Genomic DNA, 55,658 nt, shown 5'->3' with positions numbered 1-55,658 from the left:
ATACCAATTACGTTAATTAACTGACCATTCTTACCCACTGCCTAGAGCATAATTGAATCACCCTCAGCGGCTCTCCAATAAACTTGTTCCATGCGATGGAGCATTGCTCAACAATATCGTCGTAGCCACTAAAGCAGCGATTTGCCAACACATGTTGACGAAGCCATTGCCAGACTTGCTCTACTGGATTGAGTTCAGGTGAATATGGGGGAAGTTTGAGAATACTGAGGTTATCAAAATCATCGGCCAAATCTTGTTGATGCCAGCCCGCGCCGTCCATGATGACCAGAGCATGGCGTCCTGATCCCGTTGCGGCCGAAATCAACTTTAAGTGCTCATGCATATAATCGCTGTTGGCAAAGGGGGCGATTATAGCTTGCGTGGCGCCTGTTGCCGGACAGACTGCACCAAATAAATACGCTGATTCAAACTGTTGCTGCTTTACCACTCGTGGCCTAGTCCCTTTCTCAGCCCAAATACGGGTAGTGGTGTTTTGTTGACCAAATCTGGCTTCATCTTGAAACCAAACATCGATGCGATCGAGTGCGACGTGTCCCGGGGTGTTAAGGATCATTGCCATTGGGAAGTTTTTTAAAAGCCTCTTGCACGGCTTCAGATTGTTTCGGGTGACGTGATCTCGTAGTGATCCAGGAAAAGCCTAATTGATGTAGTAAACGGTAGATATTCGTTTGCTTGAAAGTCACGCCAAATTCAGACTGAATAAAGTGGCCGACGTCCTTGGCCATTAATCTGCCGCCTTGCTCAGATAGACTTTTGAGTAGTACGAATTCTTTCAGGGTTGCTAGCTGAAGAGAGGACAATTTAGCGGGACGTCCCGGATTTGGTTTGTCATCCAGGCCGGATAGTCCCAAGGAGAGATAAGTGGCGACCCACTTATTCACACTGGTTCTGCTGACCTTCAACATACTGGCGATAGAGGTACGGGAATGACCTTCGATAAAGTGAAGCAGGGCGAGATAGCGAATGCGTTTACGTGCGCTTTTCTCGGATTTTGCTAATGAAGCGATGTCGGGATGACTCATGATCTGGCAGCTGAAAAAGTGTTGGCTAATTAGATCACATAATTAAAGAGATTGGTATAACCCAGGAAAACGCCGCCGATGTGTTCGTCCATTACCGCGCCATTCAAGGCAGCGGCCGTCGCACCCTGAAAGAGGGTGAGAAGGTCAGCTTCAGCGTGACTGAAGGCCAAAAGGGGCTGCAGGCGGAAAACGTAGTGCGGTTAAAATAGTTGACGGATAAAGTAGAGGGACGGCAGATGCCGTCCCTCTTGTTATGCCATAGCGCCATCAAGGTGCGAGACGATTAATCTCCCATCCACCATCTGTGCGGCTGTAGAGGAATCTGTCATGCAGCCTGTGCTCACCGCCCTGCCAGAATTCCACACTGGAAGGCACTATGCGGTAACCGCCCCAAAACTTGGGCAAGGGGACTTCGCCCTTGGCAAACTTGGCCTTCATCTCGGCAAACTTGCTCTCGAGTGCCTGACGAGCGCTAAGCTTGCTCGACTGTTTCGAGACCCAGGCCGCTATCTGGCTATCTTTCGGACGGCTGACAAAGTACTTGAATACCTCTGTAGCAGACAGGGCTTCGGCGACACCTGTCACGGCGACCTGGCGCTCCAGCGGATGCCAGGGAAACAGTAAACTAACCTTGGCGTTGACGGCAATCTGCTGCGCCTTACGGCTTTCCAGATTGGTAAAGAATACAAAACCCTGCTGATCAAAACGCTTCAGCAAGACTATCCGCTGAAACGGTTGGCCGGTTTCGTCCACTGTGGCCACCACCATGGCGGTAGGATCCGTCAAAGGTGCATCCTTGGCTTGCGCCATCCAGCGCTCAAACTGCGCCATGGGCTCGGTGGCCAGATCGGCGCGCCTGAGGCCGCCCTGGGTGTATTCGCGGCGAATATCACTCAAATCTGTCATTGTCTATCCTTGTCCCTGAGCCGGGCGCAGTGCCCCAGCGAAAGCGAACCCCCAGCCTAGCTAGGGGGGCTCTATACAAGAAGAAAAGCCAACGACAAGCGTTGGCTTAACGTAAAGCGGCTTACTTGACTTTGCCCTGACACAAAGCCCAGACATGCAGCATTTCCAGGCCCAGCGTCGCGCCCGCCAGCGCAGTAATGTCGGCGCTATCGTAAGCAGGTGCCACTTCAACCACATCCATACCCACTATGTTGAGGCCCTTGAGACCACGGATAATCTTCAGCGCCTTATCACTGGTGAGACCGCCGCATACCGGAGTACCGGTTCCCGGCGCGAAGGCAGGATCCAGGCAATCGATATCAAAAGTCACATACAAAGGCATATCGCCAACCCGCGCCTTGATCTGCGCCACGATTTCATCGGCGGTCATATCATTGGCCATGGCGGCGTCAATCACCTGAAAACCGTGGCCCTCTTTGGTGTATTCGGTGCGGATCCCCACCTGCACAGAATGGGCCGGATCGATCAAGCCTTCGTTGGGGGCATGATAGAACATGGTGCCATGGTCAAACTTGCTGCCTTCACTGTAGGTATCGGTGTGAGCATCGAAGTGCAGCAGCGCCATCTTGCCAAACTGTTTGTGATGCGCGCGCAGCAGCGGCAGGGTCACAAAGTGATCGCCGCCAAAGCTCAGCAGTGTCTTGCCGGAGGCCAGAACTTTGCTGGCAAAGTTTTCGGTGCGCTCGGTAAAATCGGCGGCATCACCACAATTGAACACCAGATCGCCGGCGTCCACTATCTTGATATATTCGCTGAGGCTGAAATCCCAAGGCCAACGCTTCTCTTCCCAGGCCAGATTGGTCGAGGCATTGCGGATAGCTCCAGGCCCCATTCGGCCACCGCTGCGACCGGTAACGGCCATATCGAAAGGCAAACCTATTACCACCACATCCGCATCGCTTTCTAGCGGTTTGAAATCCAGTGGCTGACGCAAATAACCAAACGCATTTGAATAAAGCGAGTAATCAGGTTTATCTGCTAAAGTGGTCATAAATACTCCAAAACTTGGCTAATGCCGATATTTACATGGACTCAGGGATCAGCACTTCGTGGCACATCTGCTGATAGTGACTGAAGCCAACATTATAACCCTGCTCCAGGGACAAAGAGCAACTTCCCAGACATAAATGTTCAGGGTAACCACGGGTGTCCAACTGGGCGTTGAAGCCGATGACATCCCAGCTGCCGGGATTGAGAATGGCCAGCAAACGGGCGAAGATATCTATCGGTTGTGCGGCGAGATCCAGATTGGTCTCGAAGCTGACATAAGAGCTGCTTTCCTGCGGTGTAATATGAATAGTCATATACTCTTTGCCGCGAATGCCGTTGATGGAATAACCAAAGGGCTCAAACAGGAAGTCATCAAACTGGAATCCGGGCAGCATCTCTTCCAGTGCCAGCAATTGGCGAACCCCGGCGCAGCTTTGGTTATCGGAGCGCAGATAGTCGGCCGCTTCACCGCGAATGTGATACATCAAAAGCTCACTGGTGGCATCACCGCTCTCGGCGCTGAAGGCCTTGTCACTGCAAAACAGGTAATGGTGATGGGAATCCAGATGACCGATACGGTACGCCACGCCGGACAGTTTCTCTCTCAGTGCCTGCAAGTCCTGCTCAAAAGAGCTGGCCTGCAGGTGCGACAGATATTCGTTTTTGCGCTGAAAAGTCGCAAAGGCTATCGCCTCTTCGCCGAGGGAGTCGATAAAATGCAGGGTCGAGCGCGCCAGTGTGGTGGTACCACAGGTCAACATTAAAAACCTGTCGTCCCAAACAAACAGACTCGACTCGCTGAGCAGATAGGCATCGCAATAATCATTGCTGACGGAAGAGAGGATTTCTGCATTGGCCTTGGCCACCATCTCTTCCCAGAAGGGCTTTCCCAGTGAGCGCAGCGAAGGCGTAGCCGGCGTCACTATCACTTCAATTTTTTTTTCTGAACCTTCAAAAAACATCTTTTATCTCTACTTGTTGCAGGCCCCGAAGGGCCTGCTGAATGCACCGACCTTATGAAAAATCTTCCAGATAGGTATAACCCTTAAGACCCAATTGCAGCTCTTCAAGGATCGAGGTGCGTTCGTCTTCGGCAATATGCTGATTCACCAGCTCTTCATAGGTGCGCATAAAGGATACGGCATCCAGGTTCACATAGCGCAGCACATCGGCCACAGTGTCACCGGACAGCACAGACTCTATGTTGGCCAGGCCGCTTTCATCGAGACGCACCACAGCCGAGTTGGTATCACCGAACAGGTTGTGCATGTCACCGAGGATCTCCTGATAAGCCCCCACCAGGAAGAAACCGATAAGATACGGGCTCTCGGCACTCCAGGCAGGAACCGGCAGTGTGGTTTCAATCCCCTGCCCGTCCACATACTGATCCACCATGCCGTCCGAGTCACAGGTGATATCCAGCATCACGGCGCGGCGCTCTGGCGCGGTATCCAGCCCGGTCAGCGGCAACACAGGGAACACCTGATCTATACCCCAGGCATCCGGCAGCGATTGGAACAGCGAGAAGTTAACGAAGAACTTGTCGGCCAGCTTCTCATTGAGTTCATCAATGATGGGCCTGTGATAACGGTTCTTGTTGTTCATCAAGCCCTGCAGCTCGTGACAGACACGCAGGTTGGTCTGCTCCGCCCAGGCGCGCTCTTCCAGGCTAAGTTGCCCAAGAGCAAACAGAGCGTGAGCTTCGGCCAGATCCGATTGGGTATCGTGGAAAATCTCAATCAGGGCACGGGAATCGGCGCGGCCGCGGATATCGCTCCAGGACTGCCACATGTTGTGCAGCAGCTGTGGGGCATCCTCTGCCGGTGGCTGGATATTCTCAGGGGAATAGGCCTCGGTACCAATAACATCCGTGATAAGTACGGCGTGGTGCGCCGTCAGGAAGCGGCCGGACTCAGAGATAATCCTAGGCACCGGCTGCTCGTACTCGGCGCAGACATCACTCAGAGCGCTGACGATATTGTTGGCGTATTCGCTCAGGCCATAGTTCATTGAGTTGTTGCTTTGGCTGCGGGTACCGTCATAGTCCACCGCCAGGCCGCCGCCCACGTCGAAACAGTTGACCTTGGCCCCCAGTTTTCTCAGCTCGCAGTAGAAGCGCGCCGCTTCACCCACACCGTGGCGAATATCGCGGATATTGGCGATTTGCGAACCCAGGTGGAAGTGCAGCAACTGCAGCGAATCCAGCATATCGGCACTCTTGAGCTCGTTGACCACCCGCAGCACCTGCGCAGCAGACAGACCAAACTTGGACTTTTCACCGCCACTGGCCTGCCATTTGCCCTTGCCCTGGAACGCCAGGCGTGCGCGCAGACCCAGACGCGGAGTAACCCCCAGCTCGCGGGATTCCTGCAGTACCATCTTAAGCTCGGACATCTTCTCCAGCACTATATAGACCTTGTGGCCCAGCTTTTCGCCTATCAGTGCCAGGCGGATATATTCTTTATCCTTGTAGCCGTTACAGACTATGACTGAGCTGGCCTTTTGTGCCATCGCCAGTACCGCCATCAGCTCAGGCTTACTGCCGGCTTCAAGCCCTAGTTGCGGGGCTTCTTTGCTGACCTGGCTGGCGAGGATTTCCTCAACCACTGTCTGCTGCTGGTTCACCTTGATGGGATAAACCAGCAGATAGTCCTCGCTGTACTCATACTTTTGAATCGCCTGATTAAAGGCCTGGCACAGGCTATCGACCCTGTGGTGCAAAATCTGCGGGAAACGGACCAGCACAGGCAGGTTAACACCGGCCTTCACCATGTCTTTGGCCAGTTCGTTCAGGCCGATTTTGCTGTCCGGATTCAAAGGATCCGGTGACACTGTCACCTCACCCTGATCGCTTATTCCGTAAAATCCCTGGCTCCAGTATGCGACGTTGTAGCCGACGCGGGCATCGTCAATAGACCAATCACTCATGTTCGTTAGCCTGTTATCAAAAAATGGGTTATGCGGTAACCGTCATCGCTGACGCGACCGCCTGTTCGACAAACGCCGGCAGCGCAAAGCTTGCCTGATGGATAGCCGGCGTGTAATAACGGGTGGTAATACCGGCCCGCTCAAAACGCTCTTCGAGAGTCGCCAGGCTATGCTGACGCGCCTCAAGATCATCGGTTGCCCAGGCAAAGGCCATGCTGCCACCCACATAGGTAGGCACGGCCGCCATATAGAACCGACACTCTTTCACATAAGAGCTCATGCGTCTGACGGTATTTTGCACTTCATCCAGCTGCATAAAAGGCACGCCGTTCTGAGCGACAAAAATCCCATTTTCATTGAGACAACGCTTACAGCCCTCGTAAAAGTCGGAACTGAACAGCACTTCTCCCGGACCAAGGGGATCTGTGCAGTCAGAGATAATCACATCAAATTTTTGCCGTGATTGCCTAACATAATCCATCCCGTCGCTGATCACCAAGTTGACTCTGGGGTCATCATAGGCACCTTGGGAATGGTTTGGAAAATAGCTTTTACACATTTCCACCACGGCGGCATCAATCTCCACCATGGTAATGGATTCAATCTGTTTATGTTTGACCACTTCCCGCAGCATGCCACCGTCACCGCCGCCTATAATAAGCACCCGCTTGACGTCGCCGTGGGCCAGAATAGGCACATGGGTCAACATTTCGTGATAGACAAACTCATCTTTCTCAGTGGTCTGGATGGCACCATTGAGCGCCATGACCCGTCCCATAGCGGCATTTTCAAAAATGCTCAGGTGCCACTGTTCGGTCTTTTGCTCGAACAGCACCTTTTCCACCTCAAAATACTGCCCATATGCCGGATGCAGTGTCTCGTAGTAAATATTCTTGGCTTGCATTTAACCTAAAACTCTTGGTGTTGAATGTAAGGGTGGACAAATAACCCGTCCTCGGCGATTCAAAAATGAATGCCGAGTGAATGTATCGTCGTAGATGGACGACGGGCTCAGTTGGGACTATTGGCCTGTTCGCGGCCGGAATTGATGCGGATTAACGTGAGATGTTTCAAGCCGGTATTGTCATAGCTGACAATGGTTGAAAACCTGTGTTGTGGCACTTGGCGAACCAGTGCGGCAAATGAATGGCTGTGCATTAGCTAAAACCCTCTTAACCCCGTGTAAATGGTGCTTTGTTCATTTACACGGTTAATGACTCGTGAACCATAATAACCCTGTTACTCACGTTTGCCTGTCAGGACTGAATGTACCTTCAAAACGGCGCAATTAAACCTTGCTGTGCCCCATAATGCAAGCACGAATCACAGTTTATCCAAGGCCTTGAAATATAAACTACAGTTGCGATGTTCACCCATGCCATTTAAGCGAGCTTTTTTCGATTTATATCAATAAATTGAGCTTTGAAAGCTGATTTTATCTGTTCAAGATTTTTTAAATACACAGGCTCCCTATTTTGATGCCCAGATACCGCTTTGGGTACCTAGTTTGCTTCAATGCCGCCCCCTTGGGGAATTTGAGGGTGAAAACTCACCCTCAAACAAAGGTTTGTTATCTTGAAACCTGGCGATTCAAGCAAAAATCGCAGCAGCTAAATAGAAGCTGGACAAAGTACCACGACGCAGGAGGTGCAGTAGACGCCGAGTGTCAGGCTGTAAAACAGCGCCCGAAAGCGTTTGGGCTTATATTTATCCGCCCACCAGGCGATGATAAACAACAGCGCGAGATACAAGAGTGCCAGCAGGCTGACGGACCAGATAGAGAACATAGGCAAAGGTTTTTATTTTCAGCTTAACCAGTTCTGCTGCAAAAAGCAGCGCTAACTTTAGTCTTATTTAAACTTAGGGAAGTCTGACTTCGACAGGCCCCGGCATGCCTTCAGTCAGATGCCTTGAACGCCAATTGCTGTGCAAGCCACGCCCTACAAAAGAGAAGGCCACGAGGACTTATTCGTACCTTCCCTAAAAAAAGGCACGGGCATAGGTGGGCGCAATCCGTTATAATCCGCCGCAGCTGAAACAAAGTTAATCAGGTTCAAAAACAGATGGCAGAAATAGGTCAAAGTTGCACCCTGGAAGTGGTCAAACAGGTTGATTTCGGGGTTTACCTCAACGCTCATGAGTTGGGACAGGTGTTATTACCCAATAAAGTGGTGCCCAAGGGTTGTCAGGTTGGCGACAAGTTGGAGGTGTTCCTCTATCTGGACTCCAACGACATGCCTATCGCAACCACTAAAAAGCCCCTGGCTCAGGTGGGTGAGTTTGCTTATCTCAAGGTGGTTTCCATTGGCCGGGTCGGTGCCTTCCTCGATTGGGGACTGGAAAAAGATCTGCTGCTGCCCTTCGGTGAGCAGCACAAGCAGGCAGAAGAAGGCCGCAGTTACCTGGTCTATGTTCACCGTAACCGCGCCGACGAACGGATTGTCGCTTCGTCCAAAATCGATAAGTTTGTCGATAAGAGCCCGGCTTGGTACAAGAATGGTCAACAGGTTGACCTTATCATTGCAGGTACCACAGATCTCGGCTACAAGGCGATAGTCAACAACAAGCATTGGGGCGTCATCTATCAAAATGAAGTGTTCCGTAAGCTGAAGTTTGGCCAAAAGCTCAAGGGTTATATCAAGCAGGTGCGTCACGACAACAAACTGGATCTGACCCTGCAAAAGGCTGACCGTCAGGAGTTGGATCAGCAATCACAGCGGATCATGAAGAAGCTGGCCCAGGCCGGCGGTTTCCTGCCCTACAGCGACAAGACCTCGCCCGAGGTGATCTACGCCGAACTTGGCATGAGCAAGAAGGCCTTCAAGAAAGCCATCGGCGGCCTGTTCAAAGCCGGAAAACTGCGCATCGAAGATGACGGTATCCACGCCAGTAATTGAACAAAGAACTGACAAAGCACTGGCAAAGAATTGAGCAAAAATAACGCGCCTGCCCTATTCAGGAAAGGCGCAGCCGAGGAAAACCGCGACATCTGCTCAAGGCTCTGATATAACTCAAAAACACTGAGTAAAATGTCGGTCAGTTGGCCGACATCTGCCTTGAATGGAACTGTCAATTATGTTGCAACTCAATGCCATCGAAGCCTGAGTGATTGGCTGCCTGCTGGAAAAAGAAGTCACTACTCCGGATCTTTATCCCTTGTCTCTCAACTCACTGACCCAAGCCTGCAATCAAAAGACCAGCCGCGATCCCGTGATGGAACTGAACGAATCTGAAGTGCAGCAAGCCTTGGACAGCCTGAGTAAAAAACGTCTGCTGAGTGAGCAATCCGGCTTTGGCAGCCGGGTCATTAAATACCGCCACAGATTCTGTAACACAGAATTTGGCGAGCTGCAGTTTTCCCCCGCAGAGCTGGCGATAGTGTGTTTGTTGCTGCTGCGCGGCGCCCAAACCGCTGGTGAACTCAGAAGCCGGGCTCAGCGGTTGTTTGAATTTGACGGCCTGCCACAAGTGGAGCAAACCCTGCTAGCGTTGAAAGACAAAGGCTTTATCCGCCAACTGGCCAGGGAGCCGGGCAAACGTGAGATACGCTTTGCCGAGAACTTCACCGAGCATGATGGTGTATCTGAAAGTTCCGGCGGCGCAGATACCTCTCAGATTGCCAATCAAGCTGCAGCTCACCGTGAAGGTGAACGCGAAAGAAAGTGCGAAAGTGAGCCAGAAACGGCGAGCCAAAGCCGGATAGCCTTGCTTGAGCTAGAGCTGACGACAATCAAGCAAGAGCTGGCTTTACTAAAACAGGAATTGGCCGAGCTTAAGGCGCAACTGGCATAATTGACCGTAAAAACGACAGCTACGGCTTGAAATAGCGGCCAGGCGTTGGTCTGCCTGGCCTCATGGTGTTAGGCTGGCGTCTTATCGGCAACCCAGTGCTTGCACCTGTCGCTGCAAGGACTCCATATTTGGAGCAAAACAAGGAACCACATGACAACTGCAACTCACAGCACTCATCCCGGAGGGCTGAAAAACGCCCTGCAACTCGCGGGATTTGAACTCTATAAACTGATTTTCCACCGCCGTGGCACCCTGGCGATGATAGCTTTCGCCCTGGTGTGGCTGCTGATCCTCGCCTATCCGGTCCGAGGTGCCGCCAGCTTTCTGTTGAACCCGGACTTCAAGCATTTTGTTACCGGAGCCTTCGGTGAAGGCACTCTGGATCAACTATTTGCCTGGCCGGTTGCCGAGCAAGCCGTCTATTGGGTCATCAGTCTCTACCTGTTCCCCATGTTCAGCATTCTTATCTGCGGCGATCAGTTCGCCTCGGACAAAAACCGCGGCACACTGCGCTTCCTCAGCCTGCGTTCGGGCCGCGATGCCCTCTTCTTCGGCCGCTTCCTCGGCATGATGTTGATCCAATTGCTGTTGGTTGCCATCACAGTCATAGCAACCGTATTTTTGGCCATGAGCCGGGATATGGCATTGGTGCTACCCGCGCTGACTTCCGGCTTGATGATGACACTCAATCTGGTATTGATCCTGCTGCCCTACACCGCCCTGATGGCGCTGTTCTCACTCTGGGCCAGCTCGGCCAGATTAGCCAGTGTTTTTGCGGTGCTTTTCTTTGCCGCCATGATGATAGTAATGGCGGTTATCAATGCTCAGCTGCCCATGCTCTCTTTCATCGGTTATCTGGTGCCCGGAGCACAGATAGATGCCATGCTCAATGCCCAGCCGCTAACGGCACTGTCAAGTGCTTGGTTGCCACTGCTGCAAACCATTGGGTTATTGGCAATAGGCCGCACCATGATGCAGCGAGGTGATCTATGAGTCTGATTAACTGTAACGGCCTGAGCAAACTCTACAGCAGCAAGCGGGCATTGGATAGCGTCGACTTGCAACTGGAGCCCGGTAGTCCCATCGCCCTGGTCGGCCCAAACGGTGCCGGCAAGACCACATTGATGAGCCTGCTGCTGGGTTATATACGTCCAAGTAGTGGTGAAATCACTGTGATGGGACAGCGCCCGGGCAGCACCGGACTTTTAGGACAGATCTCGGCCCTGCCCCAGGACGCCGCCCTGGATCCCGGCTTCAGCCTGCTGACTCAATTCAGCCTGTTTGCCCGCATGCAGGGTATGGGCGCTGAAGCTGCCAAAGCTGAATCCATGCGGGTGCTGGCGCTGGTAGGCCTTGAGGACGTCGCCAATCAAAAACCCAACTCTCTGAGTCATGGTATGGGGAAACGCGCCGCGATAGCTCAGGCGCTGATAGGCAACCCCAAGCTGGTGCTGCTGGATGAACCCACGGCCGGACTGGATCCCGCCAACGCCCGCAAAATTCGCGAGTTGGTAGAATCCTTGAGCGCAGACACTACCTTTATTATCAGCTCCCACAATCTGGATGAACTGGAAAAGCTCTGTGACAGAGTGCTGTATCTGGACAAAGGTAAACTGAGCCAGTCGGTCACCATGCAGCAGAGCAGCGCCGAAGCCTATCTGACGCTGCAGATGCAACACTGTGATCAGGAAAAACTGCTGGAGGCACTCTACGCCCTTGAAGGTGTTTACGAGGTCTCGGCCAAGGGCAAACAAAACTACCTTATCCGTTACCAACCGGAAAAGGACACCTTGGATATCGAACTGCTGCAGCTACTCAAGCAGAATGGCTGGCAATATCGCAGCCTGATGCGAGGCCGCACACTGGAAGATACCCTGTTCGACGGCGCAGCCTGACGCCTTTGAACTTAGAAGCTCTCTTTGATAAACAACAACCCAGCATAGGCTGGGTTGTTGTTTTAGGGGTATCCAAAAGCAGCCTCTAAGACACAGATTTACTGGTAGTTCCCCACATCTGCCACCGCATTTTCGAACTTCTGCAGAAACACCTCTCAGGGAAGGGAGCAACAGTCTGCCAAGGCTATTGGCGTCACTATGACTATCAGAAGTTCATCGTCAAAGTCGAGAGTGAGAAATTGATTGCGACATCACCCCCAGAGCTTATCGTCCGCTTGGATCTTGTACAGGCTCTCGGCTCTGGAGACCAGCAACTGGGCAAACTTGGCCTGGGTTGGGTCTTTGGTGGCACCGGATTGCACTAAGTTCTCGGCCTTGAGCTGCCAGGTCAGCGAAAAGTGACGCAAGGCTTCACGGGCAGTGGCTGCTACGCTGACATCAACATAGTCGGAAGGCAAGTCACCGGACATCACCCAATAGGTCTTGTGGCTGGGCTGTTTGGATTCGATTTTCCACATGGCTACATAAGGCGCCAGATAACGGCTTTCTGCCGGTACCACTTTGCTGGGGATCACCCCTTTCTCTGCAAGAAATTTATTGGCTTTCTGGAACTGTTCACGCACCCAAGCCTGGCGCAAGGCTTCCTGCTGTTCGGCGTTAGGCGGTGTACTTGTCTGTTCAGTCATAAACTTTCCTTTCTTCTTGTTTGTTTTTATTGTGCTTTTATATTCTGTATCTGTTCAACTAAGCCTCTGGCCAGCTTTTTCAGTACCACTCCATAATGAGACGACTATGGGTGGCTGACTTCAGCTTCCAACCAGCTTTACGTTAACGTAAGGTGGAAAGCAAAATTGCCAGATAGATCACAAATATTCTGCTCATCAGCTTTGTTGAGAGTATCGCTAAATGCTATGGTTCTGCAATAAATATAACAAGCGGTCGGCGGCCGCTAAGCGCCGCCCCAATAAGCACAGCGGAGAACAGACGTGGCTGTATTTAATCATGTATCATTCGACGAACATGAACAGGTAGTATTCTGTCATGACAAGGAAAGTGGCCTGCGTGCCATCATCGCCATCCACAACACCAACCTGGGTCCAGCCGTAGGCGGTTGCCGTATGTGGAACTACCAATCAGATGATGAAGCCCTCACTGACGTGTTGCGCCTCTCCCGCGGTATGACTTACAAGAACGCGCTGGCCGGTCTGGCCATGGGTGGCGGTAAGTCAGTTATCATAGCCGATCCCAAGACAGAGAATCGTGAACAACTGTTCCGCGCCTTTGGCCGTTTTGTTCACAGCCTGGGCGGCCGCTACTACTCGGCCGAAGATGTGGGTACCACCCCTGCCGATATCATGATTGCCCATGATGAAACCCCTTATGTGCTTGGTCTGGAAGGAATGAGCGGCGATCCCTCTCCTTTTACCGCCATGGGAACTTACCTGGGTATCAAGGCTGCCGTTAAACACAAGCTGGACAAAGATAGCCTCAAGGGCCTCAAGATAGCCGTTCAGGGCGTAGGCCATGTGGGCTATTATCTGTGCAAGCATCTGCATGAAGAAGGCGCAGAGCTGTTTGTAACCGATATCCATCAAGCATCACTGGACAAGGTCGCCACCGACTTTGGCGCCGTGGTGGTTGCCCCTCAGGACATCTATGCTCTGGACGTCGATGTCTATGCCCCTTGCGCCCTGGGTGCCACACTTAACGACACCACACTGCCACAGCTGAAAGCCGGCATAGTCGCAGGCTGCGCCAACAACCAGTTGGCCGAGCCCCGCCACGGTGAGCAGCTTAAGCAGATGGGCATCCTCTATGCCCCAGACTATGTGATCAACGCCGGTGGCATCATCAACGTGTCTTTCGAAAAAGACTATGATGCTGCCAAGTCTAGCGCCAAGGTAGAAGAGATCTACAACACCCTGTTGACCATCTTCAAGCAGGCCGATGAGCAGAACCGTACCACGGCCGAAGTAGCCGATGAGATGGCCCGCGCCATCATCAATGGTACTCAAGCTTAAGCTCGCTCATATTCCATAAAGGGGCCTTCGGGCCCTTTTTTATTACTGAAAAAATTTTCCCCTTGTCGGCAAAGAGATAGGCGCCGGAAACAGAAAATTCATTTTCCCGGACTGGCAAGCGTCATCTGCCTCTGCTTGACTTAACATTCGTCATCTCGAATGTCAGGGAGTCAGTGATGCTCAGATTCGGCTATGAAGTGGAACAGCAAAAGGTGGAACTACAGGCCAGTAACTGGAATGGATTTGAGCGTTTGTTTGTCGACGGTAAAATGGTATCCAGCAAATTCAACCTGGGGCTACATAGCGAACACAGCTTTGAGTTACGTAATGGCGCACGTTGCCGGATGCAACTTCTGGTAGACCCCACCACAGAGCTGACTATCTGTCGCATCTACAAGTGTAACCGCCTGCTGGCGAGCCTCAAACAGGGGAAGCAACAGCCAAACAACTCACATATGCAACACTGGTTGCTACTGGGAGGATTGGTGTGCGTACTATTGGTCTATCTTTGATTCAGTGATCGCGCATTCAACCATAAGGTTAACGCTTGTCGGTATGATTTATCTTGTTGAGCAGCATAAGCAACTGCGCTCTTTCCGGCTCATCCAAGGCCGCCATAAACTTCTCGTTGACCCGCTCGGCCTCGCGAATTAAGTCCTGCTCCATCGCCTTGGCCTGATCGGTCAGGAAAATTTGAAACGCACGCCGGTTGTCTTCTTCCTGGTGGCGATAAATTAAGCCTTGTACCTGCAGTTGATCCAGCAAGCGTGTCATGGTGTAGTTGGCCACATCACAGCGACGTGACAACTCGGTTTGGCTGATCCCTTCCTCTTGCCAGAGCGCAAACAAAACAGGCCAGAGTTTAATATCCAGCTGATAACGCTTCAGGCGGCTATCCAGTTCATGTTGCAGTTCCACGTTCAAATGGGATACCAGATAACCGAGACTCTCTTTGCGGTTCAAGCAACACCTCCTGTACTTCAGGGCTTGTCTGTTCGCTATCGGCAGGGGCAAGCGCTTTATGCAACAAAATCGCTTATTCTATTTCATTGGCGCCGGGCCATGCCGCTGCCGAGTTTAACTATACCACTGCGCAAAATGATTGACCTACACAGGGAGCATGAAAAACGGCATATGACCTCTCAAGCGGAACAAAACCGCATTGACTTGCCCAAATATACGGCTTTATGACTCCCCTATGGGTACACGATTACCAGCCGACAATCCGCTTTAAACTTGAGTGGCTAACCCGATTCTGAGTCTATCAAACTTCTATACCAATGGTATTAATACTACCACCTGCTGAATATTTCACTAACACAAGAAAGGAGAATAATGGGGCATTTACAGTCAGGCTACTGTAAATAAAGGTTTTATATCTGCCTGAATGGCAAAGCGATTCCGTTGACTTTTAACTCAGTAAATAGGTTTCGGCAAAGCGATAGAAACAGGCACGCCCAAGCCTGGCCTTGAGACCACGAGGCAAGCTTACCAATAGCCCGGATTCGGCGCACTCAAAGGCATTGAGCCCCAGCACCTCGAACTCATTACCCTGGGAGCAAACCAGGGCAAAACGGCTGCTCTCGGCCTCGATATCCAGCTGCTTGTAATCAACTATGATGAGCGGTGTGTCGGCCACCGCTACCCTCAAACGCTCTGCCGGGGTGAGCAACAGATGTTCACCCTCGATGCAGTGCAAAATACTGCTGAAGAGCCTGGCAAACTTGGCCGGCAGCGGTGAGTTGAGATAATACCAATCGCCTTTAACATCTATCTCAAACAGGGCTTGCTGTTGACATAAGTCAGGCCTTGCCCCCAGCCCTTTCAGGGCCTCACTCACCTTGTCTGCCGACTGTTTCATCCTGGCTTCCTATTTTGGGTTCCCTATTCATGGGCTCCACACTTTTGGAGCCCTATTCTTGGCGCTCTCAGGCTTACGCCTGAGTCAGTTCCAGCAAGGCTTCGATGGGGTGCTTGGGCCTGAAGCCGCCAAAGCGTTTGACCTGGCTGCGACAGGAATAACCGGACACCAGTATCTGCTCCTTTGGCAACGACTTTATCGCCTCGTCCCAGGACATCTCATACAAAGCCTTGGAACGTGGCAGGTTTTCCAACTCATGGCCATAGGTGCCGGCCATGCCGCAACAACCCAGATTCACGGTTCCCAACTTGGCACCAAAACGGGCAAAGATGGTTTGCCATTCTTTGGCAGTGCCGGGACGGGCACTGGATTCGGTGCAGTGGCTGAACCAGGTGAACTCTCGCCCGCTTGCAGGCAGTTGCGGTAACTGTTCGAGCATGGCACTTAGCCACTCACTGGCCAGCTGGACATTGAACTGGCCGCGCTTGGCGCCGAGCGCTTCACGGTATTCGTCGCGATAAACCAACACTAGCGCCGGATCTACCCCCACCATGGGCATGCCAAGGGCATGCACCTGATTGAGAAAATCGGCGGCGGTCTGTGCCGTCTTGGCAAACTGCTCCAGAAATCCTTTGATATGAGCCGGTTTACCGTTGGGCTTGAACGGCAGCAATACCGGCTTGAGCCCAAGCGCTTCAATCAGGCGAATAAAGCGATAAACCAGTTCAGCATCGTAAAAGCTGTTGAAAGGGTCCTGCACCACCAACACATAATTTTGTCGCTCAGCGGCGGGGATAGCACTCAAGGCGTTGAGATCATAACCGCGGCTGGGGTGAGCATCGAGGCGCTGTTTCAGCGTAGGTACAGACAGCGCAGGCGCATCCACATACCCCAGAGCCTTTTTAATCACCCACTTGGATAGAGGATTCTGCGCCGCAAAGTTACTCAGCCGGGGCGCCTTGGCCATCAGCTGCACCGAATCCTCGACACCGGCCACCAGGTAATCCTTGGCGGGACGCTGATAACGGCGGTAATAGATACTGAAAAACTGTGCCCGGAACTTGGGGACATCCACCTTCACCGGACACTGGCCGGAGCACGCCTTACAGGCGAGACAGCCCTTGAGCGACTCCATCACCTCGTGGGAGTAGTCGTATTCTTTCTTGGCATTGAGGCTGTTTTGCAGTCGCTGCAACAGGCCCATGGGTTTGGACTTGGCGAGCTCATTGACATCAACGCCTTCGGATTCCAGCAGTCGCAGCCACTCGCGCATTAACCCGGCGCGGCCCTTGGGCGAATGGATCCTGTCTCCTGTCACCTTGAACGAGGGGCACATAGGCGAAAAGCGGCTGTAGTTAAAACACAGGCCGTTACCGTTACAGTTCATCACATCCGGGAAGGCATCGCGAACACTGACCGGTATTTGCCTGTCGAAACTGCCGCGCTTGGTACTGTCGACATTGTAGATAAGCTGTTGGCCTTTGGGCGCCACCAGCTTACCCGGGTTGAGTTTATTCTGGGGGTCGAACAGCGTCTTAACTTCTTCAAGCTCACTCCAAAGCTGCTCGCCAAATACCTGGGGGCCATACTCACCACGCACCCCCTTACCGTGCTCGCCCCACATCAGGCCGCCGTATTTCTGCGTCAGTGCCGCCACTTGATCCGAAACGGTACGCAGCAAGGCTTCATCCTTGGGATCGCACATATCCAGCGCCGGACGCACATGCAGCACCCCGGCATCCACATGGCCGAACATGCCGTATTGCAGTTGATGGCTATCCAACAGCGCACGAAACTCCATGATATAGTCGGCGAGCTTTTCCGGTGGTACGGCGGTATCTTCGGCGAAGGCTATAGGTTTGCGGCGACCTTTGGTGGCCCCGAGCAGCCCCACCGCCTTCTTGCGCATGGCATAAATCTTATTGATGGAACCGGCATCCCGGGTGAGCTGATACCCAAGCACCCCTTTCTCACCGGCGGCAATCTGTGCATCCAGCGCCGCGGCCAGACGCTCTGCCCGCTCATCGACCTGGGCTTGTTCTCCGGCAAACTCCACCATGTTAAGACCATCGATTATTTTGCCGGGCACTTCCTGGATAAGCTCGGATACCGAGTGCCAGATAATGTCTTCCCGCGCCAGATTCAGCACCTTGGAATCGACGGTTTCCACCACAGTGGCATTGGCGAGCACCAAGTCGGGCGCATGGCGCAGCGCAGATTCAAAAGAGTCATACTTGATGTTGACCATAAGGCGGCTGGCCGGCAAAGGGGTGATATCCAGTTTGGCCTCAGTCACCACCGCCAGCGTTCCCTCTGAGCCTGTGAGGATCCGCGACAGATTAAATTCGCTCAGCTGTTGATCCCAGACGTTTTTCAGATCGTAACCGGTCAAAAAACGGTTCAGTTTGGGAAAGCGCTGTTCAATCAGCTCTCGCTGCTCACGGCAGCGACGGGCCACCTCAGTAATCAACTTGTTGCCGAGCGGGTTGTCAGTCACCTTCTCACCCGATTCCAATGCCTCGCGACTCACCGGAGCCGTGTGCAGCACACTGCCATCCACCAACACACTGGTAAGCTCCAGCACATGATCCGAGGTTTTGCCATACACCAGCGAGCCGGCGCCGGAGGCATCGGTATTAATCATGCCGCCCAGGGTGGCTCGGTTGGAGGTGGAAAGATCCGGACTGAAGAAAAAGCCGTGCGGCCGCAACGCATCATTGAGCGCATCCTTGACCACACCGGCCTCGACTCTAACCCAGCCTTCCTCTGGATTAACTTCCAACACCCGGTTCATATGGCGCGAGAGATCCAGCACTATCCCATGAGTCAGCGCCTGACCATTGGTTCCGGTACCGCCGCCGCGGGCACTGAAGACCACCTTGGCAAAAGCTGCCTCACTGGCGAGCTGCAACGCCATGGCAATATCGGCACTGTCTCTGGGGTAGAGCACCGCCTGTGGCAGAAACTGATAGACAGAGTTATCCGTCGCTTGTGCCAAGCGGGCACTGTAACGCCTGTCGATATCGCCGCGAAAACCTCGCTGCTCCAGCGCATCCAGATATTCCAGATACAGGGGTTCCAGAGTTTGTTGGTGTGATAGTAAGGGTAACATCTTATGCTCGAATAAATTTTTTGTTATCGGGCCATTATAAACAAAAAAAAGCCGCTAAAAAGCGGCTTCCTTCATAAGAACTGTTTCTGACTTAGCCGTGGGCTTCAGCCAGGTACAGCCAGGTGTCAATCACTGTGTCTGGGTTCAGAGACACAGTGTCTATGCCCTGCTCCACCAACCAGGCGGCAAAGTCAGCATGATCCGAAGGACCCTGACCACAGATACCCACATAGGCACCCTTGGCCTTGGCAGACTTGATAGCCATCGCCAGCAGCGCCTTAACGGCTTCGTTACGCTCATCGAACAGGTGACTGATGATGCCGGAGTCGCGGTCCAGGCCCAGAGTCAGCTGAGTCAGGTCGTTGGAGCCGATGGAGAAACCATCGAACATCTCCAGGAACTGATCCGCCAGCAGGGCGTTGGATGGCAGTTCGCACATCATGATGACGCGCAGACCATCTTTACCACGCTCCAGACCTTGCTCTTTCAGTAGTTCGATAACCTGACGGCCTTCTTCCAGAGTACGAACGAACGGGATCATGATCTCAACGTTCTTCAGCCCCATGTCGTTACGAACCCGCTTGATGGCTTCACACTCGAGGGCAAAACAATCGCGGAACGACTCGGAGATGTAGCGGCTGGCGCCTCGGAAGCCCAGCATTGGGTTCTCTTCCTCTGGCTCGTACTTGTCACCGCCGATCAGGTTGGCGTATTCGTTTGACTTGAAGTCAGACATACGCACGATAGCCTTCTTGGGGTGGAATGCTGCAGCGATAGAAGAGATACCTTCCACCAGACGGGCAACATAATATTCAACCGGAGATTCATAACCGGCGATCATCTCAGTGATCTCGGCTTTCAGCTCGTCGGTTTGCTGATCGAATTCCAGCAGAGCCTTGGGGTGAATGCCTATCATGCGGTTGATGATGAACTCGAGACGAGCCAGACCCACACCTTCATTAGGCAGACGGGCAAAGTCGAAGGCGCGGTCAGGGTTACCCACGTTCATCATTATCTTCATCGGCAGATCAGGCATGGAATCAACGCGGCTGGAAATCACATCAAACTCCAGCTTGCCTTGATAGATATAACCTGTATCACCTTCGGCGCAGGATACTGTTACTTCCTGACCGTTTTCAATTTTGTCGGTCACGTCGCCACAACCCACTACCGCAGGCACGCCCAGTTCACGGGCAATAATGGCAGCATGACAGGTACGGCCACCACGGTTGGTGACAATGGCGCTCGCGCGCTTCATGATAGGTTCCCAATCCGGGTCAGTCATATCGGTAACCAGTACATCGCCTGGCTGGATCTTGTCCATTTCGTCGATAGATTTGAGCACCTTGGCAACACCTGAGCCCACCTTGTGACCAATAGCACGACCTTCACAGATCACTTCGCCGCGGCTCTTGAGGTGATAACGCTCAATCAGTTGCACATCTTCACGGGAACGCACGGTTTCGGGGCGAGCCTGAACTATGTAGAGACGACCGTCGTTACCGTCTTTGGCCCATTCGATATCCATCGGACGGCCATAATGCTTTTCAATGATCATCGCCTGCTTGGCCAGTTCCATCACTTCTTCATCATTGATGGAGAAAGTCATGCGCTGTTCTTTGGCGACATCTTCAATTTTCACCTGCTTGCCGTGAGATGCATCATCTGAGTACACCATCTGGATCAGCTTGCTGCCGATATTACGACGAACAACAGCCTTGTGACCGGCAGTCAGGGTTGGCTTGTGTACATAGAACTCGTCCGGGTTAACCGCACCTTGCACTACCATTTCGCCCAAACCGAAGGAAGAAGTGATAAATACCACGTCCTTGTTGCCGGACTCGGTATCCATGGTAAACATCACACCGGAAGCCGCTTTATCGGAACGTACCATGCGCTGAACACCGGCAGACAGTGCCACACCGCGATGGTCGTAACCCTGATGCACACGATAGGAGATAGCGCGATCGTTGAACAGAGAGGCAAACACATGCTTGATGGCAACCAATACAGCTTCAAAGCCCTTCACGTTGAGGAAGGTTTCTTGCTGACCGGCAAATGAAGCGTCGGGCATATCTTCTGCGGTGGCAGAGGAACGCACGGCGAATGAAGCGTCTTGGGTTTCAGAGGCTAATTTTTCGTAAGCTTCTCGAATCGCTTGTTCGAGTTCTGGCTGAAATGGGGTTTCAATAACCCACTGTCTGATCTGTGCACCAACTTTAGCCAGTGCGTTGACATCATCTACATCCAATGTGTCAAGAATGTCATATATCTTCTGGTTTACTCCACTTTGCTCAAGAAACTCATTGAACGCGTGGGATGTGGTCGCAAAGCCGCCAGGTACTTGAACACCGGCATTGGCCAGATTACTGATCATTTCACCAAGGGAAGCGTTTTTACCGCCGACCTTGTTGACGTCACCCATGCCTAATTCCTGATACCAGAGTACGTATTGCTGCACAGTTCTATCTCCGCAAGTTTATTTCAGTGGCCCCTTCACACGAGGGCAGCGGCATTTTACACTCCGAGGCAACAAGCGTAAATCTATAATTTTATTTGTAATTTTATTACTACATGAGGTCGGCATGGCACGTAAAGTATTCTACATTTCTGATGGAACAGCAATCACGGCCGAAGTGTTTGGTCACGCAGTGCTTTCTCAATTTCCATTGGAATTTGATTCACTTACCATTCCATTTGTGGAAAATACCGTTAAAGCAGAAGCCGTTAAAAAACAGATTAATGATAGTTTTATTACAACAGGGGAACGGCCTCTGGTGTTTCATTCCATCGTCAAACCGGAAATTCGCGACATCATTTATTCCAGTGAGGGCCTGGACTACGACTTTCTCAACACTTTCGTCGCCCCCTTGGAGCAACAATTAGGGGTCACTGCCAGCCCTTCACTGCATCGCACCCATGGAATGGCCAAAGCGGGTTATGATGCCCGTATCGACGCCATCAACTTTGCCATGGATAACGACGATGGCCAGACCATGAAGCATATGGACAAGGCCGACATTATCCTGCTGGGAGTTTCCCGCTGCGGCAAGACGCCATCCAGCCTCTATCTGTCGATGCAGTTCGGCATCAAGGCCGCCAACTACCCCTTTATTCAAGACGACATGGACAACCTCAAGCTGCCGGAGGTATTGAAACGCAATAAATCCAAACTGTTTGGCCTGACTATTGAACCCGTACGCCTGCATGAGATACGTCAGAGCCGGATGGAAAATAGCCGCTATTCCTCTTTGCGCCAGTGCCGCCTCGAAGTGAAAGAGGTGGAGATGATGTTCAAGAAAGAACGCATCCCTTATATAGACACCACCAACCAATCGGTCGAGGAAATCGCCACCAAAATCCTCGATGCCACCGGCCTTGAGCGCCATATGTTCTAAAAAACGCCCTAGCAGCCGACAAATGCTACTCGAGTTGAAACTGAGTTACATATTGGCATTTTCTAGCTAACTACTTGTTACCACAGTGCGAACTCTGAATGATTCAAGTGGGTCTTGACACTTTTTCAAGGCCCACTTGGGCAATTATCGGACAATTGCCACTTTGCAGCTCGGCTCGATTGGTTATAATCCGACACAAGATAAGCGCAAAGCGCTCAAGAAATTTCCCTCGGTATCATGAATGACCATTAAAACAGACGAATTACGCACCTCTCTCTTATGTAAAGTGATCTCACCTGCCCAACTCGCATCTGAGTATCCATTGACTCAGGAAGCCGCAGACTACCTGGTTGAACAACGCCGCGAAGTCGAAGCCATTATTCAGGGTGACGATCCGCGTTTGTTGGTCATCATAGGCCCCTGCTCCATCCATGACACTGAAGCAGCACTTGAGTATGCCGGCCGTCTGGCCAAGCTGCACCATGAACTCAAAGACGATCTGTGCATTCTGATGCGGGTCTATTTTGAAAAACCACGCACCATAGTCGGCTGGAAAGGCCTGATTTCCGATCCTGACTTGGACGGCAGCTTCAGCCCCAATAAAGGTCTACGCCTGGCCCGTAAGTTGCTGCAGCAGATCACCGAACTGAAACTGCCTATCGCCACCGAATTTTTGGATATGGTGAACGGCCAGTATATTGCCGATCTCATCACCTGGGGCGCCATCGGAGCCCGCACCACAGAAAGCCAAATTCACCGTGAAATGGCCTCGGCGCTCTCCTGCCCTGTAGGCTTCAAGAATGGTACCGACGGCAACATCAATATTGCCGTCGATGCAGTGCGCGCCGCCAGAGAACCGCATATCTTCTACTCTCCGGACAAGGACGGCTCACTGGCGGTCTATCGCACCCATGGTAATCCCTATGGGCATATCATTCTGCGCGGCGGTAAAACCCCCAACTACAGCGAGCAAGATGTAGCCAAAGCCAGAGAGCAGATGGATTCGGTTGGGATCCATTCCGGCATAGTGGTCGACTTCAGCCATGGCAATAGCCAGAAGCAGCACAAGAAGCAGTTGGAAGTCGCCGAAGATATCATGGCACAGCTGCGCAGTGGCTCTACTGCTATTGCCGGTATTATGGCCGAGAGCTTTATTGTCGAAGGCAATCAGAAAGTTATTGCAGGTGAGCCCCTCACTTACGGCAAGAGCATCACGGATGCCTGTCTCCATTGGGAAGACTCGGAAAAACTGCTCAGAGATCTGGCCGCTGCCGCCAAGGAAAGACGTCGCCTGCTGGGCAAGTAAGCCCCCCAGATACAGGCCACTGAAATGGAATCGCCCCGCCATCTCCACGCTGGAGATGCCGGGGCTTTTTCATGCCCGGATACTTTCGAACATCCAATATTTTTCATGCAGGGCTTTCTGGCCCAGGCTGTCAATCCGCCTTTGGTCGAACTATAATACCGCCCCTGATTTTCCAGCATAACCAGAGGTTGCCGTATGCCAGAAACGACACAGAGCCAATATGAAGTGGCCGTAGCACGCCGAATTGAACAAGCCGAGGCTCGGGTGATCAAGGCGGTTTTCCCGTCCATTACCAATCATCACAACACACTGTTTGGCGGTGAAGCCCTCGCCTGGATGGATGAAACCGCTTTTATTGCCGCCACCCGCTTTTGTCGCAAGACACTGGTCACCGTCAGCTCTGACAGAATCGATTTCAAAAAGCCTATCCCCGCCGGCAGCTTGGCAGAATTGATCGCCCGAGTGATCCATGTGGGCAACACCTCGATGAAAGTCGAAGTGAACATTTTTGTAGAAGATATGTATCAGGATAAGCGCGAGCACGCTATCCGCGGCGTCTTTACCTTCGTAGCAGTCGATGATGACAGAAAGCCGACCCAGATCTGGAGTGATGATCTAGCCAACTAGCCCCTGTTCGCTTATTTCGCACAATCCGAGCCTGTTTCTGGCTAAAGGCTATGTAAGTTTTATCCGGCAATCCTGTTTGCCGCTGAAAAGGCTTTTATTGACTGTCGTTCTCGACTAAAGTCTAAAAGCGACAGTAACAAAAAGTCACTTAAAGCCTGATAAAGCAATAGGATTATTTGTCACTTTTCTGTTACATTGACCCTTCTTCAGCGTGCAGAGCCATAACCATAACAAGCCATGAAGCCAGAAAACTTAAATATTATCATCGCCGATGATCACCCATTATTTCGCAATGCCCTGCGCCAAGCGCTTAACAGCGGTTTCTCCAATACCCGCTGGTTTGAGGCCGACAGTGCCGATGGGCTGCAAAAACTGCTTGAGCAAACTCATCAGGACTATGATCTGGTGCTGCTGGATCTGCAAATGCCGGGCTCCCATGGCTACTCCACTCTTATCCATCTGCGCGCCCACTTCCCCGAACTGCCGGTGATAGTGATTTCAGCCCATGAAGATGCCGCCACCATCAGCCGTGCCCTGCACTACGGCGGCGCCGGCTTTATTCCCAAGTCAGCTTCGATGGAAACCTTTATCGACGCGATAACCGCAGTAATGTTCGGCGATATCTGGCTGCCTAAAGGCATAGAGTTGATTGAAATCAATGATGAAGAAGATACCGACAAGGTGGCCGGCAAGCTCTCTGAGCTGACGCCGCAGCAATACAAGGTGTTACAGATGTTTGCCGAAGGCCTGCTCAACAAGCAGATAGCCTACGACCTGGGCGTATCCGAGGCGACCATCAAGGCCCACGCCACCGCTATCTTCCGTAAGTTGGGGGTTCGCAACCGCACCCAGGCCGTGATAGCGCTGCAGCAACTGGGAATGGAAAAGGTCGAGATCAACTGATCTCAGCTTCCCTAAGGTTTCTCAATCCTCCTTGGCGGCACATTTGCCAAGATAGATGATTTCCGGCGCGCTCGGGCACAACACCTCGACACACTCATCGCCGGTACAAATCAGGTGTGACCAACCGTCACTGTGACCATGGAAGAAACTGATTGGGCTTTCACGCGACCAGGCGTGATCTTTAATCAGGCGGCTGTTGCAACCCTGTTCGTCCCCAAGCTCGCTCAGCGCCTGCCAAAGCTCCAGCAATCCATGTTCATCCAACATACGAAACGCACTGACCGAGCGGTAATGCAGCCGATAGCGCCCTTCACTCGGTAAATGAAACAATTCCAGACTGAGATCCACCCCTGGATGGGGTTTATTCTTAATTTGATAGCGTTTGCCACTGGGAAGCTGCAACAAGAAATCACCGCCCCAGAAGAGCCCGGTAATATAGAGATCCCCCTGCTCGAAGGGTGTCTGCCATCTGCCTATTTTCATGCTCCCTCCCGTTAATCCCTGCGCTCGTTAATTCCCCTCAGATAAAAGTGGGGTAAACAAGAAAGTACTCAACAAGCGGATACCGGGCAATGGCCGCTATAACGCATAAAAACGCCGCCGGGGCAAACCCTAGGCGGCGCTGCATTTAAGTGACTGAGCGTTTTAGAGGCTCAGCGTTTACAAGCCCAGATGGCTGGCATGAAACTTAAGCTGCTCGTCGATAAATGAGGCGATAAAATAGTAGCTGTGATCATAGCCGGGGTGGCTGTGAAAACTCAGCGCAATTCCAGCATCAGTGGCGGCGGCCCGCAAGGCCTGTGGCAGTAACTGCTCGGCCAGGAACAGATCACTCTCGCCCTGATCAACCCGCATCGGTAGCCCTTTGGCACCACTTTTTATCAGCTCTACCGTGTCATAGGCCTTCCAAGCCTCCCTGTCGCTGCCAAGATAGGCTGCAAACGCCTTCTGGCCCCAAGGGCACTGGCTAGGATGACTGATGGGGGCAAAGGCACTGGCGCTGAGATAACGGCCCGGATTTTTAAGGGCTATCATCAGCGCGCCGTGGCCGCCCATTGAGTGGCCGGCAATGGCGCGCTTATCCGATACCGGAAAGTGCTGTTCTATCAATGCCGGCAACTCATCTACCACATAGTCATACATACGATAGTGGCTGCTCCAGGGAGCCTGGGTAGCATTGACATAAAAACCGGCCCCCAACCCCAGATCGTAGGCGGCATCATCGGCATCGGCCACACCTTCTCCGCGCGGGCTGGTATCCGGGCAAACAATGGCCAGCCCCAGCTGAGACGCGAGGCGCTGGGCCCCGGCCTTTTGCATAAAGTTCTCATCCGTACAGGTCAACCCGGAGAGCCAATACAGCACAGGTACCTTTTGGCTATTGGCCTGCTCCGGCAGATAGATGGCGAAACGCATCTCGCAGTTCAGACTGCTGGAGTAATGACGATACTGCTTGTGCCAGCCTCCAAACGACCTGTTGTTACTGATATTTTCCATCAGAAGGTCCTCAGAAGTGGATCACGCTGCGAATGCTCTTGCCTTCATGCATCAGCTCGAAGGCTTCATTGATATCTTCAAGCCCCATGGTGTGGGTGATAAAGTCATCCAGCTTGAATTTACCGGCCAGATAATCTTCCACTATGCCAGGCAACTGTGAGCGTCCTTTGACACCACCGAAAGCCGAACCTTTCCACACCCGGCCAGTCACCAACTGGAAGGGTCTGGTAGAGATCTCCTGCCCGGCACCGGCAACCCCAATGATCACTGACTCTCCCCAGCCCTTGTGGCAACACTCGAGCGCCGAACGCATCACATCCACATTGCCGATACACTCGAACGAGTAATCGACGCCGCCGTCGGTCAAATCCACAATCACCTGCTGAATAGGTTTGTCATAGTCTTTGGGGTTGATGCACTCGGTCGCCCCCAGCTTCTTCGCCAGTTCAAACTTGGACTCATTGACATCTATGCCTATGATGCGACCGGCCTTGGCCATCACCGCGCCAATCACCGCCGACAACCCTATGCCGCCGAGCCCGAAGATGGCCACGGTGGCGCCCTCTTCCACCTTGGCGGTGTTCATTACAGCGCCCATGCCGGTAGTAACACCGCAGCCCAGAAGACAGATCTCTTCCAGCGGTGCCGATTTGTTAACCTTGGCCAGGGAGATCTCAGGCAATACCGTATATTCAGAGAAAGTCGAGCAGCCCATGTAGTGGAAAATCGGCTTGCCGTCTTTGAAGAAACGGGTGGTACCATCCGGCATCAGGCCCTTGCCCTGAGTCTCGCGGATCTTCTGACACAGGTTGGTCTTGCCGGAGCGGCAGAACTTACACTCACCGCATTCAGGCGTGTAAAGAGGAATAACATGATCGCCCACCGCCACACTGGTGACGCCTTCGCCGACCATCTCCACTATGCCGCCGCCCTCATGGCCGAGAATGGCCGGAAACACACCTTCTGGGTCGTCGCCGCTCAAAGTAAAGGCATCGGTATGACACACACCGCTGGCAACAATGCGCACCAATACCTCACCGGCCTTGGGCAACATCACATCCACCTCTTCCATCTTCAACGGTTCACCGGCGGCCCAGGCTACGGCGGCGCGGGACTTGATAAATTTGTCTGTCATTGTCGCTTCCTTCTGTTGTGATTGATTCGGTATCGAACCTCTTGGCTCATAAACCGGATGCCAACATTGTATTTATTCCCAAATAAAAGATAATCAGCCAAATATACAAATCACTTTTACTGAGAAGTAATAATGAACCACTGGGAAGGGATCAGCGAATTTATCGCCGTGGCCGAGAGCCAGAGCTTTACCCGCGCCGCCGAGCGGCTCAACTTGTCTGTGGCGCAGATAAGCCGCCAAATCGCCGCGCTGGAGAAACGCCTGGCGAGCAAACTCTTCTATCGCACTACCCGCAAGGTGTCGCTCAGTGAAGAGGGTCAGCTTTATTATCGCCACTGCCGCTTGCTGCAAGATGGTATAGAAGAAGCCGAACGCGCCCTTGGCAGTTTGAAACAAACCCCGCAGGGCTTGCTGCGGGTGACGGCGCCTGTCACTTACGGCGAGCAGTTTATTCTGCCGCTGCTGAATGACTTTCTCTGCCTGCACCCCAAGCTGGATCTGCAACTGGATCTCAACAACAAGACACTGGATCTGATTGATGGCGGTTATGATTTGGCGATTCGACTGGGTAAGCTGGCGGATTCCAGCTTGATGGCGCGGCGTCTTGGCAGTCGCCGCAATTATGTCTGTGCCAGCCCGGAGTATCTAGCCAACCACGGCGTGCCCCACACTCTGGGCGAGCTGCACCGGCATCAATGTTTGCTGGGTAACCACCCTTACTGGCGTTTTATCGAGCAGGGTCAGGAACGTCAATGGCGTTTGAGTGGCCGCTTGGTGTGTAATTCTGGCCCAGGGCTATTGGATGCTGCTCGCAAAGGGCTCGGGCTGGTGCAACTGCCCGATTATTATGTCGGCGAGGATCTCGCCAGCGGCGCCCTGGTATCAGTGCTTGAGGCTTACCAGGCGGCGCCGGAGGGGATTTGGGCCTTATACCCACAGAACCGCCATCTGTCGCCCAAGGTCAGCCTGCTCTTGGACTTTCTGCAGCAGGCGCTGCCGGAGGCGCCGGATCTGGCCGACTCTTGAGTGGATGCCCAGTCTTGAATGGAGCGTTAAGTCTTGAATGGATGACAGGTCTTGAGCTGCAGCCAAATCTTAAATCGGAAATAAATTCTGTATCGGCTCTGAATCTTGCATAGCCGCGAAACTTGCGAGCCACTATGTTTTCGAATCGCTGAACTTTCGAATCGCTGAACTTTCAAGTTTCCAGGCTTTTGATTCTCTGAGCGAACTATGGCTTGGCCGGCTTAGCCCTGACGCGTCTTAGCGCGCTGCCAGTGCAGCAGATATTTATCCAGCTCATTAGCAAAGGCCTGTCTATCTGCCTGGCTCAACTTGGGACTGCCGCCGGTATCTATACCGCTGGCACGCAGGGTATCGAGAAAATCCCGCATATTGAGGCGGGCACGCACATTGTCTCGATTCAGCAGCTCACCACGGCTATTGAGCGCCTTGGCGCCCTTGTCTATCACTTCGGCCGCCAGCGGAATATCATTACTAATCACCAAATCACCGGCGTGACACAGGCGCACGATTTCGTTATCGGCCACATCAAATCCCTTGGGCACCTGTAAGGTTTTGACACTGGCTGCGCCTGTGATCCTGAGCGCCTGATTGGCGACAAAAGTGATATTGATGCCGGTACGCGCTGCCGCCCGCACCAACATCTCGCGGACCACAACCGGGCAGGCATCGGCATCAACCCAGATTTGCGCCGGACAAGAGGCCTGATAAGGATTATTCTGCTGCACTGACACTCCTTCTATGACAGCAAGGCATTTCATCAAGACAGACCCCCATATTGATATCTGACTTAGCCTTGCACCGAAATTAGGTGGGTCATTTTATACTATTCCGGCTAAAAGTTTGATCTTTCAAGAACGCGAGTGAAAGCGATATATGTAAGATGAATTGCGTTAACGTGAGACTCATTCACAAGTAACCCCCATTCCCGCCCGCACTGTAAATTCAATTGCGAACCATTTTTATTTGCAATTAAAATATAGCCTCATTCTGGAGGCAAAATAATATGGAAACGTCCCCGCTGTTGTTGCGCTGTAACCAACTGCTTTGGTGTGAGGGATTGGTCTTGCTGGCAATCATGCTGGTATTGGCCAGTTTTGGGCTGGATGCCCGGCTGTTGATCCTGCTGTTGGCACCAGCCTTGGTGCTGTCTTTAGCCTTGGGATACCAACCCGGCAAGAAGACACTCAGCCTGGTGTTCGCCTGCTGGATCCCTGTCTGGTGCCTCATTTAACCCCTGATTTTTATAGGAGAATGTTATGCCCAAATCCACGGCTCGGATGAGCCTTGTTGCCGCTGCTGTCTGCAGTCAATTGCTGCTGATGGGAGCAGCCTTGGCCGAAGAAGCCCAGATGGAGCGTATGGTAGTCAGTGCCAACCGTACCCCGACCCAGATAAGTGAGCTCTCCGGCACAGTTTGGTTAATCGATGAAAACAGCATCCGTGAGCAGATAAACAGCGGCAAAGGCGTGAAAGAGATGCTGGCCGCCCTGGTTCCCTCCATGGACGTATCCAGCCAGGGCCGGACCAACTTTGGTCAGAACATGCGCGGCCGTGCCATGGTGGTGCTGATAGACGGCGTATCCATGAACACCTCCAGGGGGATCAGCCGCCAGCTGGACAGCATAGATCCCTTTAACATCGCCCGCATTGAAGTCTTGGCCGGCGCCTCGGCCCTCTATGGCGGCGGTGCTTTGGGCGGCGCTATCAATATAGTGACCAAAAAAGCCGCCGACAGCCTGGATACCTTTGAAGCCGAGGCAGGTTTCAAATCGGGTTTTAACGGCAGTGATGACTTGGATTACCGCACTGCCTTTGCCGTGGCCGGTGGCAGCGATACCCTCAAGGGACGTTTCAGTGCCGCCTGGCAGGAAAATGGCCAGTGGTTCGACGGCAGCGGCGATCAGGTGATGCCGGATATCACCCAAACCGGCATGCAGTACACCCAAGGTTATGATCTGATGGCCAACCTGGATTGGAGCCTGCCAAACAATGCCACCCTCAGTGCCCTGGTGCAGTTTTACAACAATGAGTCCGATGGCGACCACGGCCTCTATATGGGGGAAAACTTCAGCGGCGTCACCTCAGATGCTTCCCTGCTCGAAAGCCGCAAGGGGTTGAATGCTGATCGCAGCCCCAAAACCGATCGAACCTTACTGAACCTCAACTATACCCAGGCTGACTTTCTCGGCCAAACCTTGTACCTGCAAGGCTTTTACCGCAAGGAAGATCTCGACTTTCACCCCTTCCCTTACGTCAGTGAAACCCTCGGGGTTTACAACTTCTCGGCCTCGTCACAAAACACCGGCATTTATGGCCTGAAAGCCGTGTTGAAATCCAGGCCCAGCGACAGCCTCAAACTCACCTGGGGCATCGACTGGGACAAGGAGAGCTTCGACTCGGATCAGATGAGTTTTGATCTCGACGCCGCCAACCAGAGTGGCGGTTTGACCATGAAGGAACTATTCACCACAGGCCGATATGTCGACTTCAGTGTCGAGTCCATCGCAGCCTTCCTGCAGGGCAGCTGGGATATCAACGACTATCTGGTGCTCAACGCAGGTTATCGTTATCAGCAGATGGACAACAGCGTCGATGACTTTATCGGCTATAACCAACAGGTGGCGATTGCCCAGGGTAAAGCGCCGGGCGCCGATGCTATCAAAGGCGGCAGCACAGACTACCATGTCGGCCTGGTTAACCTGGGCTTGGTGGCTAAACTGAGCCGGGATCAGCAACTGTGGCTCGCCTACTCGCAAGGCTTTGAGCTGCCGGATCTGTCCAAATACTATGGTCGCGGCAGCTATCAGGCCGATGCCGATGGTTATCTGCACTTGACCAACAGCATCAATATCAATGATTCCCGCCTCGATGGCATCAAGACAGACTCCTTTGAGCTGGGCTGGCGCTATCTGGCCGACCATTGGCAGGCCCAGGCCAGTCTGTATTACGCCATTTCGGATAAGGTGATTGAGGTCAATCGCAGCGATCTGACCATAGAAGTCAAGGACAAGGATAAACGCACCTATGGCCTGGAAGCCCAGCTGAACTTCGATATCAGCAGCGCCTGGCAGGTGGGCAGCAACCTGCATCTGGTTCGCAGTGAAATCAAAAATGGCGCCGACTGGATTGATGAGACAGTCACCTATGCTTCACCTTCCAAGGCCACGGCCTTTATCGCCTGGCGCGGTGACAGCCAACAGTTAAGATTGCAGGCCGAGCACAGCTTCAGCGCCGACTCTGACTATCGCTTCAACGCAAATGATGGCCAGAGAAGTGAGTTAGACAGCTATACCACTTTGGATCTGCTCGGCTCCATCGAACTGGCGGTCGGCACCCTGAGCTATGGCATCGAAAACCTGCTGGACAAGGACTACAGCACCCTTTGGGGCCAGCGAGCCGCTTACTTCTACAGCCCGACTTACGGCCCGGAGAAGATGTTTGACTATCACGGCCGTGGCCGCACTTTTGCCATCAATTACCACCTGAGCTGGTAAATAGCCTCAAAAAGCGTCGCCCCTGCGGCGCTTTTTCTCTTTTGCGCTTGTCAGCTCATCTCGGATCCCTTAGTTTGTGGCGGCCATTTTATTTACAGGGAAGTGTCATGCTACTTTTAATCGCGGCGATTATGATTGTCCTGCTGCGCCGTCTGCTCAAGGCCGATGAGCCCTTTCAGGGCTATGAATGGCTCGCGATTGCCACCTTGGCTATTTATCTGCTCTGTTACTTCTACCTGCCGCCATTTGCACCGGCAAGCAACCAGAGAATGGGGTTACTGTACGAGATGATCCCAAGCTTCAGCCTGGGCGCCATCCTCTTTCCCGAACTGGGTTCACGCTACCCGGAAAAAGTGGTTTGTGTTTTGGGCGGTCTTGGACTGCTGACCTGTGCTGTAATACTGGCAATATTCAAACTGAGCGTTTGGTAGGCCGGCCCTGGGATTAAACCGGAACCTCTGGTTTAATGGCTGAGGAAGCTAACAGCGACGGCTGAGAACATATGCAGCCCTCGCTCACCTTGGCCAAAATGAAACCGGCTCTCTTCGCAACCGACCATCTGAGAACTTCAATTAACTCATCACCGAAAGCCTCATAGGCTTTTTGCATCTCATGATAAGTCGCCACCGCTTCACTAAAATCCTGCTTACGCTCTATCTCATTGGCGTAAATGACTTACCGGGGCGGAAAGATAAATACCCTGGGGTGATAAACAAGCTCACGGCAATGACTCAGCAAACTCTCGAAAATAGTTTATTGCTCAAGCAGACTATAGTCGTAGGAATCCAGCATACTGGGGTCAAAAAAGATAATGCCAATATATCAAGAACTATTAGATGCCGCGTCATTTATAAGGGGTAGTCTTGGCTTTACGCCTGGTTTTGATAGTCGGTTTCCATACGGCGAACAAAATCTTCCATCTCTTGCCCCGGGGTGATAGGAAAACGCTGCGGCAGCTGTGACAGATTAACAATACGGTCCACCCGAAAGGAGCGAAAATCTTCTCTCAGTTCGCACCAGGCCAGCAAAGTCCAGGTGCCGCGCCAAAAGTAGATCGCCAGCGGCCTTATCTTGCGCTGACTGGCACTGCCTTTGACATCCTGATAGCCGAGCAGCACAAAATGGCGAAGCCTGGCGGCAATACGTAACGGATCCAGGTAGACAAAATCTTGTTGATCAAGGTAGAAATCCGGTGAAAACATCAAACTCTGCAATGCACGTAAACGCTCCGGCACCACGGCTTCTACCTTGATAAGCGCCTGTTTGGCTGCCTTGCCAAGTTCATTACCGCCCCAGGTCTGCACCATACGGATCCCCAGTTGGATCGCTTCCAGTTCAGCCTCGTTGAACATCAAGGGTGGTACACTCACCTCCTGACGCAGCAGATAGCCCAGTCCCGCCTCCCCTTCGATGGGGATCCCGCTGAGACAGAGATCCTGAATATCCCGATAGATGGTTCTGACCGACACTTCCAAGCGCTCGGCCAATACCGCCGCCGTGGTCAAACGGCGATGGCGCAGTATCTGCACTATCTGAAACAAACGGTCAGCGCGGCGCATGACTTATACCATTCCTTAAAAATGTTCGATTTGCCACCGAAGAGCGAATTGAAAAACCGCGCATCCGGCGCAGGCCTATGTCGCTGTAGCCAGACAAAACTTCCATTGCCCTATTTGCTTCTACCTCTTTTCATCCTCGCAGAATAAGTAAACTTCGATGCAAAATGGGCTGACGCCATACAAGACCGACAAAACATCGGTCTCGATAAAGATAACTGCGCTGAGCTTACAGCTGCATGGCCCACAAGCCAAGTCGGTTGCCTTCGGAATCGGCTATTTGAGCACAATAACCACATTCACCTTCCTTGATAGCCATAGGCGGCAACAGGATCTGCACCCCTTGTGCTTCCAACTGACCTATAGTAGTACTCAGCCTGTCGCCCAGGTTGAGATAAACCACTGAGGCCGTCAATGAAGGTGCCATTTTTGGGTGTTTGATCAAACCTAAACAAGCGCTATCACTACTGGTACGGCTGACACTGACATACTCGCAATCAGGCATAGGATCTTCTCTGCAGTACAGTCCCAAAACCTCTTGATAAAAATGCTTGGCGCGGGCCATATCAGCAACCGGGATCTCACTCCAGACCAAAGGGGTTTCTGTTGACATTTTATCTTCTCCATCTTAATTCAATTATCACGGGAGGCTCATCCTCCAGTGCCTTACACACTTGGCTATCAGTGCGACAGCAAGTATGCACCTGTGCTACTGACAACCTGTTGTCAGTAGTTGATGTGAAGATACGAATAAACTTTATGTGGCTATCGACTGAGGTTGTCTTCCCCCAAATATGTCGTTTGTCAGTGCGATCATCATATTTCTGAGCTTAAGTCATACTTTGATTACTGATGAAGTTATCTCTCTGATACGAATTAAATACTGAACCAGAGTCAAATTACACATAAAAAAATCCGATGACTATAAGTCATCGGATTTTTTAGTGCTTTTCGAAATCATTTGCCATGACTTGGCTACTTCAAGTGCTGCGTCTGCTCATGGAGAAACTTGTACTAAATAGCGCTTCAGCCGCCACAACTTTGCAAGACTGCTGGGTTTGTTACCAAAATACTGGCACCATCTTTACCGGCAGAAGAAGCAAAAATAGAGACCTGAGACTGCATTTCCGCTGTCGCCTGGGCTGCCATGCCATCGGTCACGCCCGGAACTTCAGATGGGTCGATGAGCGAGCTGTGATGCCCCTTGGCAAAGCGCACGGCGCCACCACCTGCACTGGTCTGATCGACGCAGTTAAGCCCCAGAGTCGCAATCAAAGGCTCAGTGCCGGACAGCGGGAAGCCCGCGACAGTACCGGGCAGAACCTGATCGCCCTTGTTACCAGCACCATCACCGACGATTTCCACCAGATGAACCGGCAACCCAGTGGCCTTGAGCATGGCAGTCTGGTTGATAGGATCGGCCGACTCTATCCCGGTTTGCACCGCAAAGGCGAAGGTAGGGATAAATTCGGCGTATACCTCCTGAACCAGAGCTTCATATTCGGCCGAGCCCGGCTGATATCCTTGTTTATTGGCCGCATTCACCAAGGCCTTGAAGGTATCGGAAGCCGTCACATTGGCAAACAACAAAGGTGCAAAGGTGGCAGAACCGGCGAAAGAACCCGCCAAGCCGCCGCTCGGCGCCACCAAAGAGGCCCCCTTGATGCCATAGTAGTTGGGCAACGCTGTGCCGGATGCAGGGTCTTTCAAACCTGTGCTGGCATAGGTCGCGAAGTTAGTGCCGACAATGGCGCCAAGGCTGAGCCCCTGAGCGGTTATCTGGCTATTGTCAAACACCTGAGGCGCGCCCATTTCGGCCAATTGCGCCGACATCCCTGTTATCGCGGCTCTAAGCGCCAGATGATCCATGGTCGCCTGACGGAAGTTATCCCGTACCGACAACGTGCTTTCTATATTGACAAATACCAGCGGATTGCCGTTTTGGAAGGCATCCGGCTTACCGATAACATTGCCATAGGCAGCACCTGAGGCCGACACTTCATAGATGCCGTCACCATTGGCATCGAATGAACGGGCACCGTGCAGCGGCATATCTATGGCCAGCGTAGCTACACCGGCAGCGGCATAACTACCGGCATAGGCCAGCGACATCTCTTTGCCGCCACCAAGACCATGCAGCGCTATTGAGGTAGGCCAGCCACTGGTTGGTGGCGTGAAAGGCAAGCCCTGGCTGGCATAAAATGCCGCAAGCTTAGTGGCGTTGGGCATGGAGATCAGCACAGGCACAGTTTCGTAGTTGCGAATAGCCGGAATAGGATTAAAACGGGTCAGGTGCTTAGTCTTATCGACTGCACTGTCATCATCCAGTTTCCACGCTTTGCCGGCCAACAAGGAAGGGTTGGCCAGTGCAGCGGCGGGATCTATATTGTAAGCCATCGCCTGGGCGGCAAAGTTCTCCTGGCTCAGAGTACCGGCCTGCAACGCCAGCAACACAGATACCGGGCTGTCGCCCTGGGCTTGCCAGTAACCGTTAATGCCGTCACAGCTTGCCGATGAACAAGTGCCGTAAACCGGCACTTCAATGGCCGCTGTGTAGACATCGGCCAAATCCGCCAATACATAGGCTATGCCGTCAGCAGGGGTGAGCCCAGCTGCCATCGCCACTGTATAGCCGGCTGGAGTCGGAGTTTGCAGCCACTTGGGCGCATAGGGTGAACCGGGTTGCAGCATCAGCAGCTTGGTGGTTTCATAAACATCGGCCACCGACTGGGTGGTAAACAGGCCTGAATAGGTAATGCTTTCCTTGTCGACGCCATGAGCCGCCGCCATGCCCTTCTCATAACTGTTTACCAGAGTTTGCAGCATCAATTGATCGGCAGTTTCCAGCGGCGCTGTGTCGATATCCAGTTTCAACAGGCCATAGGTGTAGGAAGGCGCTATCGGGCGCGCGGCCGAATCCATAATGAGTTTAGTGGTGGCGTAGATATAAGACTGAGCTGGCTTAAGTGGCTTCAGTGGCACAATAACTATCTTGTTGCCGGATGCTTGAGTGATGAAGTCTTCCCCCCAAACCAGCTCTTCACCCACTTCACAGGCAGAAACCGAAGGCTTGGCCTGGCACTCGGCTTTGGAAGAAAGCGGGCCGCCGCTGACGGCTTCAAACATTCTCACCGCTCCTGGCTGGGCCACGGAAGATGCCAGCAGGCTCAGGGTATTGCCGCTGTTATCTTTGGAAGGTTCAATATCTATGGTTATCGGTTGCGTGGTTGACCAGCCATCCAGCGCGCCCAGCGCCAGCTGCGGATTGGTATAGTCACCGGAGGCTTCTCCGGGAATATTCAAGGTACCGTCTGTGGTGCCGTTGAGCAGTAGGTCGTTTGGCAAGGGAACTTCAGCTTTGGCAGGATCAAACACCAAATGGGACTCAGGGATGAGCGGCTCCGTCTTATCCTTAAGTTCGTTATAGCTGTCTTCACCACATGCTGTCAGTCCAAGTGCAGATGTGATTGCAACACCCAAAATGAGTCTTTTCATCTTTTTTCCCCAAATCTTGTTGTAATAATTTTGTTTTCCCCAAGAAATTGGTCACAATACCCCAGACACTGTGACCAGAGGAGCTGAAATCTGTACTCAGCTCGTCTCAAGTTAACGTAAAAATATTGAGTTAGCTACATTTTTGTCACAGTTGGCCGCAACGAAAAGTAACTATGAACAGTCATTTGTTTTAAACAGATGTATACCGCTGTAGTGAGTCGAGTATTGGCGGGCTTTAGCGCGAAGAGGAAATAACTCCCCATGTTGGAATATCAAGCAGCAAAAGATCTTCTCAAGGGCAAAACGATTCTGGTAACCGGCGCAGGCGACGGTATCGGTAAAACCGCAGCCAAAACCTATGCCGCCCATGGCGCCACAGTGATCCTGCTGGGCAAGACGGTCAAGAAGCTGGAAGCCGTTTACGATGAAATTGAAGCCGCCGGTGGCCCGACTCCAGCGATTGTGCCTCTGGATCTCAAGGGCGCCAGCGAACAAAACTACCGCGACATGGCCGAAACCATAGAGCAGCAATTCGGCAAGCTCGATGGCCTGCTGCATAATGCCAGCCTGTTAGGCGCTTTGGGGCCGTTTGAACATATCGATATTCAGTCACTGGAAGATCTGCTCAAGGTCAATGTGGTGGCCGAAGTGATGATGACCAAGGCACTGTTGCCAGTGATGCGCAAGGCCGAGCACGCCTCAATTATTTTTACCTCCAGCAGTGTTGGCCGTAAGGGCCGCGCTTACTGGGGCCCATATGCCTTCTCCAAGTTTGCTACCGAAGGCATGATGCAGGTGCTGGCTCATGAATGTGAAGGCACCCAGGTGCGCGCCAACAGTATCAATCCGGGAGCAACCCGCACCGGCATGCGCGCCAAGGCTTATCCGGCAGAGAACCCTCTGGATCTCAAGACGCCAGAGCAGATAATGCCCGTTTATCTATATCTGATGGGCGACGACAGCCTGCAGGAAAACGGTCAGGCCTTTAACGCCCAGTAACATTTTCTTCCAGAATAAACGCAGCCTAATGGGCTGCGTTTTGCTATTCATACGCCATTCATACACGTTTAGAAAAGAAATAAGGAGGCAATCCATGAGTCAAGAATACCCTATAGGCACTCCAGGTATTCCCTGGGGAGAGGCCGAAAAATCCGCCTGGCGCGCCACCCAAAACATAAAACGCAGCTACCGTGAACAGGTGCTCGACAAGATCTATGCCCTCAAGACAGCTTTTGAATGCCGCCGGTACGGCGCCTTAAGTTATGACCCGGAACGTTATCCCCTGCTCGCCCTGCAGAGTAAATCGCCACAGGCAGATAAGCCCTGGGTATTGGTCACAGGCGGGATCCACGGTTATGAAACCAGTGGCGTTCAAGGTGCGCTGCAGTTTCTTGAGCAGGAAGCCGAACGTTATCAAGCGGATTTCAACCTCATGGTCGTTCCCTGTGTCAGCCCTTGGGGATACGAAGTCATCAACCGTTGGAATCCTTTGGCTATCGATCCCAACCGTTCCTTCTTTGAACCCAGCCCGGCAGAAGAGTCTGCCGCATTGATGGCTCTGGTTGCTAGCCACGGCGCCCCTTTCCTGGCTCATATCGATCTGCATGAAACCACAGATACGGATGAAACCGAGTTTCGCCCGGCGCTGGCGGCCCGCGATGGCAAAATCATAGCTCCCGGTGAGATCCCGGACGGTTTTTATGTGGTAGATGATGAAGCCATGCCGCAACCTGAATTCCAACGAGCCATTATCGAAGCGGTCGCCAAAGTGACCCATATCGCTCCGGCCGACAAAGACGGCAATATCATCGGCTCTCCTGTGGTCGACCACGGCGTTATCCGTTATCCGCTCAAGCAGCTTGGTCTATGTGCCTCGGTTACCAATGCCCCATACACCTGCACCACAGAAGTCTACCCGGACAGCCCGCAGGCAAGCGATGAACAGTGCAATGCCGCCCAGGTAGCCGCGGTTTGTGGCGCGCTGGATTTTCTAAAACGAATTCAAGGTTAGGGTTTTCGGCTCCGGTCCGCTCTTGCAGGAATGAAGTGACTCTCGCCCAAGAGTAAACCTGAAACAGCGTTGCATCTGATATTCAGCCTGTCAGGTAAAATAACCCGTCAGATAGAATAACTATGACCCGGCATTTGCCGGGTCATCTGTTTCAACCGTCTATCAAACCCTCATTGAAGATAAAAGTAACCACAGGAGAGTTCTGTTTATTAACAATCTTTTATTGACTGATAATAGTTTTCATTTAAAATCACTTTCAGTTCCAGGTATCGACTTTGCTTTTTTACTCTGACTTTTCAGGCCGTCATTGAATGCTGCGATTAACCAGGTCGGCATATGACAGCGCTTTTCTGTTTTAGCAGACGATACCGATTAGATGTGGAGTGGTTTATGCCCAAGATAAGCAAGCATATTTCCAAGATATGCCATAAGCAGGCCAAGAAGGCGTTGAAAAAGACGCAACCCGCACTCGGCAAGTCCAGCCGCAAACGCCTTGGCAAAAACTTGGTTAGCGCATTAGAGCAGCAACTGCCCACTGAACTCTCCCGGCAAAAGAAGCTCAAAAAACCGCAAAAGAAACTGCTCAAGGCAGAGCTGCAAAACCGAGCCGGCACCTGGATTGCCGCCAATCAAGCTTCTGTCGAACTCGGACAACTTCACAGCCTAAAGCCCCAGACCGGCAGCATGAGCTTTGCGCTGCGCCCCTTTAAGAAATCCCCCTGCGGCGGCTGCCCGGCACTCAAGGGCAAACTGTGCCGCTGCGCCCTTAAGTATCAACAGCGGCTACAGCAGGCAGGTTAACCCTTCCGCAGGACTAGATAATTGCCCGACATTACTGTCAGTCGTCGCTGATCAGATCGTCAAAACGTTTGTAGCCATGCAAGGAATCAAAGTCTTTCTCCTCCTTGGCTGCCTCACTCAGTGAGGCACTGAAACCCACAGCCAATTCCAGATCGGAAATAGCCTGCTCTTCCGAGCCCATGCGGGTAAAGGCACAGGCTCGCTGATAAAGCGCATTGGCGTTCTTGGGATCCACTTCCAACACCCGGTTACAGATGCTCATCGCCCAGTGATACTCGCCCATTTCCATGGCGGCATCGGCCTTGTAGGTTAAGGCCTCGAGATCGCCCGGACGTATTTTGAGAATATCGTTGTAGATCTCGATTCGCTGCTCCGGCGTCTGCGAATGTTGAGCACGGATCCATAGGTTGTGTATCTCGTTGATCCGCTCAATTTCCTTGTTGTTTTCAGTAATGATCCGGCTCTTGCGTTTCAGCTCACGCTCCATCTCCTGAAACTTTTTCTCGTATTGGGCGGCAATCGCCTCCAGTTTCTCGTTGGCCATTTCTTGAGTCTTGTCGCGAATATCCTTAAGTGACTGCCAACCTACCAGAGCGATCAGTGACACCGCAGCAGCGATAAGATAGAAGAAGTAGGTCACAGTCACATTGGCATAGTTCATCGACTTGTCGGCAACCGCCAGCTCCCGGTCGGTAATATCGACAGTGACCCGTTTTTCCAGCGACTGCATGTCTTGCCGTATCGACTTGAGCTCATCGAGCACATAGCGCTCCATCAAGGGCTTATCGTAAATACTCTGCTCCGAATAAGGTTTTGGGGGCTCTTCGGCCGCCGTAACCGGCAACGCCAGGCTCATTAACACTAATACCAGTGCATGCCATAACTTCATTTTTCCTCCTGTTGCACTCAGGTTCTCTCCACACCCTAACAAATGGGCCTGGATGGGTAAAATTGGCTTATAAAAAAGCCAGCGCCGTTAAGCGCTGGCTACAGCAAAACCAATAAGCGGATTTAACCGAGATCCATCATCATCTTGCGGGTACTGACCAATTGGCTGAACTCACGCATCTGCTCTTTGGAGAGTTGGCTGGCCATGGGGATATCCGCCTTCATGGCATTCACCGGCCGCCCATTGACATGAAACTCATAATGCAGATGCGGTCCGGTCGAACGCCCGGTATTACCGGAAAGCGCAATAACCTGGCCACGACTGACTCTCTGGCCCTTGTGCACCAAAGGTTTGGACAGATGCAGATATCGGGTACGGTATTTGTTGCCGTGCTCTATCACTATATATTTCCCGGCGTATCTGTGATTGGTCACCAGAGTCACCACACCGTCGCCCGGTGCCACGACCTTGGTGCCTATCGGTACGGCAAAGTCGGTGCCGTTATGGGGAGAAACCCGTCCTGTAACCGGGTGACGACGATTGGGATTGAATGATGAGCTGATCCTATAGCGCTTCTCCAGCGGGATCCGCTGGAAGGCCCGAGCCAGGCTACGTCCTTTCTCATCATAGAAGTTACCATCTGTACTCTGAAATGCAGTGATTTCATTGCGGCCGTTTTGAATGCGTAATCCCAGCACCTGGCTGACACCGGTCGACTCTCCTTCTATGTACTGATCATTCATCAGCACAGAAAAGTGGTCGCCGGCACGCAGATCCCGGGCAAAATTAAGCTTTTCCTTCAGCAGGCTCTCAATTTTTTGAATTTCGGCGGCGCTCAGGCCGACCCGCTGCGCCGAGCGATAGAAAGACCCCTGGATTTCACCGCTGACAATCCGGTTTTGCCAGACGCCTTCGATGTTGATCTCTTCAACCCCATAACCACCATCGTCGAAACGTTTGAACAGCACCTGATGTGCGGCGTTGAAGTAGAGTTCAAGCTGGGTCAGGTTGCCCTGCTCATCGATCCAAAAGCGGATCCTGTTACCCGGTTGCAGGGTATCGAGCGCCAGAATATCCAAATCGGCTTCCAGCACCTTGTACATGGTCTGCTGGCCGACACCTGCCTTTTGGAACAATACGCTGAGGGTGTCACCACTTTGGATCACACGTTCAAAGTCCGGGCCGACCAATTCAACAACCGAAGGCTCAGTGCCGACTTGAGGCAGCAGAGCTTCAATATCCAGATGCAAGGGAATACGTTGTGGCGTGACTTCGTGAGTCCCGGGCCAAAGCAACGCCGCGCCCACCAATAACCCAGAGCTGAGCAGCAGCTTCTTGTGTAAAGTGGGCAAGGCCTGCAAACGCATAGGGATCATACTCAACCAGGATATTCTATCTGTCTGCAACTGTTGCCTCACCGAGTTCAAACTGAAAAAACCAATAGCTGGAACCCCTGTTTTCAAGAGGCCAGCTGCAAACTTATATCAAAAAAAGTCCCTGAGACAAGTATTATTCACCAAAACCCCATGATTACTGGGTGGATTTAAGATTTGACCGACAAATTTGCCCCGTTTGCATCAAGCTGTAACCAGACGAATACTGCTGCCCAGTGCATGCTTGCTGATATCAATGCGGCAGCTTATCTGCTCTTTCATCTCGGAAACATGGGAAATAACCCCTATCATGCGGCCACTGGATTGCAGGTCCATCAGGGTGCGGACGGCCAGTTCCAGAGAGTCCTGATCCAAACTGCCAAAACCTTCATCGATAAACAGGGTATCGAGCTTGATACCACCGGCATAAGCCTGCACCACATCAGAGAGCCCCAGCGCCAGCGACAAGGCCGCCATAAAGCTCTCACCACCGCTGAGTGTGGCCACCGGACGCACCTTGGAGCTGTATGCATCTTCCACCTCAAGCTCCAGACCAGAGGCCTTATTGCCCTTAGCCCTGTCCTCTTTGCGCAGCAAGCGGTAGCGGCCTTTGCTCATCAGCGCCAAACGGCGACTGGCTTCGAGCAGCACATCATCGAGCAAGACACTGAGCACAAAGCGCTGCAGACTCACCTTGCTATGGCTGTTGCCATTGGCCACATCACTCAGAGTGCCGATAAGGGCGTATTCCTGCTCCAGCGCCTGAGCGGCTAGCGCTTCTTTATTAAGCTGGGCTTCTGTGCCTTTAAGGCTCTGCATTCGGTTGTTGAGCGTCTGCCAGGCAGACTCCGCCTCGGCGAGTTGCTGCTGCTGTTGCTGCCAGAGGTTTTCAAGCTGCCCAAGCTCAGGCAGGCTTTGTCCGGCGAGCCGCTCATCCATGGCTTTGAGCAGCGCCTGCTGCTCAAAGCGCTGCGTGCGCCAAACTTCTATCTTCTCAGCCAATGCCTGCATCTGCGCTTCATCCAGCTGCGCCTGTTCCAAGGTTTGGCGATCAGTAAATCCAGATTGCTTCAGGGCATCATCAAGCGTTTGCTGCGCTTTGATGGCAAACTGCTCGGCCCGGGCGCTGTCTTCACGGCCCGATGTCAAGGCCTGTATCAGCGCCTTATGCTGGCTGACGGCCTCGGTATACTGTTGATTGATATCTTGCTGTCGCTGTTTTAGCTGTTGCCACTCACTCTGCTTTTGCTCAAGTTGCCGCGCCATCAGTTCAAGCGCCGCCTCGGCTGCCAGAGCATGATATTCATTGGGCAGAGCAGCAAGCGCTGCGTCTTTACGGGCTCCCGTAAGACCCAACTGCTCTCTTAGCTGCTGCAACTGTTGTAATTGAGTCTCTCTGTGCTTGAGTCGCTGCTCCACTTGCTGCTCGGCCTGCTGCAATTGTTGCCTGCAATCATTGAGGCGGGTTTGAGCCGCTTCGGCCTGTTGCAATTCATTGAGCAGCTGCCTGCGACGGGACACAAGCCTGTCTATTTCGCTAGCGAGATCGGCTTTGGCATAGGAGTCGCCATCCATAGCGGCGTCAACCTTAGCCTCTGTCGTAGCCTCTGTCTTAACATCTGTCGTAAAATCCGCGGCGATAAAGGCCTGTAACTCAGCACTCAAGCGCTGCAGCTCGAGCTGTAACTCCTCGGTTTGCCGCTTGATATGACGATAATCGCTGCGGGCCGCCTCATGCCTTGCCGTGGCTTGCTGCTCGGCGTCTCTCGCTCGGTTGAGCTCGGTTTCACCCGGAATATCCTGCGCCATCTCGGCCGGTGCCGGATGTTCCAAGCCGCCGCATACGGGACAAGGCTGCCCAGGCTGCAACTTAGCCGCCAGAATAGCCGCCTGGCCTGTATGCCAGGCCAGTTGCAACCTTTGATGTTCCGTTTCGGCGCTCTGTCTTTCGGCCTTGCATTGATGACCATGGGCCTCGGCCTGCTGCAGACTGACTTGGGCTTGCTGCCATTTTTGCTTAATGTGCCCGAGCTGCTCCGTCTTCTCCAGGCGAGTGTTCAACGCCGCCAGTGCCTGATGCAACGGCCCTTGGCGCTCGGCGCTTGAGAACAGTTCGTTCGCCTCTGATTTAAGCTTTTGTTGTTGCTGCTGCCATTGTTCCAGCTCAGTGCGACTCTGCTGCTCTGCCCGCTCAAGACGCCCAAACTCCACTAGGCCAAGCTCATGCTCCTCGGTCAGTTGCTTGAGCTCGTTAATAGCCGGCTGCAGCTTGTCGAGTTGTTCAAGCTCCCGTCGCAGCTTATTAGCGTGCTCATCCAACTCGGCGAGTGTAGCCTTATCATCTGTAGCCTGTTTCAGACGCTGCTCAGCGCTCTGCAACTGCTTGGCATAGTCAGCTTCCTTGGCTTTAGCCTGCTGCCACTCCTGCTGGCGAAACTGCAACTCTTTGAGGCTTGGCAGCAACTTTTCAGCCTTGCGGGCTTTCTCCAATGTCTGCTGGTGCAGCTCGATTTCAGTGCGCCGCTGCTCAAGCGCATCAAGCTGGGTTTGCAGCAGCTTGCGGCGCTCAAACTCGGCGGTTAACGCCTTGGCGTTATCGAGCGTCTTGACACTCTGGGCCAAGGCTTCGCTGGCCTTTTGTTTGTTACCTGTCGCTTCGGTCAAAGAGGGGGTTAAAGCAGCAATTTCTGCGGTCAACTGCTCGAGACTCTCGACACCGGCAGTTTCCAAAATCCCGGCGCGGCGTGATTGCAAATCTCTGGCCTTTGCCTTGATTTCCAGCGCCTGTTGTTTGAGGCGCTCTTCAATGCGGCGGTAGATATGGGTTTGAAACAGCTGGCTGAAGATCTTTTCCCGCTCTTTGGAGTCGGCCAGCAAAAGCTCGCGGAACTTGCCCTGAGGCAGCACCATCACCTGGCGAAACTGATCCACATCCAGGCCAGTCAACTCTTCGATGCAGGCGTTGGCATCCGTGACCTTACTGGCCACCAGCAACTCTTCGGTGCCATCGGGCAACAGCCGCTTGAGTTCCGCCTCGCTCTTTTGCAGGGTAAAACCCTCGCCGCGGCTTTTAGCTCTTTGCTGCTCGGGGCAGCGGCGAATGCTGTAGCGTTTTTGCCCCAATTCAAAACTGAAATACACTTCGGTGAGCAGACCGTCATCGGCATTATCACAGCGCATCTGGCTGCCTTCACGCTCGTTACCTGTGGTCTTGCCGTACAGGGCAAAACAGATGGCATCCAGAATCGTGGTCTTGCCTGCCCCAGTGGGGCCATTGATCAGAAACAGCGGCTTGTCGCCCAGCTCGGTAAAGTCGATGTGCTGACAATCGGCGAAGGGGCCGAAGGCGCGCATTTCCAAAATCAGTGGCCTCATTGTTCCTGCTCCCTGTGCAACTCTTCAATCAAACGGCTCATGGTCTGCTGCTGCGCCTCTGTCATGGCCTCACCCTGTACCTGACTGAAAAAATCGCTGAACATGTCGAGCTCGCCTTTTTTGATTCTGTCGCGGCCAATCTCCTGCCCCTGCTGCCGGGACATCAGGCCCGTGCGTTCCAGATGCAGCACATTGGGATAGACGCCGCGCAGCTTGCCCATGGGATCCAGCAGCGCCTGGGTATCGAGCAGACGCACCATCAGGTAGTCCTCTCGCCCCGGATCTTTTTCGCCCTGTTGCAGCAGCTCATCGAGCAGGCCTTCAATCACCCTCACATCCCGCCTGGGTTTTAGCGCTAGCAGGGTGATTTTTGGGGTATGTCCTGCGCTCAGCTCCACCAGGGTCACGGATTTTTTCTGTTTGTGTTCACTGAAAGAGTATTTCAGCGGCGAGCCCGAGTAGCGCACGTGCTCGGCGCCCTTATATTGCGGGCCATGCAGATGCCCGAGCGCCGCGTAGTCAAAGCCGCGAAAGAGTGCAGGGTCGATTTTATCGGCGCCGCCGATACTCAAGGGCCGCTCGGATTCAGACTCACTGCCGCCATCGAGGAAGCAGTGGGCCACCACGACCTTGGGCAAGCCTTGGCTATCGTGCGCCTGAACCTGCTCCAGCAAGCAGGCCATCGCCTGCTGGTGACTGCTGGCATCCACCTCCAGCACATGCCGTACCTGCGCCGGCTCGGCATAGGGAATGGGATAGAAACAGGCATCGCCGTCACAGCCTTTGAGGATAAGCGGATTAACTTGCGCTTGCAGCGGGCCGCTAATATAAAGGCCACTGGCGGCCATTTGCCGCGCCGCAAACCCCAGCCGCTCCTGACCGTCGTGATTGCCGGCTATCATGAGCACAGGAATTTGATGCTCATTGAGCAGGGTATTGAGGAACTTATCCAGCAGGGCAACCGCACTGGCGGGCGGGATCGAGCGGTCATATATGTCACCGGCGACCACCAGGGCATCGACCTGATGCTCAGCGGCAAGCGCCACTATTTGCTCAAGCATATGAGCTTGCTCATCCAGCAACGACTCGTTGTGCAGTTGCCGACCGATATGCCAGTCCGAGGTATGGATAAATTTCATTGGGCGCTAAGATTGCAGACGGATACGTGAGCCTTATGGTATGCAAAATCAATGCAATAGTATATGCGCCTGCCAAGGTTCTGCGGCTGAGTGCTTAGCACTCAGCCGTCTGTCTTATTTGGGTTTAAAAACTCCACTGATATTGATCGGCCAGCAGCTTGAGGCTCATGACCAGCGACATGACCACCACCAGCGGCTTGATGATCTTGCTGCCCTTGGTGATAACCAGACGTGAACCCAGAGTCGCCCCGGCGGCCTGCCCTGCCAGCATCACCAATCCCAGCAGCCACACCACCTTGCCGCCAAGGGCAAAAAAGATGAGCGAGGCAATATTGGTGGAAAAATTCAGTACCTTGGCATGAGCCGTCGCCTTGGCCAGGCCGAAACCTGCCAAGGACACAAACGCCAGGGCAAAAAAGCTGCCGGTGCCGGGGCCGAAAAAGCCGTCATACAGGCCTACCCCGAGTGCGGCGGTAAAGGCAAATACCCCAGGGGTCAGAACCCTGGCGCGGTCATCTTCAGTAATTTTCTTGGAAAACAGGAAGTAACAACCAATAGCCAAAATAAGAAACGGCAGCATCAACTCCAGCACGCTGGCATCTATCAACTGAACCAGAATCGTACCGACTGAGGCGCCGACAAAGGCACAACCAATTGCCAGTTTCATCTCACCCAAATTCACCATTCCCTTACGCACAAAGTAGAGGCTGGCGAAGAAACTGCCGCCACAGGCCTGTAGCTTGTTGGTGCCGAGCGCCGCCGCCGGAGGCAGTCCGGCCCACATAAGCGCCGGAATAGTCAACAGGCCACCGCCACCGGCGATAGAGTCAATAAAGCCCGCCACCAAGGCGACCAAAAACAGAACCGTAGCCAATTGCAGAGTGAGTTCAAATGCCATTTTTATGTTGTCGAATACAGAGTTGAAGGATTGCTATTAGACGCAGTTTGCCCGCAAAAGGCAAAGGAGTTATTCTCGCTTTCACGTGAGATTTTCTCACACTAAACAGCGGAGAAAATATGTTTCAGGAATTACCGCCTCTCAATGCCCTGCGTTCATTCGAGGCAGCGGCAAGGCTACAAAGCATCACCCTGGCGGCGCAGGAGTTGTATGTGACCCACGGTGCCATCAGCAAACAGGTGCGCCTACTCGAGAACTTCCTGGGATTCAGCCTGTTTGTGCGCCAACACAGGCAACTGGCGCTCACAGATGAGGGGCGACAATACCTGCCGCAGGTGCAGGCGGCACTGCAGACCCTGGCCAATGCCACCGCCGAGTTGAAACGTCAAAGTCTCAAGGCGCAGACCCTGGCCATCAATGTATTACCCAGCCTGACCATCAACTGGTTGATCCCGAGAATGGAGGAATTTAAGTCACGTTTCCCACAATTGTATGTGGATCTCACCATAGGCGACTTCGCCGTCGACTTTGCCAGCGGCCGCTACGACATCGCCATTCGCTCCGCCACCAGTGAACCTCAGGGAGTGAATGTGATCAAACTGATGAATGAAGAGCTGTGCCTGGTGTGCTCACCGCTACTGGCTCCCAAGCTAAAGCAACTGGAAGATATCAACCAGGTGACGCTGCTGAAGCACACCACCCGCCCTGAGCTTTGGCCTTACTGGGCCAGGCAACTGGGAATTACACTGACCACAGAGCAGAAATTTGGCGTCGAGCATTTCTATATGCTGAGTCAGGCCGCCGCCAGCGGCATGGGAGCGGCGCTGATCCCGCGTTTCTTTATCGAAGATCAACTCAAGGCCGGCACTCTGGTGATCCCCTTTGAAGCGCCCTTTGTCAGCCCCTACAGTTATTATCTATTGACCCCCAAGTCCAGCAGCCTGCCACGTAAATCGGCGCTGTTTATCGATTGGCTGCTGTCTGAGTTTGCGCCTTATCGCGAGCATTGTTAGTACAAAACAGAAAATCGTGCTGAGTAATAAAGCCTGACACCCAATCACAGCTCAAATATATTATCAAAGAGTAAAATGAAGATTCCTGTTGGGTAACACCATCCAGTACAGGCACGCAATCGCCTCCTAAAGCGCCAATAGCATTTGCCCTGTCCCGAGCGACGCTATTAGAATGAACTCATTTGCTTATTCCTTGAGCAATGTGGCAGGAAGGAGCAGCCAAAATTTCGGACGGGGCGAGAAAGACAATAACTTATCAACACCCAGGAGGGAGCATGAAGCAGTATCGAGGCAGTTGCCTTTGCGGCAAGGTTCGTTTTGAAATCAGCGCTGAGCTGCAGCAATTCTTTTTGTGTCACTGCAGTCGTTGCCGCAAGGATTCAGGTTCGGCCCACAGTGCCAATCTGTTTTCAGACAGCGCCGAGTTAACCTGGCTCAGTGGCCAGGACGCCATTACTGCGTTTACCCTGCCCGGTACCCGCCACAGCCGCCACTTTTGCGCCATTTGCGGCTCTGCGCTGCCCAAAGCGGTCAAAGGTGGCAAGCTGCTGCAAATACCCGCAGGCAGCCTGGACGATGAGCCGGGGCTGACTCCCCAGGCGCACATTTTTTGTCAGACGCGCGCCGCTTGGGATCAGGCTTTGGAACAAGTGCCCTGCTTGGAGCTGGGCCCGGTTTAAGAATATAAGGCACCGCCCTGTGATGATGGCGCCACTCCCAGTCCGCATGGCTGTACCTTACTCGAAAGCAATTATCTCGGCAGCGATTACCTGGGCAGCTTAGCTCCCGGGTTTACCGCCAACTCCACCATGGCGGCAGTGTACATCTTAAGGTTCAGCTGCAACTGCTCGCGGGTGATGAACTCATGTTCACTGTGGCCTGTATACTCGACACCCGGCATGGCCGGACCAAAACTGAGGGCATTGGGGAACAGTTTACTGTTGGTGGAGCCGCCAATAGCAACAGGTTTAGGGTCGGTAATACCGGTAAACTCGGCAAACACATTGAGCAGGGTTTGCAGATGCGGCGCCTTATCCATCACTTTGGGCTCGCCCCAATAGCTGCTGACATCGACCAGAGTCACGCCTTGGGATTGCTGCCAACCGACCAGCGCCGCGGACAGCTGTTTATCCAAGGTTTCCGGGCTCTTGCCTATGGGGCGCCTTAGGTTAAGCGTAATGCTGGTCCCCCCCTGCCCCCACTCCACCACAGTCGGCGCCAGCGACATAGGTCCCATAAAATCATCGCTATAGCCCAGCTCGCCAAAGCGCTCGGCATAGAGGTCCAAGCCTATCATTTCATTGATAAATGCCAGGGTTAATGCCGACTGGCTCGGTGCGAATGTCTCAGACTCCAACAGCGCAGCCAGATGAGTCACGGCATTGACACCATCTTCAGGGGTTGAGGAATGGGCCGATTTACCGTTGGCGGCGATCTCCAGGCTGTCGAAATCCAGGGTAAAATCATAGCGCATCCCCTGCTGGGACTCTGCGGCGCGTTGCAAACGGCTGACCATGGCGCTGTCGGCTCCGCGGATCAGGGCCAAGGCCTGCTGGGGGATCTGACTGGCAAAGGAGCCACCGCTGAAATGCTGCAGCTGCGGTTTATCGAAATTAGGCGCCTTTACTTTGGGTTCAGGTATCGTGAGTTTTATCTGACTCCAGCCCTTCTCGGCGGTGACTACAGGATATTCGGCGTCTATGGTGATATTCATATCGGCCGCTTGATAGTCCTTGAGAAACACTTTCAGCGGCTGCCAGTCCGACTCCTCGGCCAGATATACCATGAGTTCAATGCGGCGATTCAGTTTTACCGACTTGTCCTTGAGCGCCTTCATGGCGTACATGGCGGTGACTATCGGCCCCTTATCATCTTCGGTGCCGCGGCCTATCAGCTTGCCCGGTTGCGATTGAGTATCCAGTTGATAGGGACTCTGGTGCCAAAGGGTTGAATTGGCCGGTTGCACATCCCCGTGGGTAATGATGCCAAGCTTGTTAGCGCCGCCGCCCCTGTCTTCGCCAAGGCCTATCAAAAGCACATAACCGTGATCGGCATAATCCAGCCCCAACAGCTCCGCTTGGGTCTTGAGCGCCTGCTTGAAGCCGATGAATTCCGGATTGGTGTCGGGCGTCAACCCTGGGATAGCCTCGGTATTGAAGCGCACCAACTCGGCGAGGCTTTGTTCCATCTCGCTGCCATAGCGGTCAAGGCTGTACTGGGCCAAGGTTTTCGACAGTGGCGAGACTTTACTCAATACAGACTCTGTACCTTGGGCAGCACTTACGCTTGAAGTCTGGCTTGAAGTCTGGCTTGAAGTCTGAGCAGTAAGGCCGCTCTCTGCGCTTACAAAAGGAGCGAACAAGCACAGGGACAGCGACAGGGATAAACGGGAAACTGTTCTAATCATCATGGCAGGGTGGCTTTTGTTATCTTTTATTATCAAAGGCCTGAGAGTGTGCCACAGATACAGTTTCGATACTGCATTCGCTAAGTTTTGTTACAAACTAAACAGGACAAAATTGGCCTTTTTCAATACGCCATGTTAATAAGGACGGCTTCGGCGCGGCTCGCCGCGCCATACGGGAGATAAACACCAGCATAGAGGAATAACAATGAAGGGAATGACCCTCTCTCCAGTGGCTCTGGCCCTGGGATTGGCGCTGACACTGAGCGCCTGCGACAACCAGCCTGTATCCCAGAGCGACACATCTGCCCAAACCCAAGCGCCTGCGCTCCAGAATGGCACAGGCACAAACCCAGCCGCAGCCAAGGCCGAACAAACCCGGGACAACCCTTTCTTCCAGCCCTGGAATACTTACCTTGAAATCCCCGCCTTTGATCGCATCGAGTCCGAGCATTACCTGCCGGCCTTCAAACAAGGGATTGCCGAGCGCAAGGCAGAGATTCAAGCCATCATAGATAATCCGGCCGCCGCTGACTTTGCCAACACCATAGAAGCCATGGAGCGCAGTGGCGCCTTGTTGACCAAGGTGTCAGGAGTGTTTTATAACCTCACCAGCGCCGACACCTCCGCCGAGCTGCAGAAGATCTCCAAGGAAGTATCCCCGCTGTTGTCTTCCAGTCGCGATGATATTTACCTGAACAACGCCCTGTTTCAGCGGGTCAAGGCTGTCTATCAGCAAAAAGATCAGCTGGTACTTAACCCGGCGCAGCAGAAACTGCTCGAAGACACCTACAAACGCTTCAGCCGCGGCGGTGCCAACCTGGATGACACCGGTAAGGCGGAGCTTAGAAAGCTCAATGAAGCGATTGGCAAGCTGAGCCTGGAGTTCGGCGACAATGTGCTGGCAGAAACCAACGACTTTGAACTTGTGATAGACAAGCAGGCCGATCTGGCCGGTCTGCCGCAGGATGTGATTGACGTTGCCGCCCAGGCGGCCATCAAGCGCGGCCATTCCGGCAAGTGGGTATTTACCACCCAACGCCCCTCCGTCACCCCGTTTTTGACCTATGCCGATAACCGTGAGCTGAGAGAAAAACTCTACAAGGGTTATATCGAGCGCGGTAACAACGACAACGCACACGACAACAAGAAGGTGCTGGCAGAGTTGGCGGCTCTTAGAGCCAAACGAGCCCAGCTTCTGGGCTATCCGAGCCACGCCCACTATGTGCTGGAAGAGCGTACTGCCAAGACTCCGGAAAATGTCTACGCCCTGCTGGATAAAATTTGGCCCGCCGCCCTGGCCCAGGCCGAAGCCGAAAAGGCCGAGATGCAAAAGCTTATCGACAGTGAAGGCAAGGACTTCAAACTGGCCGCCTGGGACTGGTGGTACTATGCCGACAAGATACGTGTCGCCAAGTACAGCTTCAACGAACAGCAGACCAAGCCATACTTCTCGCTGGAAAACACCCTCAAGGGTGTGTTCTACACCGCCAACCGCCTCTATGGCATCAGTGTCACCGAGCGTGACGATCTGCCCAAGTATCACCCGGATGTACGCACCTTCGAGGTGAAAGATAAAGACGGCAGCGTTATCGGTATCTTCTTTGGCGATTACTATGTGCGTGACAGCAAACGCGGCGGCGCCTGGTCCAATGCCTATCGCCGCCAGGCGGTGGTCGATGGCGTCAACGAGCAGCCCATCATAGTCAACGTACTCAATTACCCTCGCCCCAGTGGCGATGAGCCGACGCTGCTGACCTTCGATGAAGCCGGTACCCTGTTCCATGAATTCGGCCATGCGCTGCACGCCTTGCTGTCCAAGGTGGAGTATCGTTCCCAGTCCGGCACTTCCGTGCCCCGCGACTATGTGGAGTTCCCGTCACAGGTGATGGAAAACTGGATGACTCAACCGGATGTGCTGGCGCATTTTGCCAAGCACTATCAAACCGGTGAGGTGATCCCACAGAGTTTGGTAGACAAGATCCGCGCCGCCAGCAAGTTCAACCAGGGTTTCGCCACGGTGGAATACATGGCAGCCACCAAGCTGGATCTGGACTGGCACAGCAGCAGCGTTACCGAACCTCAGGATGCGGCCGCCTTCGAGCAGCAATCGCTGAGCAAGATGGGGCTGATCCCTGAGATAGCGCCGCGCTATCGCTCCACCTACTTCAGCCACATCTTCTCCGGAGGATATTCAGCCGGTTATTACTCCTATATCTGGTCTGATATTCTCGGCGCAGATGCCTTTGAGGCCTTCAAGGAAAACGGTATTTTTGACCCGGCCACCGCCAAGGCTTTTCGCAGTAACATCCTTGAGCGCGGTGGCAGTGAAGATCCTATGGCGCTTTACAAGGCGTTCCGTGGTCAGGAAGCCGCCATTGAGCCACTGCTGCGCAGTCGCGGCCTGCTGGCGGAATAAACGCTTGCCGGATTAGCAATGTCCAGCAGCGCAATCAAAAAGCCGTTCACTCAGTGAACGGCTTTTTTAGTTCTTTATCAAGGCTGGCCTTTTTCAGGGCTGGGCTTTCTCAAGGCTGACCGGCGTATTGCTTGACTCCGGGTGGGATAACAAACCAGTCCTGCTTTTCACTGACCCAGGCATGGGCACTCGGCTGAATGATACGGGTATCTTCCAGGTTACTGGGCTTGAGTTTGATACTCTGCGGCTCAGCCGGGTTGTAGTGATAGATACGATTGCCACAGCGACCACAAAACTTGGCGGCGCTGATATTGCCACTGGCCGAACCACGCTGCCAATGGCTCAGTTCGCCAATGAATTCTATATCTTCGGCTCTGACAATCGCCGTGATGCTGAAAGCGCTGGTGGACAGCTTCTGGCATTCCTTGCAGTGGCAGGCCACCACCATCTGCGGCGGCGCCAACAAGCGATAACTGACAGCGCCACACTGGCAACTGCCCTTGATGGGATAACGAATAGCTTCCATAGCTTTTATCATCTTATCTGAGGTATAAAAAACACCCGCCATTTGGCGGGTGTTATCAAAGGTTTCAGTCTACCAGGCCTCGGCGCTTGAGCAGCGCATCCACTGTGGGTTTCTGGCCGCGGAACTGGATGTAGTCCTGCATCAGATCCTCACTGTTCCCCTTGGAGAGAATTGCCTGACGATACCTGTCACCATTGGCTCGTTTGAGGCCACCTTCAGCCATGGTATGGGCAAAGGCGTCGGCAGCGAACACTTCGGTCCACAGGTAAGCATAATATCCGGCCGAGTAGCCGCCACCGAATACATGGCTGAAATAAGTCGACTGGTAACGCGGTAACACAGGCGCGTAATCCAGGCCGTGCTTGGCGCGGGCCTTGGCTTCGAATGATTTAACGTCCGCCACTTGTTCACCGGCCTTTAAGGAATGCCACTCCATATCAAGCAGCGCCGCGGCCAGGTACTCTACCGTGTCATAACCCTGGTTGAAGCTGGCCGCTGCACGTACCTTTTCCAGCAAGGCTTGCGGAATCGGCTCGCCGGTTTTGTAGTGCTTGGCATAGTGAGCCAAAACATCCGGATCTATGGCCCAATCCTCGTTGGCCTGGGATGGGAACTCAACAAAGTCCCTCGGGGTAGCAGTGCCTGCAAGGCTTGGGTATTTCACCTGCGAGAACAAACCGTGAATGCCGTGACCAAACTCATGGAACATGGTGGTCACTTCATCAAAGGTCATCAGCGTAGGCTGACCTTCGGCCGGTTTGGGAATATTGAGCGCGTTATAGACCACAGGTTTGTTATCCAAAAGGAAACTCTGGGTCACCAACTCATCCATCCAGGCGCCACCGCTCTTGCCCACTCTGGCGTAAGGGTCCAGATAGAAAAGCCCGATGGAGCTGCCGTCTTCGTTGAATACTTCCCAGGCGCGGACATCCTCCTGCCATACCGGCAGATCCTTACGCTCTTTCATTGTGATGCCGTAGAACTTCTGCATGGCGTAGAACATGCCGTCATTCAGCACTGTATTGAATTCGAAGTAGGGCTTGATCTGGCTCTCATCCAGATCGTATTTGGCTTTGCGAACCTGCTCGGCATAGAAGGCCCAGTCCCATGGCTGCAGCTCAAAGTCGGCACCACTAGCCTTGATTTGCGCCTGGATATCCTTGCCTTCAGCCTTAGCCTTGGCAACGGCCTTAGGTGCCAGGTCATCCAAAATGGCAAATACCGCATCCGGATTAGCGGCCATCTGATCGGCCAGTACATAGTCAGCCCAGGTTTCATAACCCAGCAGTTTGGCCTTTTCGGCACGCAACTGTGCCTGCTTGAGTACGATAGGACCATTGCTGGCCATGGCGCGATTGGCCGAAGTCTGCCAAATTTTCTCTCTCAGACCTCTGTCTTCCAGGCTCGACAGCAATGGCTGACGGGTGGTGTTCACCAGGCTTATCAGGTAGCCCTCTTTCCCCGCTTCCTTGGCGGCGTTGGCCAGGGCGCCTATTTCATCCTCACTCAAACCTTTGAGCTGCGCCTTATCGGTCACCAGGATCACATCATCCTTGAACGACTTAAGAATGTTTTGCGAAAACTCAGTCGACAATGTGGCCAGCTCACCGTTGAGTTCACGCATTTGGGTTTTGTCGGCTTCGCTCAATTTGGCACCGGCACGGACGAATTGATTGTAATAGAAGTCCACCAGGCGCTGATCTTGAGCGCTCAGGCTATCTTTATGGTGGTAGACGGCTTCAACCCGGGCAAACAACTTGGGATT

At 53.2% G+C, this 55,658-nt stretch carries 49 protein-coding genes (1 of these 49 only partly in view); 21 read left to right on the top strand and 28 right to left on the bottom strand.

Features of this window, described 5'->3' with window-relative positions:
- Window positions 1-16: 16 nt before the first annotated feature.
- Window positions 17-1,043 (bottom strand): IS630 family transposase gene (locus ACMHXE_RS17985; RefSeq protein ID WP_413732966.1). Its coding sequence is split into 2 segments (ribosomal slippage): window positions 17-593 and window positions 592-1,043, totalling 1,029 coding nucleotides; the frame shifts between segments, so codons are not numbered across the junction.
- A gap of 38 nt (window positions 1,044-1,081) precedes the next feature.
- Between ACMHXE_RS17985 and ACMHXE_RS17980 the strand changes: the two genes are divergently transcribed.
- Window positions 1,082-1,252: a cold-shock protein gene (locus ACMHXE_RS17980; RefSeq protein WP_413732969.1), complete on the top strand. Its 171-nt coding sequence runs from the start codon at window positions 1,082-1,084 to the stop codon at window positions 1,250-1,252.
- A 58-nt stretch (window positions 1,253-1,310) separates the two neighbouring features.
- Here ACMHXE_RS17980 and pdxH read toward each other — a convergent pair whose 3' ends face one another.
- From pdxH to ACMHXE_RS17945, 7 genes are all read right to left on the bottom strand, one after another.
- Window positions 1,311-1,949: a pyridoxamine 5'-phosphate oxidase gene (gene pdxH, locus ACMHXE_RS17975; protein ID WP_101055834.1), complete on the bottom strand. Its 639-nt coding sequence runs from the start codon at window positions 1,947-1,949 to the stop codon at window positions 1,311-1,313.
- Between the two features lie 121 nt (window positions 1,950-2,070).
- Window positions 2,071-3,000, bottom strand: a complete 930-nt coding sequence (gene speB / locus ACMHXE_RS17970) for an agmatinase (RefSeq protein WP_039033398.1) — start codon at window positions 2,998-3,000, stop codon at window positions 2,071-2,073.
- Window positions 3,001-3,031: 31 nt separating this feature from the next.
- Entirely contained in the window at window positions 3,032-3,961 is a 930-nt protein-coding gene (locus ACMHXE_RS17965; RefSeq protein ID WP_044734378.1) for an adenosylmethionine decarboxylase, read from the bottom strand.
- A 52-nt stretch (window positions 3,962-4,013) separates the two neighbouring features.
- Window positions 4,014-5,927, bottom strand: a complete 1,914-nt coding sequence (speA, locus tag ACMHXE_RS17960; RefSeq protein WP_025888969.1) for a biosynthetic arginine decarboxylase — start codon at window positions 5,925-5,927, stop codon at window positions 4,014-4,016.
- Between the two features lie 28 nt (window positions 5,928-5,955).
- Entirely contained in the window at window positions 5,956-6,831 is an 876-nt protein-coding gene (gene speE / locus ACMHXE_RS17955; RefSeq protein WP_101055833.1) for a polyamine aminopropyltransferase, read from the bottom strand.
- 107 nt (window positions 6,832-6,938) lie between these two features.
- Window positions 6,939-7,085 (bottom strand): hypothetical protein, encoded by a 147-nt coding sequence (locus ACMHXE_RS17950; RefSeq protein WP_093983023.1) that lies wholly within the window; start codon window positions 7,083-7,085, stop codon window positions 6,939-6,941.
- Window positions 7,086-7,537: 452 nt separating this feature from the next.
- Window positions 7,538-7,714: a hypothetical protein gene (locus tag ACMHXE_RS17945; protein WP_157822676.1), complete on the bottom strand. Its 177-nt coding sequence runs from the start codon at window positions 7,712-7,714 to the stop codon at window positions 7,538-7,540.
- A 276-nt stretch (window positions 7,715-7,990) separates the two neighbouring features.
- Here ACMHXE_RS17945 and ACMHXE_RS17940 point away from each other — a divergent pair, with 276 nt between their 5' ends.
- The 4 genes from ACMHXE_RS17940 (at window position 7,991) to ACMHXE_RS17925 (ending at window position 11,614) form a co-directional block, all read left to right on the top strand.
- The gene (locus ACMHXE_RS17940; RefSeq protein ID WP_101055831.1) at window positions 7,991-8,824 is read left to right on the top strand and encodes a S1 RNA-binding domain-containing protein; all 834 of its coding nucleotides are present in this window, start codon (window positions 7,991-7,993) and stop codon (window positions 8,822-8,824) included.
- Window positions 8,825-9,032: 208 nt separating this feature from the next.
- Window positions 9,033-9,719 carry a YceH family protein gene (locus ACMHXE_RS17935; RefSeq protein ID WP_413732962.1) on the top strand — a complete coding sequence of 229 codons (687 nt, stop codon included), beginning with the start codon at window positions 9,033-9,035 and terminating at the stop codon, window positions 9,717-9,719.
- 150 nt (window positions 9,720-9,869) lie between these two features.
- The gene (locus ACMHXE_RS17930) at window positions 9,870-10,712 is read left to right on the top strand and encodes an ABC transporter permease subunit (protein WP_044734371.1); all 843 of its coding nucleotides are present in this window, start codon (window positions 9,870-9,872) and stop codon (window positions 10,710-10,712) included.
- The gene (locus ACMHXE_RS17925; RefSeq protein ID WP_101055830.1) at window positions 10,709-11,614 is read left to right on the top strand and encodes an ABC transporter ATP-binding protein; all 906 of its coding nucleotides are present in this window, start codon (window positions 10,709-10,711) and stop codon (window positions 11,612-11,614) included. Before ACMHXE_RS17930 ends, ACMHXE_RS17925 begins: the two co-directional genes overlap by 4 nt.
- Before the next feature lie 251 nt (window positions 11,615-11,865).
- Here the strand turns inward: ACMHXE_RS17925 and ACMHXE_RS17920 are convergent, their stop codons facing one another.
- Window positions 11,866-12,300 (bottom strand): DUF4826 family protein, encoded by a 435-nt coding sequence (locus ACMHXE_RS17920; RefSeq protein WP_101055829.1) that lies wholly within the window; start codon window positions 12,298-12,300, stop codon window positions 11,866-11,868.
- A gap of 300 nt (window positions 12,301-12,600) precedes the next feature.
- Between ACMHXE_RS17920 and ACMHXE_RS17915 the strand changes: the two genes are divergently transcribed.
- A complete protein-coding gene (locus ACMHXE_RS17915) occupies window positions 12,601-13,635 on the top strand; it encodes a Glu/Leu/Phe/Val dehydrogenase dimerization domain-containing protein (protein ID WP_101055828.1) in 1,035 nt (344 codons plus the stop codon).
- 176 nt (window positions 13,636-13,811) lie between these two features.
- Entirely contained in the window at window positions 13,812-14,147 is a 336-nt protein-coding gene (locus ACMHXE_RS17910) for a hypothetical protein (RefSeq protein WP_101055827.1), read from the top strand.
- Between the two features lie 28 nt (window positions 14,148-14,175).
- Here the strand turns inward: ACMHXE_RS17910 and ACMHXE_RS17905 are convergent, their stop codons facing one another.
- The 4 genes from ACMHXE_RS17905 to ppsA all read right to left on the bottom strand — a co-directional run bounded on the left by ACMHXE_RS17905 (window position 14,176) and on the right by ppsA (window position 21,069).
- A complete protein-coding gene (locus ACMHXE_RS17905) occupies window positions 14,176-14,598 on the bottom strand; it encodes a MarR family winged helix-turn-helix transcriptional regulator (RefSeq protein ID WP_039033408.1) in 423 nt (140 codons plus the stop codon).
- A 448-nt stretch (window positions 14,599-15,046) separates the two neighbouring features.
- Window positions 15,047-15,496 (bottom strand): DUF1285 domain-containing protein, encoded by a 450-nt coding sequence (locus ACMHXE_RS17900; protein ID WP_335908402.1) that lies wholly within the window; start codon window positions 15,494-15,496, stop codon window positions 15,047-15,049.
- Between the two features lie 73 nt (window positions 15,497-15,569).
- The gene (locus ACMHXE_RS17895; protein ID WP_413732958.1) at window positions 15,570-18,608 is read right to left on the bottom strand and encodes an FAD-binding and (Fe-S)-binding domain-containing protein; all 3,039 of its coding nucleotides are present in this window, start codon (window positions 18,606-18,608) and stop codon (window positions 15,570-15,572) included.
- Between the two features lie 91 nt (window positions 18,609-18,699).
- Window positions 18,700-21,069 (bottom strand): phosphoenolpyruvate synthase, encoded by a 2,370-nt coding sequence (ppsA, locus tag ACMHXE_RS17890; protein WP_144360813.1) that lies wholly within the window; start codon window positions 21,067-21,069, stop codon window positions 18,700-18,702.
- Between the two features lie 124 nt (window positions 21,070-21,193).
- On the opposite strand from ppsA, the gene ACMHXE_RS17885 reads away from it, so the two are divergent.
- The 4 genes from ACMHXE_RS17885 to ACMHXE_RS17870 all read left to right on the top strand — a co-directional run bounded on the left by ACMHXE_RS17885 (window position 21,194) and on the right by ACMHXE_RS17870 (window position 24,842).
- The gene (locus ACMHXE_RS17885) at window positions 21,194-22,006 is read left to right on the top strand and encodes a pyruvate, water dikinase regulatory protein (protein WP_039033412.1); all 813 of its coding nucleotides are present in this window, start codon (window positions 21,194-21,196) and stop codon (window positions 22,004-22,006) included.
- 241 nt (window positions 22,007-22,247) lie between these two features.
- Window positions 22,248-23,312: a 3-deoxy-7-phosphoheptulonate synthase gene (locus ACMHXE_RS17880; protein ID WP_413732956.1), complete on the top strand. Its 1,065-nt coding sequence runs from the start codon at window positions 22,248-22,250 to the stop codon at window positions 23,310-23,312.
- Between the two features lie 195 nt (window positions 23,313-23,507).
- Window positions 23,508-23,939: an acyl-CoA thioesterase gene (locus ACMHXE_RS17875; RefSeq protein WP_071475874.1), complete on the top strand. Its 432-nt coding sequence runs from the start codon at window positions 23,508-23,510 to the stop codon at window positions 23,937-23,939.
- A 237-nt stretch (window positions 23,940-24,176) separates the two neighbouring features.
- On the top strand, window positions 24,177-24,842 hold the full coding sequence (locus ACMHXE_RS17870; RefSeq protein WP_101055823.1) for a response regulator transcription factor: 666 nt from the start codon (window positions 24,177-24,179) through the stop codon (window positions 24,840-24,842).
- 21 nt (window positions 24,843-24,863) lie between these two features.
- On the opposite strand, the gene ACMHXE_RS17865 is transcribed toward ACMHXE_RS17870, so the two are convergent.
- From ACMHXE_RS17865 to ACMHXE_RS17855, 3 genes are all read right to left on the bottom strand, one after another.
- A complete protein-coding gene (locus tag ACMHXE_RS17865; protein WP_413732954.1) occupies window positions 24,864-25,325 on the bottom strand; it encodes a hypothetical protein in 462 nt (153 codons plus the stop codon).
- A gap of 177 nt (window positions 25,326-25,502) precedes the next feature.
- A complete protein-coding gene (gene fghA, locus ACMHXE_RS17860) occupies window positions 25,503-26,339 on the bottom strand; it encodes an S-formylglutathione hydrolase (protein WP_101055821.1) in 837 nt (278 codons plus the stop codon).
- 10 nt (window positions 26,340-26,349) lie between these two features.
- Window positions 26,350-27,474: an S-(hydroxymethyl)glutathione dehydrogenase/class III alcohol dehydrogenase gene (locus ACMHXE_RS17855; RefSeq protein ID WP_028781420.1), complete on the bottom strand. Its 1,125-nt coding sequence runs from the start codon at window positions 27,472-27,474 to the stop codon at window positions 26,350-26,352.
- Window positions 27,475-27,606: 132 nt separating this feature from the next.
- Here ACMHXE_RS17855 and ACMHXE_RS17850 point away from each other — a divergent pair, with 132 nt between their 5' ends.
- Window positions 27,607-28,500, top strand: a complete 894-nt coding sequence (locus ACMHXE_RS17850) for a LysR substrate-binding domain-containing protein (protein WP_162206223.1) — start codon at window positions 27,607-27,609, stop codon at window positions 28,498-28,500.
- 221 nt (window positions 28,501-28,721) lie between these two features.
- Here the strand turns inward: ACMHXE_RS17850 and ACMHXE_RS17845 are convergent, their stop codons facing one another.
- Window positions 28,722-29,225, bottom strand: coding sequence for a YaiI/YqxD family protein (locus ACMHXE_RS17845; protein WP_256213869.1), 504 nt, complete (start codon window positions 29,223-29,225; stop codon window positions 28,722-28,724).
- A 278-nt stretch (window positions 29,226-29,503) separates the two neighbouring features.
- Here ACMHXE_RS17845 and ACMHXE_RS17840 point away from each other — a divergent pair, with 278 nt between their 5' ends.
- From ACMHXE_RS17840 to ACMHXE_RS17830, 3 genes are all read left to right on the top strand, one after another.
- A complete protein-coding gene (locus ACMHXE_RS17840; RefSeq protein WP_039033419.1) occupies window positions 29,504-29,731 on the top strand; it encodes a hypothetical protein in 228 nt (75 codons plus the stop codon).
- Between the two features lie 25 nt (window positions 29,732-29,756).
- Window positions 29,757-31,994, top strand: coding sequence for a TonB-dependent receptor (locus ACMHXE_RS17835; RefSeq protein WP_413732951.1), 2,238 nt, complete (start codon window positions 29,757-29,759; stop codon window positions 31,992-31,994).
- Between the two features lie 107 nt (window positions 31,995-32,101).
- Window positions 32,102-32,425 (top strand): hypothetical protein, encoded by a 324-nt coding sequence (locus ACMHXE_RS17830; RefSeq protein WP_101055817.1) that lies wholly within the window; start codon window positions 32,102-32,104, stop codon window positions 32,423-32,425.
- 438 nt (window positions 32,426-32,863) lie between these two features.
- On the opposite strand, the gene ACMHXE_RS17825 is transcribed toward ACMHXE_RS17830, so the two are convergent.
- The 3 genes from ACMHXE_RS17825 to ACMHXE_RS17815 form a co-directional block, all read right to left on the bottom strand.
- Window positions 32,864-33,553: a helix-turn-helix transcriptional regulator gene (locus tag ACMHXE_RS17825; RefSeq protein ID WP_101055815.1), complete on the bottom strand. Its 690-nt coding sequence runs from the start codon at window positions 33,551-33,553 to the stop codon at window positions 32,864-32,866.
- A gap of 226 nt (window positions 33,554-33,779) precedes the next feature.
- Entirely contained in the window at window positions 33,780-34,163 is a 384-nt protein-coding gene (locus ACMHXE_RS17820) for a VOC family protein (protein WP_101055814.1), read from the bottom strand.
- Between the two features lie 413 nt (window positions 34,164-34,576).
- Window positions 34,577-37,045, bottom strand: a complete 2,469-nt coding sequence (locus ACMHXE_RS17815) for a VolA/Pla-1 family phospholipase (RefSeq protein WP_101055813.1) — start codon at window positions 37,043-37,045, stop codon at window positions 34,577-34,579.
- 261 nt (window positions 37,046-37,306) lie between these two features.
- On the opposite strand from ACMHXE_RS17815, the gene ACMHXE_RS17810 reads away from it, so the two are divergent.
- From ACMHXE_RS17810 to ACMHXE_RS17800, 3 genes are all read left to right on the top strand, one after another.
- Window positions 37,307-38,044, top strand: a complete 738-nt coding sequence (locus tag ACMHXE_RS17810) for a YciK family oxidoreductase (protein WP_039033424.1) — start codon at window positions 37,307-37,309, stop codon at window positions 38,042-38,044.
- A gap of 94 nt (window positions 38,045-38,138) precedes the next feature.
- A complete protein-coding gene (locus ACMHXE_RS17805) occupies window positions 38,139-39,056 on the top strand; it encodes a M14 family metallocarboxypeptidase (RefSeq protein WP_101055812.1) in 918 nt (305 codons plus the stop codon).
- Window positions 39,057-39,446: 390 nt separating this feature from the next.
- Window positions 39,447-39,857: a hypothetical protein gene (locus ACMHXE_RS17800; RefSeq protein WP_101055811.1), complete on the top strand. Its 411-nt coding sequence runs from the start codon at window positions 39,447-39,449 to the stop codon at window positions 39,855-39,857.
- A gap of 37 nt (window positions 39,858-39,894) precedes the next feature.
- Here ACMHXE_RS17800 and ACMHXE_RS17795 read toward each other — a convergent pair whose 3' ends face one another.
- From ACMHXE_RS17795 to ACMHXE_RS17775, 5 genes are all read right to left on the bottom strand, one after another.
- Window positions 39,895-40,746, bottom strand: coding sequence for a TPR end-of-group domain-containing protein (locus ACMHXE_RS17795; RefSeq protein WP_101055810.1), 852 nt, complete (start codon window positions 40,744-40,746; stop codon window positions 39,895-39,897).
- Window positions 40,747-40,868: 122 nt separating this feature from the next.
- The gene (locus ACMHXE_RS17790; RefSeq protein WP_373296837.1) at window positions 40,869-42,152 is read right to left on the bottom strand and encodes a peptidoglycan DD-metalloendopeptidase family protein; all 1,284 of its coding nucleotides are present in this window, start codon (window positions 42,150-42,152) and stop codon (window positions 40,869-40,871) included.
- A 171-nt stretch (window positions 42,153-42,323) separates the two neighbouring features.
- Window positions 42,324-45,494: an AAA family ATPase gene (locus ACMHXE_RS17785; RefSeq protein WP_101055808.1), complete on the bottom strand. Its 3,171-nt coding sequence runs from the start codon at window positions 45,492-45,494 to the stop codon at window positions 42,324-42,326.
- A complete protein-coding gene (locus tag ACMHXE_RS17780) occupies window positions 45,491-46,633 on the bottom strand; it encodes an exonuclease SbcCD subunit D (RefSeq protein ID WP_101055807.1) in 1,143 nt (380 codons plus the stop codon). Before ACMHXE_RS17780 ends, ACMHXE_RS17785 begins: the two co-directional genes overlap by 4 nt.
- Before the next feature lie 124 nt (window positions 46,634-46,757).
- Window positions 46,758-47,531 carry a TSUP family transporter gene (locus tag ACMHXE_RS17775; protein WP_101055806.1) on the bottom strand — a complete coding sequence of 258 codons (774 nt, stop codon included), beginning with the start codon at window positions 47,529-47,531 and terminating at the stop codon, window positions 46,758-46,760.
- Between the two features lie 119 nt (window positions 47,532-47,650).
- On the opposite strand from ACMHXE_RS17775, the gene gcvA reads away from it, so the two are divergent.
- Both gcvA and ACMHXE_RS17765 read left to right on the top strand, forming a co-directional pair.
- Window positions 47,651-48,544 carry a transcriptional regulator GcvA gene (gcvA, locus tag ACMHXE_RS17770; RefSeq protein ID WP_101055805.1) on the top strand — a complete coding sequence of 298 codons (894 nt, stop codon included), beginning with the start codon at window positions 47,651-47,653 and terminating at the stop codon, window positions 48,542-48,544.
- A gap of 275 nt (window positions 48,545-48,819) precedes the next feature.
- Window positions 48,820-49,224 carry a GFA family protein gene (locus ACMHXE_RS17765; protein WP_101055804.1) on the top strand — a complete coding sequence of 135 codons (405 nt, stop codon included), beginning with the start codon at window positions 48,820-48,822 and terminating at the stop codon, window positions 49,222-49,224.
- Between the two features lie 86 nt (window positions 49,225-49,310).
- Here the strand turns inward: ACMHXE_RS17765 and ACMHXE_RS17760 are convergent, their stop codons facing one another.
- A complete protein-coding gene (locus ACMHXE_RS17760; RefSeq protein WP_229839780.1) occupies window positions 49,311-50,954 on the bottom strand; it encodes a dipeptidase in 1,644 nt (547 codons plus the stop codon).
- 202 nt (window positions 50,955-51,156) lie between these two features.
- Between ACMHXE_RS17760 and ACMHXE_RS17755 the strand changes: the two genes are divergently transcribed.
- Window positions 51,157-53,367 (top strand): M3 family metallopeptidase, encoded by a 2,211-nt coding sequence (locus tag ACMHXE_RS17755; RefSeq protein WP_101055803.1) that lies wholly within the window; start codon window positions 51,157-51,159, stop codon window positions 53,365-53,367.
- A gap of 109 nt (window positions 53,368-53,476) precedes the next feature.
- Here ACMHXE_RS17755 and ACMHXE_RS17750 read toward each other — a convergent pair whose 3' ends face one another.
- Together ACMHXE_RS17750 and ACMHXE_RS17745 are read right to left on the bottom strand one after the other, a co-directional pair.
- Window positions 53,477-53,893 (bottom strand): GFA family protein, encoded by a 417-nt coding sequence (locus ACMHXE_RS17750; RefSeq protein ID WP_165564939.1) that lies wholly within the window; start codon window positions 53,891-53,893, stop codon window positions 53,477-53,479.
- 64 nt (window positions 53,894-53,957) lie between these two features.
- On the bottom strand, window positions 53,958-55,658 hold the 3' portion of the coding sequence (locus tag ACMHXE_RS17745) for a M3 family metallopeptidase (protein ID WP_101056349.1). 465 nt of this gene lie beyond the right edge of the window; only the last 1,701 of its 2,166 coding nucleotides appear in the window; its start codon lies beyond the right edge, outside the window; its stop codon occupies window positions 53,958-53,960.

The organism is Shewanella sp. BJSY2023SW007, from assembly GCF_047314525.1.
In the GTDB taxonomy this organism is placed as follows: Bacteria; Pseudomonadota; Gammaproteobacteria; order Enterobacterales; family Shewanellaceae; genus Shewanella; species Shewanella chilikensis.
This window is presented reverse-complemented; position numbering and strand designations above follow the sequence as displayed.

Bases quoted from the DNA above. Each gene is read 5' to 3' on its own strand.
- ACMHXE_RS17815 (WP_101055813.1), bottom strand. From the start codon at position 37,045: ATGAAAAGACTCATTTTGGGTGTTGCAATCACATCTGCACTTGGACTG.
- speE (WP_101055833.1), bottom strand. From the start codon at position 6,831: ATGCAAGCCAAGAATATTTACTACGAGACACTGCATCCGGCATATGGG.
- ACMHXE_RS17760 (WP_229839780.1), bottom strand. From the start codon at position 50,954: ATGATGATTAGAACAGTTTCCCGTTTATCCCTGTCGCTGTCCCTGTGC.
- ACMHXE_RS17850 (WP_162206223.1), top strand. From the start codon at position 27,607: ATGAACCACTGGGAAGGGATCAGCGAATTTATCGCCGTGGCCGAGAGC.
- ACMHXE_RS17950 (WP_093983023.1), bottom strand. From the start codon at position 7,085: ATGCACAGCCATTCATTTGCCGCACTGGTTCGCCAAGTGCCACAACAC.
- ACMHXE_RS17800 (WP_101055811.1), top strand. From the start codon at position 39,447: ATGCCCAAGATAAGCAAGCATATTTCCAAGATATGCCATAAGCAGGCC.
- ACMHXE_RS17875 (WP_071475874.1), top strand. From the start codon at position 23,508: ATGCCAGAAACGACACAGAGCCAATATGAAGTGGCCGTAGCACGCCGA.
- ACMHXE_RS17840 (WP_039033419.1), top strand. From the start codon at position 29,504: ATGGAAACGTCCCCGCTGTTGTTGCGCTGTAACCAACTGCTTTGGTGT.
- ACMHXE_RS17920 (WP_101055829.1), bottom strand. From the start codon at position 12,300: ATGACTGAACAGACAAGTACACCGCCTAACGCCGAACAGCAGGAAGCC.
- ACMHXE_RS17830 (WP_101055817.1), top strand. From the start codon at position 32,102: ATGCTACTTTTAATCGCGGCGATTATGATTGTCCTGCTGCGCCGTCTG.
- ACMHXE_RS17855 (WP_028781420.1), bottom strand. From the start codon at position 27,474: ATGACAGACAAATTTATCAAGTCCCGCGCCGCCGTAGCCTGGGCCGCC.
- fghA (WP_101055821.1), bottom strand. From the start codon at position 26,339: ATGGAAAATATCAGTAACAACAGGTCGTTTGGAGGCTGGCACAAGCAG.
- ACMHXE_RS17805 (WP_101055812.1), top strand. From the start codon at position 38,139: ATGAGTCAAGAATACCCTATAGGCACTCCAGGTATTCCCTGGGGAGAG.
- ACMHXE_RS17965 (WP_044734378.1), bottom strand. From the start codon at position 3,961: ATGTTTTTTGAAGGTTCAGAAAAAAAAATTGAAGTGATAGTGACGCCG.
- ACMHXE_RS17885 (WP_039033412.1), top strand. From the start codon at position 21,194: ATGGCACGTAAAGTATTCTACATTTCTGATGGAACAGCAATCACGGCC.
- ACMHXE_RS17930 (WP_044734371.1), top strand. From the start codon at position 9,870: ATGACAACTGCAACTCACAGCACTCATCCCGGAGGGCTGAAAAACGCC.
- ACMHXE_RS17900 (WP_335908402.1), bottom strand. From the start codon at position 15,496: ATGAAACAGTCGGCAGACAAGGTGAGTGAGGCCCTGAAAGGGCTGGGG.
- ACMHXE_RS17765 (WP_101055804.1), top strand. From the start codon at position 48,820: ATGAAGCAGTATCGAGGCAGTTGCCTTTGCGGCAAGGTTCGTTTTGAA.
- ACMHXE_RS17825 (WP_101055815.1), bottom strand. From the start codon at position 33,553: ATGCGCCGCGCTGACCGTTTGTTTCAGATAGTGCAGATACTGCGCCAT.
- ACMHXE_RS17835 (WP_413732951.1), top strand. From the start codon at position 29,757: ATGCCCAAATCCACGGCTCGGATGAGCCTTGTTGCCGCTGCTGTCTGC.
- ACMHXE_RS17750 (WP_165564939.1), bottom strand. From the start codon at position 53,893: ATGGAAGCTATTCGTTATCCCATCAAGGGCAGTTGCCAGTGTGGCGCT.
- ACMHXE_RS17895 (WP_413732958.1), bottom strand. From the start codon at position 18,608: ATGTTACCCTTACTATCACACCAACAAACTCTGGAACCCCTGTATCTG.
- speB (WP_039033398.1), bottom strand. From the start codon at position 3,000: ATGACCACTTTAGCAGATAAACCTGATTACTCGCTTTATTCAAATGCG.
- pdxH (WP_101055834.1), bottom strand. From the start codon at position 1,949: ATGACAGATTTGAGTGATATTCGCCGCGAATACACCCAGGGCGGCCTC.
- ACMHXE_RS17880 (WP_413732956.1), top strand. From the start codon at position 22,248: ATGACCATTAAAACAGACGAATTACGCACCTCTCTCTTATGTAAAGTG.
- ACMHXE_RS17795 (WP_101055810.1), bottom strand. From the start codon at position 40,746: ATGAAGTTATGGCATGCACTGGTATTAGTGTTAATGAGCCTGGCGTTG.
- speA (WP_025888969.1), bottom strand. From the start codon at position 5,927: ATGAGTGATTGGTCTATTGACGATGCCCGCGTCGGCTACAACGTCGCA.
- ACMHXE_RS17910 (WP_101055827.1), top strand. From the start codon at position 13,812: ATGCTCAGATTCGGCTATGAAGTGGAACAGCAAAAGGTGGAACTACAG.
- gcvA (WP_101055805.1), top strand. From the start codon at position 47,651: ATGTTTCAGGAATTACCGCCTCTCAATGCCCTGCGTTCATTCGAGGCA.
- ACMHXE_RS17940 (WP_101055831.1), top strand. From the start codon at position 7,991: ATGGCAGAAATAGGTCAAAGTTGCACCCTGGAAGTGGTCAAACAGGTT.
- ACMHXE_RS17755 (WP_101055803.1), top strand. From the start codon at position 51,157: ATGAAGGGAATGACCCTCTCTCCAGTGGCTCTGGCCCTGGGATTGGCG.
- ACMHXE_RS17785 (WP_101055808.1), bottom strand. From the start codon at position 45,494: ATGAGGCCACTGATTTTGGAAATGCGCGCCTTCGGCCCCTTCGCCGAT.
- ACMHXE_RS17775 (WP_101055806.1), bottom strand. From the start codon at position 47,531: ATGGCATTTGAACTCACTCTGCAATTGGCTACGGTTCTGTTTTTGGTC.
- ACMHXE_RS17865 (WP_413732954.1), bottom strand. From the start codon at position 25,325: ATGAAAATAGGCAGATGGCAGACACCCTTCGAGCAGGGGGATCTCTAT.
- ACMHXE_RS17925 (WP_101055830.1), top strand. From the start codon at position 10,709: ATGAGTCTGATTAACTGTAACGGCCTGAGCAAACTCTACAGCAGCAAG.
- ACMHXE_RS17810 (WP_039033424.1), top strand. From the start codon at position 37,307: ATGTTGGAATATCAAGCAGCAAAAGATCTTCTCAAGGGCAAAACGATT.
- ACMHXE_RS17780 (WP_101055807.1), bottom strand. From the start codon at position 46,633: ATGAAATTTATCCATACCTCGGACTGGCATATCGGTCGGCAACTGCAC.
- ACMHXE_RS17945 (WP_157822676.1), bottom strand. From the start codon at position 7,714: ATGTTCTCTATCTGGTCCGTCAGCCTGCTGGCACTCTTGTATCTCGCG.
- ACMHXE_RS17820 (WP_101055814.1), bottom strand. From the start codon at position 34,163: ATGTCAACAGAAACCCCTTTGGTCTGGAGTGAGATCCCGGTTGCTGAT.
- ACMHXE_RS17870 (WP_101055823.1), top strand. From the start codon at position 24,177: ATGAAGCCAGAAAACTTAAATATTATCATCGCCGATGATCACCCATTA.